Below are 57,671 nucleotides of genomic sequence, written 5' to 3' on the forward strand. Positions count from 1 at the left end.
GCGAAGGTGAGTTTTACTAATATCATTTCAGGAAAGTCCCAGCAAGAGCCAATTTGTTGTGTCATTAAAATAACAAACTGGACGCCTGATTATTAATCAGCATTGCTACTAATTAACGTGTTTTCAAAAGTTTCACTTATAGTAAGCAGACTGTTTTATACGTGGTGAGTGCAATGAAAGACAAGGTGATGTACGCCACAGGAAGTAAAAAGCGGAATATGTTTTTCCGCTTTTGTGATCAAGGCTGTAAAAATTTTATCCGAGAAGGCCGGGGAAAAGCGCACGCACCCCGGTGACAATAAACTCAATACCCAGTGACATCAGTAACAGTCCCATGATACGGGTGATAACGTTGATACCCGTTTGCCCTAAAAAACGGACCAGCCAGGGAGCAAGACGGAAAATTAACCAGCAGCACACAGCAAAGAGGGCAATCGACAAAGAAAAACCCAGCATATAAGTCCATGTGTGGTAGCGCGTTCCCCAAACAATAGTAGAACTAATAGCACCCGGCCCAGCCATTAACGGTAACGCCAGCGGAACTACACCCACGCTTTCACGGATGGCCGTTTCTGATTTTTCTTGTTTATTCTGCTTGTCTTCGCCCAGTTTCCCGCTGATCATCGACATCGCAATAGTGACAACCAGAATGCCCCCGGCAATACGGAACGAATCAATCGATATACCAAACAATTGCAGAATGCCATCGCCAAGGAACAGCGAGGTCCACAAAATAATCGCTACCGACAGATTAGCTGTCAGGTTTGTTTTATTTCTTGCCGCCGCAGTCTGGTAGCTGGTCATACTAATAAATACAGGAATGATACCAACCGGGTTGACCAGAGCGAACAAGCCGATAAAGAACTTAAAAAAAGTCGATAAATCGAACAGTGATTGTGTCACGCAGAGCTCCCTTCACGCGCCAAATATAGCTGCGCTACTCTAAATGAAAAACCTTCAACAGACTATGGGATTTACTGTTCTCATCCAATTACCTTAGAAAAAGTTACATTTTAGCCGCATTCATGTTACCTACATGTTTCATATATGATAGTGTGAAATAATTGTTTTGTAAGTAAATTAACCACCATTAACACATATGTTCGTTTCCTGTGCTGAAAGGAGTCAGCTTCAATAGAAATTGACTTGGATCATGAAATACCCCCTGATATGTGAGTAATCTCTATTTGCCGCCAGGGAAAAAAACAGTGACCCAATCAGGTAATGTTGAAGGTAAGGCTCTTTTAGTAAATCAGCAGAAAGTTAAAGAAAACTGAACATAGTTGGTAGTGATGGTTTCTTGATGCAACTGGCGCTGTCTATACTGACTCTCGGGCAGCTGGTTTACTAAAAGAGTTTAACATTTATCAGGAGAGCATTATGGCTGTTACTAATGTCGCTGAACTTAACGCACTCGTAGAGCGTGTGAAAAAAGCCCAGCGTGAATATGCCAACTTTACTCAAGAGCAAGTAGATAAAATCTTCCGCGCCGCCGCTCTGGCTGCTGCAGATGCTCGTATCCCACTCGCTAAAATGGCCGTTGCTGAATCCGGCATGGGCATTGTTGAAGATAAAGTGATTAAAAACCACTTTGCTTCTGAATATATCTATAACGCCTATAAAGATGAGAAGACCTGTGGTGTTCTGTCTGTAGACGACACTTTCGGTACCATGACCATTGCTGAGCCTATCGGCATTATCTGTGGCATCGTCCCAACTACTAACCCAACGTCTACGGCTATCTTTAAGTCCCTGATAAGCCTTAAAACCCGTAACGCAATTATTTTCTCTCCGCACCCTCGGGCAAAAGACGCCACCAATAAAGCTGCAGATGTTGTGCTGCAGGCTGCTATCGCAGCTGGTGCGCCAAAAGATTTGATTGGCTGGATAGACCAACCTTCTGTTGAACTGTCTAACGCATTAATGCATCACCCGGATATTAACCTGATTCTCGCCACGGGTGGCCCGGGTATGGTTAAAGCGGCTTACAGTTCAGGTAAACCTGCAATTGGTGTAGGTGCAGGTAACACCCCAGTGGTTATCGATGAAACCGCAGATGTCAAACGCGCTGTCGCATCTGTACTGATGTCAAAAACATTCGATAACGGCGTAATTTGTGCTTCTGAACAGTCAGTGGTTGTTGTTGATTCTGTATATGATGCAGTGCGTGAGCGTTTTGCCAGCCATGGCGGTTACATGCTGCAAGGTAAAGAACTTAAGGCCGTTCAGGACATTATCCTGAAAAATGGCGCACTGAATGCCGCCATTGTTGGTCAACCAGCGGTGAAAATTGCTGAACTTGCTGGTTTCACTGTGCCAGAAACCACTAAAATTTTGATTGGTGAAGTGTCCGTCGTTGATGACAGCGAGCCCTTTGCACACGAAAAATTGTCCCCTACTCTGGCAATGTACCGTGCGAAAGACTTTGAAGATGCTGTTGAGAAAGCAGAAAAATTGGTTGCGATGGGTGGTATCGGTCACACATCCTGCCTGTACACCGACCAGGACAACCAGCCAGAACGTGTCGCTTTCTTCGGTCAAATGATGAAAACTGCACGTATTCTGATCAACACCCCAGCTTCACAGGGTGGTATTGGTGACCTGTACAACTTCAAACTCGCACCTTCCCTGACACTGGGTTGTGGTTCCTGGGGTGGTAACTCCATCTCTGAAAACGTTGGTCCTAAACACCTGATCAACAAGAAAACGGTTGCTAAGCGAGCTGAAAACATGTTGTGGCATAAACTTCCGAAATCTATCTACTTCCGCCGTGGTTCACTGCCCGTCGCGTTAGATGAAGTGATTACTGATGGTCACAAACGTGCTCTGATCGTGACCGACCGGTTCTTGTTCAATAATGGTTATGCTGACCAGATTACTTCTGTACTGAAAGCTGCTGGTGTTGAAACTGAAGTCTTCTTTGAAGTTGAAGCAGACCCCACACTGACAGTTGTTCGTAAAGGTGCTGAGCTGGCGAATTCCTTCAAACCGGACGTTATCATCGCCCTGGGTGGTGGTTCTCCGATGGATGCGGCTAAAATCATGTGGGTTATGTACGAGCACCCGGAAACTCACTTCGAAGAACTGGCTCTGCGTTTCATGGATATCCGTAAACGTATCTATAAATTCCCGAAAATGGGTGTGAAAGCGAAAATGATCGCGGTCACCACCACTTCCGGTACCGGTTCTGAAGTTACTCCGTTTGCTGTAGTGACCGATGACGCTACTGGTCAGAAATATCCGTTAGCCGATTACGCACTGACTCCTGACATGGCCATTGTCGATGCTAACCTGGTTATGGATATGCCGAAGTCTTTGTGCGCATTTGGCGGGCTTGATGCAGTTACCCACGCACTGGAAGCCTATGTTTCTGTGCTGGCATCTGAGTTCTCTGATGGTCAGGCTTTGCAGGCTCTGAAACTGCTGAAAGAAAACCTGCCAGCTTCTTACCACGAAGGTTCTAAAAATCCGGTAGCGCGTGAACGTGTTCACAGTGCAGCAACCATCGCGGGTATCGCGTTTGCGAACGCATTCCTGGGTGTTTGCCACTCTATGGCTCACAAACTGGGTTCACAGTTCCATATTCCTCACGGTCTGGCTAATGCTCTGTTAATCGCTAACGTTATCCGTTATAACGCGAACGATAACCCAACCAAACAGACTGCTTTCAGCCAGTATGACCGTCCGCAGGCACGCCGTCGTTATGCAGAAATTGCTGATCATCTGGGGCTGAGCGCACCTGGTGACCGCACTGCTGCGAAAATCGAGAAACTGCTTGCATGGCTGGAAAGCATCAAGGCTGAACTGGGTATTCCTAAATCAATCCGCGAAGCGGGCGTTCAGGAAGCGGACTTCCTTGCTCATGTTGATAAACTGTCTGAAGATGCATTTGATGACCAGTGTACTGGCGCTAACCCGCGTTACCCACTGATTTCCGAACTGAAACAGATTCTCCTGGATACTTTCTATGGACGTGAATACGTTGAAGGTAAACCAGCAGAAAAAGCAGTTGCACCTAAAGCAGAAAAAACTGATAAAAAAGCCAAGAAAACCGCTTAATATCGGTTAAAACGACATGGATTTTGAACCCGCTTCGGCGGGTTCTTTTTTATTCGTCACACCGAGTAATGATCTCCCTCTCAGCGCTTGCAGCGCGCCATAATCACGTTCTCAGAATGTGTGCCCATTGCATTTGCATTCACTGTAGTGGTTGTCTCTAATTCACAATGCCTCTGGCGCAATGATTACTTATATCTGGCATTCTTTAGCGCTATTCCCCAACCAGTTAATTTATAGCTTCACAGCGAACGCCCTGCGCACTGACGGGCACATTTACAACACACTGTGTGGCGTTACGGTTTTATGGGCAGATTTTGCCAGTAGCGGGCTATCTACCTGCATTATCTGGTAAATATGGTTTGGGGTTGCACCGCTATTTTTCTGGTTCAGGCCCGGCTGAGAAACACACTTGCCTGATGGCAGACGTTCATTGCCCATTAGATGGATATCTGGTGGATTAGAGGAGAAAGGTGAAGCATCGTCTTTACTACAACGCACTCCTGTTTTGCAACCCTGATTAAGGTTCTAACAGTAAATACAGCTCACTTTGGCTAATATGTGCTGGCTGCAACAGTATGCACAACATCAATTTATCCCCCGATGCTCTTTCAAGTGAATCCTTAAGGATTCAGTATCCATAGTTCGGCCTCCTGGTATTTACTCAGGCAGTTTTTCCCAGCAAATTGCCCTCACAGAAACTAACCATATCATCACCAGTGATAACAACACCCCGCCTGCGAAAGTCCATTAGCTATTTATAAGATGACTGGGCTAATACCATTCGGCAATCAAGTAAATAACGTGCGCCAGACGCTGCCACTCAGCATGGGGGGCGCTGTATGTCACTTGGCTGACAAATCTGACACATGTCTGGTGCCCGGCTCACGTACCAGCACACTATTCAGACAATTGACATATCAAACCGCCATTCTGGCTAAAATGTATAGCGCTGGTAAATTTAATTAACACTGATTAAGCAAGGCAACTTATTAGATTTTGTTAAGCTTTTTCTGAATATCAGGCAACGAGCCAAGGGCTATGGCATCTTTATAGTGTTTCCTGCACACGGATACATAACGCTCATTACCGCCGATAACTACTTGCTGGCCTTCATTATATGGGCGTCCGGATTGATCCAGCCGTAAAACCATACTGGCCTTGCGACCACAAAAACAAATAGTTTTCAGCTCAACCAGTTTATCTGACCATGCGAGCAAATATTGACTCCCGCTAAATAATTCCCCACGAAAATCAGTCCGTAATCCATAACACAGTACAGGAATATCCAGGTTATCAACCACGTCAGACAATTGACGAACTTGCTCACGCGTCAAAAATTGACTTTCATCAACCAATACACAGTGTAATGGTGACAGCGCGGCAGAATCACGAATTTCAGTGAATAGATCCGTAGTATTATTATACAGCTGAGCGGGCGAAGACAGACCTATACGCGAGCTCACTTTGCCAGCACCAAAGCGATCATCAATTTCTGCTGTATATACCAGACTACGCATACCACGTTCGTGGTAATTGTAAGCAGATTGCAGCAATGCCGTTGATTTCCCGGCATTCATTGCAGAATAGTAAAAATAGAGCTGAGCCATGAATGAATAAACCTTTCAACACACGATACGCGCGTAGTTTACCATACTCCTGTCACTGTGGCGTTTTTTCCTCGTCCATACAATGGGGATTGGGGCGTAACATTTATTTTATATTCACTGGAGAAAATTTGCCTGTCATCACTCGTTTCTGCAGACACATCTGTAATGTGATTACTCTCCATACAGCCTCCTTTTTGTAAGCAGCGCAAAGAATCCATTACGGCGAATCAGCGTGAGACAAAGAGAAACCACCCGCGATGGTGAATTTATGCACCGTATTGATGCTACTAACTGAATGGAAAAGTAATTTTCCATAATGAAAGTCTTAACAATCTAAGTGGCTAAATCTATAGATAATACAAAAGAGTGATATTGAAGAAGCTAAATTCTATTACAAAACGTGTTTTGTATTAGCCATAATGGGAAAAGGGATGTTGCTGATAGTCCCTGCGCATGGGTTTTTATAACGGTCATTTCTTTAAGTTATTAGTTAAAAAATGGATGCATATCGCGTTATTTTGATTTCCTTACATTCACACCTATTGCACTGTATAAATTAAGGCTCTATTATTAGCCCAACAAGCCACCCCCAATATAAGTTTGAGATTACTACAATGAGCGAAGCACTTAAAATTCTGAACAACATCCGTACTCTTCGTGCGCAGGCCAGAGAATGTACTCTGGAAACTCTGGAAGAGATGCTGGAAAAATTAGAAGTTGTCGTAAATGAACGCCGCGAAGAAGAAAGCGCAGCAGCAGCTGAAATTGAAGAACGTACTCGTAAGCTGCAGCAATATCGCGAAATGCTGATTGCTGATGGTATTGATCCGAATGAACTGCTGAACTCAATGAGCAGCGGTAAAACCACCGGCAAAGCTAAACGTGCTGCACGTCCTGCTAAATATAGCTATGTTGATGAAAACGGCGAAACCAAAACCTGGACAGGTCAGGGTCGTACACCAGCTGTTATCAAAAAAGCAATGGATGAACAAGGCAAAAGCCTGGATGATTTCCTGATTAAAGAATAATCAAATTATCTCTTGCTGTACTGATAAAAAAAGAACCGCATGGCGGTTCTTTTTTTGTTGCTGATGTAAACAACAGATATATTTAATACTTCAGCTTATGGTGCAAATTCACATCTGTTGTTCATATTCTGCAATGTATGCCCCTCAAAACGTGAAAGGCATACTGAGACTTACTGATGATAAAACGCGCGGTACCAGTCGACGAAATGTTTTACACCCTCTTCCACTGACATCTGTGGCTTAAAACCGATTGTGTTGTAAAGATCATGTGTATCAGCACTGGTCTCTAACACATCACCCGCCTGCATCGGCAGCATATTCTTTCTGGCAGTTTTACCCAGAGCTTTCTCCAGCGCAGAAATATAATCCATCAACGCTACAGATGAGCTGTTACCAATATTGTATACCCGGTATGGCGCTGAACTTTCGGCAGGGCTACCAGACTCCACGGTCCACTCAGGATTAGGCTCAGGCACAATATCCTGTAAACGGAAGATAGCCTCTACGATGTCATCAATGTAAGTAAAGTCACGGCGCATTTTGCCGTGGTTATATACATCAATTGCTTTATCTTCCAGTATGGCTTTAGTGAATTTGAACAATGCCATATCGGGCCGTCCCCAGGGACCATATACCGTAAAAAAACGCAGACCGGTAACAGGAATGCCATATAAATGAGCATAACTGTGAGACATCAGTTCATTTGCTTTCTTTGTAGCTGCATAGAGTGATACCGGATGATCAACGGCATCATTCACAGAGAACGGTAATTTTCGGTTAAGACCATAAACTGAGCTGGAGGATGCATATAAAAGATGTTTAACCTGGTTATGACGGCATCCTTCAAGGATATTCAAATGACCAGCCAGATTTGCATCTGCGTAAGCATGTGGGTTTTCCAGGGAATAACGTACCCCAGCTTGTGCTGCAAGATGGATTACCCGTTCGAAATTTCCCTCAGCAAAGAATGTGGCTATCGACTGCCTGTCTGCGAGGTCTATTTTTTCAAACTGGAATGCTGTGTGCGGTGTCAGTAAATCGATGCGAGCCTGTTTGAGACTGACATCATAATAGTCATTCAGGTTATCGAGACCGATAACCTGGTGACCGGCCGCCAGGAGTCGCTTACAGACATGGAACCCAATAAATCCCGCTGCACCGGTTACCAGAAATTTCATACAACCCTCGTTATTTTTTCAGATTAATTGATTCTCCGCGACCAATCGCATAATAAACGAAGCCACGCTTATTCAATCTCTCTGGATCATACAGGTTACGACCATCAAAGATAACTGGGTGTTTGAGTGTATTTTTTAATAAATCGAAGTCCGGCGCCCTAAAATTCTGCCATTCAGTACAAATAATAAGCGCATCTGCATTGTGCAACGCCGCTTCTTTGGTACCCATTAATGACAAATCATCCCGGTGACCATAGATACGCTGAGCTTCATCCATTGCTTCCGGGTCAAACGCCTGCACTTTGGCACCTTTTGACCACAGCGTTTCCAGTAAAACACGGCTGGATGCTTCACGCATATCATCGGTGTTAGGCTTGAATGATAACCCCCACACAGCAAAGGTTTTACCTTTCAAGTCTTCACCGAAATGGCGAACAACAAAAGTGGGCAGCTTTTTCTTCTGCTCATTGTTTACAGTTTCGACAGCCTGCAACAAACGCGGCGTGTAACCAATCTGCTCAGAAGTACGAATCAATGCCTGCACATCTTTCGGGAAGCAGGAACCACCATATCCGCAACCGGGATAAATAAAGTGATATCCAATACGGGAATCAGACCCAATTCCCTGACGCACTTTTTCTATATCCGCACCTAATTGCTCAGCAAGGTTGGCAATTTCATTCATAAAACTGATTTTCGTAGCCAACATGCAATTCGCGGCATACTTCGTCAGTTCTGCGCTACGGATATCCATCAAAATCATACGGTCATGGTTACGGTTGAAAGGTTCATACAGTTCACGCAGTATGTTCACCACTTCATCATTGTCCGTACCAATTACAATACGCTCAGGACGCATACAGTCTGCTACCGCTGCCCCTTCTTTGAGAAACTCAGGGTTAGAGACAACATCGAACGGGTATTCAACACCACGCTCATTCAGCACTGCCTGCATCGCGTCACGGACTTTTTCCGCAGTACCTACTGGCACCGTGGATTTGTCCAGCACTACTTTGTGTGCAGTCATATGTTGCGCGATAGTGCGTGCAACAGCCGTGACATACTTAAGGTCTGCCGAGCCGTCTTCGTCAGGAGGTGTACCAACCGCAATAAACTGAATCACACCATGACTCACCCCAGCCTGCGCATCGGTACTGAATTGCAGGCGACCTTCCTCATAGTTTTTCATGACTAATGGAGTCAGGCCAGGCTCATAAATTGGGATAACTCCTTTTTTCAGATTTTCTACTTTGGTTTCATCCACATCGATACACATAACATCGTGACCAACTTCAGCAAGTACAGCCGCCTGAACAAGACCAACATACCCAATCCCAAAAACGGTAACTTTCATTGCATTATCCTGGGTTGAAAAAAATTACTTTTTGCCGCCTACAGTCGCATCAAGCCAGGCTTTAAAATCAGGCCCTAACACTTTGTGACGCAAACCATACTCAACAAACGCCTGCATATAACCAAGTTTGTTACCACAGTCATGGCTTTTACCTTTCATGTGGTAAGCCTCTACGGTTTCTTTAGCAATAAGCATGTCAATGGAGTCGGTCAGCTGAATTTCATCACCGGCACCTGGAGGTGTTTTAGACAGTAATGGCCAAATGTCTGCGCTTAATACATACCGGCCAACAACGGCGAGGTTTGATGGAGCAACGTCTGCTTTCGGTTTTTCAACTACACCAACCATTGGCACACTGTCACCAGGTTTGAGTGTGGCGCCCTGGCAGTCCACCACACCATATGCCGTTACATCTTCAACAGGTTCAACCATAATCTGGCTGTGCCCTGTTTCGTCGAAACGGCCAATCATATCGGCAAGGTTATCGCGGGAGAGGTCTGATTCGTATTCATCAAGAATCACATCTGGCAGAATAACCGCAACAGGCTCATCACCCACAACCGGATGAGCACAAAGCACAGCATGCCCCAGGCCTTTGGCCAGCCCCTGGCGAACCTGCATAATTGTCACATGTGGGGGGCAAATTGACTGAACCTCTTCCAGTAGCTGGCGTTTTACACGTTTTTCCAGCATAGCTTCCAGTTCAAAACTGGTATCAAAGTGGTTTTCAATGGAGTTTTTTGATGAGTGAGTGACCAGTACAATTTCGGTAATGCCGGCTGCAATACATTCATTAACCACATATTGGATAAGTGGTTTATCCACCAGCGGCAGCATTTCTTTCGGGATTGCTTTTGTTGCTGGCAGCATGCGGGTGCCAAGACCGGCAACCGGGATTACTGCTTTCCTTACTTTCGATTTAATAGCAGCCATTAAAATATCTCCTGGACTGTTCAAGTTTTAAACTTGCTCGTCAATATAAACGCGATTGAGTATATCAGCTTGAATTAAAAATCCTCGGCTTAATACTCGTTGCACCGGTAATTTAAGACAAATACGAAGAAGCTATTGCAGATATTACCACCGGGAACAGATAGCGGGAAAAGCTATCTGTAATGAAACTTTATTTTGCTCACTCCGTGCGCAACATTAAGCGCAGATGACCACCAGCTCCCCAGACACGACACTGCCATGCATCGCACCGGTGGCTTAATTGGTTAAGATAAGCACTGCCCAGTGTCCCCAAAGGAACACCATTACTTAACTGAATTTGATGGTCACCTGATTTCAACTGTGCGTTAAGCCCGGCGGAAACTAGAATTAAATTTTTGAGCGCGGAGTGGTAATAACCTACCATCAAGGGGAATTGTCCGGAAAGATTCGCTTTACGTAATAACTGGTTAACTTTTTTTAATAACGCCCCTAATTCCGGTAAACGCTGCCCTTGCCGGGATAACTGTTCCTGCAACAGACTATTAAACAGCGAGCGCAGAAGCAGCGCCGCAAGCACGCCATTATCTCCTGCTCGCGTAACATCAAGACAATAAAAGGCCAGGTCCTGCGCAGATAAAGCGGCCACATCCAGTACCAGCCCGGGTTTATCTGCCAACACCAGTTGGTGATACGACAACTCACATCCAGAGATATGTTGCCGCAATGGAGGCTGAAGTTCTTTTAACAGCTTGGCCGCAGCGCCTGGGTTGCGCACCAGTGCGTCCCAGTCATCAAACAATTGTTCTTCTTCTTCTACCCGAGAATTGAACATAGCAGGATAGAGGCAGGCATAGACCGTTTCTTTTAAGTTCGAGAAATTTTTTATGGGCTTTAGTAATACGTCCTGCACTCCGAGCCTCAGAGCGCTTGCGATATCTGACATATTATCGGTTGCAGAGATAATCAGCACGGGCGTCTGATCCCCACGGTTGCGAATACGCTCAATAAACTCAAGCCCGTTCATTCTGGGCATAGCCAAATCGCAAATTAGCAAATCAGGTGGTTGCAGGGATATTTTCTCAAGAGCATCAATGCCATCCTCTGCTAACAGTGTATTGGCTCCCAACGAAGCTAACCATCCATCCAGCATTGCGCGGAAAACAGGCTCGTCTTCAACTATCAAAATCAGTTTTCCGTGCAGCGGTTGAGTCATGCTCCCTCCCATGCCCGATGATACGATAATAGTGGCATGGGATGCAGGGTTGCGCCTCTCAGAATGAACTGAAGAAATGTAAATATGTTGTTAATCATTATTGGTTACCAAAGGTAGCAATTCATCCATATGCTTTTCAACGGCAAGTCTGCCTGCATCAATGGCTTCTTTTGCCCGATGGAAATCCAGCGTTGATATTTGCGGGCAATAAGGTTGCAACGTTACATCGGGTGGATCCCCTGCCATACGACTCAATTTCAGACGATTTTCCAGCACCTGTATTGATGTTGTCATAATTTCCAACGCGCCAGGGGGCTGCTGATGGTGTGGCGGAGACACAAAACCAAGCCGGGTTAGCACTTTATCTTTCCAGCGCACCGGCACATGTTCCTCGGGCTGACGAGAGGTTAACAGTTTTTGCTGAATCAGATGTGCATCGTGTTGCAGATCAACCGCGATCACAATATCAGCACCTAATGCCCTCGCCAGTGAAACCGGTACAGGGTTCACCACGCCACCATCAACCAGCCAGTAGCCTTTGTGGCGCACAGGAGATAATAACCCCGGAATGCTGCAGGAAGCGCGTACCGCACCATGCAAATCTCCCTTGGTAAACCAGATTTCATGCCCCGTACTCAAGTTGGTTGCAACAGTCGCAAAACGAACTGGACACTCTTCAATATGCCGCGCAGAAATATGCTGCCTGACCTGCTTAAACACCCGCTCCCCACGCAACAATCCACCACGACGCCAGGAAACATCCATGAGTCTTAAAACATCCCAGTAACTGAACGAGCGTACCCATTGCTCAAGGGAGTCAAGTGAATTACAGGCATAAGCAGCACCAACCAGCGAACCAATAGAGCAACCGGCGATAATATCCGCATGGATACCAGCCTGTTCAAGGCCCCGAATAACGCCAATATGCGCCCATCCTTTTGCTGCGCCTGAACCTAAAGCCAGCCCAATCTTAGTTTGTCTCATCTGTTTATCTGGTGTCCCCTGGTAACATGCCGTAGCATCACACCTCACTACGTTAGTATATTATTTAACTGTCACTTAATTGTGAATGTATGTTTAAAACAGGAGTATTTTGTGTCATCGGTATGTCCTTGTGATAGCGGTTTGGAGTATAGCGCATGTTGCGGCCCCTACCTGACTGGAGGTGTATTCGCACAAACACCGGAACAATTAATGCGCTCTCGCTATTGTGCTTTCGTGCTTAAAAATGCGGATTACCTTATTAACACCTGGTACCCGGATTGCCATGCAGAGCAGTTGCGTAATGATATACAGGCAGGTTTTGAGCATACTCAGTGGTTAGGGCTGACGATTTTTGCCATACAGGATGGCAGCTATGATGGCGAAGGATTCGTCAGTTTTGTCGCCCGTTATCGCGACGAGCAACATGACAGCGCAATAATCGAACGTTCCAGGTTCTTAAATCAAAACGGTCGGTGGTATTATATTGACGGAACACGGCCTGAATTTGGCCGTAATGACCCGTGCCCTTGTGGTTCCGGGAAAAAATTCAAGAAGTGTTGTGGTCGCTGATTCGTACTAACAATGCTCATTTTATGCAAACACCATTCAACAGGATTGACCTTGCGATGCAAGCGCTACAGCGAAAAGTACTGAGAACTATTTGCCCGGACCAGAAAGGTCTGATCGCCCGTATTACCAATATTTGCTACAAACACGAACTGAATATTGTTCACAATAATGAGTTTGTGGACCACCGGACCGGGCGTTTTTTCATGCGTACCGAACTGGAAGGTATATTTAATGACTCAACGTTATTGGCCGATTTAGACAGCGCATTGCCGGAAGGTTCTGTGCGCGAACTCAATCCAGCAGGGCGCCGACGTATTGTTATCCTGGTTACCAAAGAAGCGCATTGCCTTGGTGACCTGTTGATGAAGGCAGCATTTGGCGGGCTGGATGTAGACATTGCGGCAGTAATTGGTAACCATGACACCTTACGCACACTGGTTGAGCGTTTCGATATCCCTTTCGAACTGGTTAGCCATGAAGGTGTGACACGCGAAGAGCACGATAAACTGATGGCTGACGCTATTGAGGCTCATGATCCTGATTATGTGGTTCTGGCTAAATATATGCGTGTATTGACGCCCTCGTTTGTCTCCCGTTTCTCAAATAAGATAATCAATATTCATCACTCCTTCCTTCCTGCATTTATTGGTGCGCGTCCCTACCACCAGGCTTATGAGCGTGGGGTTAAGATAATTGGCGCTACTGCCCACTATGTAAATGATCATTTGGACGAAGGCCCGATAATTATGCAGGATGTAATTAATGTTGATCATACCTTCACAGCCGAAGAGATGATGAAAGCGGGCCGGGATGTAGAAAAGAATGTGCTGAGTCGTGCGCTGGATAAAGTGCTGTCTCAGCGCGTCTTTGTTTACGGCAACCGCACAATTATTCTCTGACGACTAATAATGAACTGTTTGGTTTTAAAGCTTTATGGGCAAAAAGCATGCAAACAGTTCATTTTCATGAAGCCGAAGCTTTACAGCGCCGTTTCTTTTGATATGATGCGCCCCGCTTCCTTATCAGGAAGCAGGCCAGTGGTGGGGTTCCCGAGCGGCCAAAGGGAGCAGACTGTAAATCTGCCGTCATCGACTTCGAAGGTTCGAATCCTTCCCCCACCACCATCTTTCACTTGACTGTTAAGTGATGATGTCGAGTTTTATTTTATCGTTGGTTAGTTTTCTACAATTTGGTGGGGTTCCCGAGCGGCCAAAGGGAGCAGACTGTAAATCTGCCGTCATCGACTTCGAAGGTTCGAATCCTTCCCCCACCACCATCCTCGCCAATTCATCCTTATTAAATCCCAATAAATATTTTTGCATATTCTCCCGTCCGGGGAAGGATGAGAACCTTCGATTAAGGTTCGACCCGAACATATGTGAGGGAACGTTGCTTCAGCAACGGCCCGCAGGGCGAGGAACGCAGTGACGAGTTATCCTTCCCCCACCACCATCCTCGCCAATTCATCCTTATTAAATCCCAATAAATATTTTTACATATTCTCCCGTCCGGGGAAGGATGAGAACCTTCGATTAAGGTTCGACCCGAACGTATGTGAGGGAACGTTGCTTCAGCAACGGACCGCAGGGCGAGGAACGCAGTGACGAGTTATCCTTCCCCCACCACCATCCTCGCCAATTCATCCTTATTAAATCCCAATAAATATTTTTGCATATTCTCCCGTCCGGGGAAGGATGAGAACCTTCGATTAAGGTTCGACCCGAACATATGTGAGGGAACGTTGCTTCAGCAACGGCCCGCAGGGCGAGGAACGCAGTGACGCGTTATCCTTCCCTTCTACCCGACGCTAATGTGATTTTTGTCGCATTATATTATCTTCCTTAAGATTCCATAAGAAAGATTAAGCGCCAGAAAGAATAAAAATGGTTTTATTTTTCATATTGTTAAGCAAAACATTAGTCATATATTAAATACCTCGCTACCGATTTTGTGCACTGAACATAACTCTTCCGGGGTATGGGTGAGTGCGACAATATCATTCACAATCATACACAGTTGATGTTCATGCTGAGGCCAGTATTAATATGCCCGTTCCCCGTGTAAGCACAAAGCTGAGCCAGTTTATGGTGCCGCTCATTATGTTGCTGGCTGTGCTCGGCGCGACCGGAATGGCCACATGCGTATGGTTAAGTCAGGAAATCGTTACCAGCAAATCAGGGATTAAAACAACGGACATCATTCACACAAAGACATGGCAACTATTACCTTTAATTCCCCTTGCCGAAACCAACAGCCGGAAACTGGCTGAAATCCAGAGTATCTTGTTTTCCACCAGCCTTGGTAAAGCTGCACGCCATGACAACCAAAAACATCAGTTGGATACATTACAGACTGACTGGCGTTCTTCTTTGTTACCTGCGCTGTTATCTGCAACATCCCCCCAGGCAGTTACTCCGCAACTTGAAGCTTTCGCAAAAAAGGTTACAGACCTTAATCAGGTTTTTGATGCTCATGCTGCTCAGCACATAAAACAAGCTATTTTGATTCAAAAATGCCTCGCTGTAATGCTTGCGTTACTTGTCGTGCTAATCATCATGCAATTGCGCATTACCCGCTATGGCAGCAAAAAAACCAGGCAATCACAGTTGCTCCACCCTGAGCATGCATCATTTATTAATAACGCAACGGTTCTCTATCGAATTAACCAGATTTTGAATGGTGAAGGTTCGATTTGCCAACGCATCCCAGGCATTTTATATGAGTTGCAGTCAGTTACGCCGTTACAGAACCTGCAACTGCGTATTTATGAACATGATGAGAATCAACACTATTATGAAGTCAGCTATACGGCACAAAAAGAGACAGATTGCCTGAATTGCCCTCGAGGTATTAACCCGGCACCGCTAACTGGTACACCTTTATGCTGGCGCTTACATAATCGCCAGCATTTTTACGGTATTTTGCTGGGTGAGTTGCCTGAGTCGGATGAATTATCTGGCGAACACTCGCAATTAATTGAATCTGCAGCATCAGCGATTACAGCAGCTCTCGCTGTAGAGCAACATCAGGTTCAACAGCAACAATTTCTTCTTATGCAAGAACAATCTGATCTTGCCAAAAACTTGCATGACTCCCTAGCCCAGTCACTGTCCAGTATGAAAATGCAGGTGGGTGTACTACAAATGCAGAGCAATACACTCGACAACGATGCTCAGACACTTGTCGGCCAGCTACGTCATGAATTAAACAGTTCATGGGTACAGATGCGCCAGTTATTGAGCACTTTCCGCCTGAACCTGAATGAACCGGGCCTGAAGACAGCACTGGAAGACTGTTGTGAAGACTTTAGCCAGCAGTTGGGTTTTCCCGTTTCACTCAACTGGCAGGGTATATCTTCACATATTGCGGAACACCAAATACTCCACCTGATTCATATTGTTCGAGAAGGGCTGAGTAATGTAGTGCGCCATGCCGATGCAACCGAGGCGAGCATTACTGTTGAGGAGAATAATGGTTGGGTAACACTAACACTCTTTGATAATGGTTCAGGTATTCCTGAGGACATCAGTGAAAATAGTCACTATGGAATTTTGATTATGCGTGACAGAGCACAAAGCCTGAACGCAAAGTTATCCCTTCAGACACCACCTTCTGGTGGCACAAAAATTACTGTTCATTTCCGGGCAGCCAAACGCCACTTGCCCGTTTCGACGCAATAAACGTTTAATCACGACTTTTCAGAAACTTCTGCACTGAATCCGGCATGTTTTCAATCCGGTGCTAAACTGGCTTTAAGCACTTGTTCACTGGATGATTATGTGGAGAAAATAATGGCTGAGGAACCCGCAACTATTCTGTTGATTGATGACCACCCCATGCTAAGACGTGGTGTAAAGCAACTGATTGGCCTTGCCCCTGATATTCAGGTTATAGGTGAAGCCAGCAGCGGTGAGCAAGGAATAGCAATGGCAGAATCTCTGGATCCGGATTTAATTCTGTTGGACCTGAATATGCCTGGAATGAATGGACTGGAAACGTTGGATCATCTGCGCCAGAAATCACTCTCCGGCCGAATCGTTGTATTCACCGTGTCTAATCTTGAAGAGGATGTGGTCCAGGCACTGAAACGCGGAGCAGATGGTTACTTACTAAAAGACATGGAACCCGAGGAGTTACTGGTCGCATTACAACAGGCGGCTGCCGGTGAGATGGTGTTAAGTGAGACACTGACGCCGATACTCGCCGCCAGTTTGCGCAACAACCGTAATGGTGCAGAGCGCGATGTCAACCAGCTGACGCCCAGAGAACAGGATATTTTACGGCTGATAGCACAAGGGCTACCCAACAAGTTGATAGCCCGCCAGCTTGATATCACCGAAAGTACCGTAAAGGTTCACGTTAAGCACTTGCTGAAAAAGATGAAACTCAAATCACGGGTTGAAGCCGCAGTATGGGTACATCAGGACAGAGTCTTCTAATTTTCTTCTGGTATTAATTTATACGTCGTTGAAGTATCAGGAAGATCGGCGGTTACCGGTGGTGTCAGTTTAAGCGTTATCCAGTTGGAGGTAACTTTCTGTCCCTTGGTATCTTCAATGATAACTGACAGCCGCCACTGGTTAGTTGCACCTTCTGCATCGTCCCAGTGCGGCATTATTACCGTCCAGCCAGTAGTGCTGAGACGTTTTGCAGGCGCAGTCAGACTCAGTGCCTGGGTATCCCCCTGCCAACTAATATTACGAATACTATAGCGGTTGCGTAGTTCAATCTTGAGGCTGACAGTCTCACCCGGCTGGAGATCCCACGGTGGAGTGGCCAGCCAGGCACTTAGCGTTTTACGCTGCTTATATTCCAGCACCGGAATATTATTACGTTCTGGCGCATCATAGCGGCTCCCGCGTAAAGACTGTACTGTCGCCACTTCATCTGCAGAAAGCTGCCTGCCCAGTGCCACACCAAACCGGTAGTTAATCTTCAGCCCCAGATTGTTCTGCACTTCACCATTTTCACCCTGCTTATGTTGGGCGGTTAATGTCAGTAGTGGCACAGGAGTATAATTCAGCCCAACATTAACCGCATAAGGGTTATGGTAACCGGTACCACTGTCGAACAGATCTACATGTTGACCAAAATATTGCTCAAAGCTCAGTGTAGTGCTGATGTGGTGATAAAAAGGTAACCATGCACGGGCATTGATATCATAACCCCGGGCAAGCCTGCGGCTTCGTGTAGCACTACTGTTGCTCCACCCGGTCAAGGGATAGTAATAATTAGCTGAAAGACGCAGAGACTGCCCCCAAAGTTCAGCACCCAACCCGCCACGTTGTGCGTGCCCGTGCATTAATAAATCATAAAATGAGTTATAACCAACCAGCCAGTTGCCTTCACTCCAGCGCTGCCCTATTCCGGCATTGCCCACCACGCCTTCATCCTGGTCGCTAATACTCAATTGTGTCCATGTCAGGCCTTGTGCATCTTCGTTCCACGGGGTAAACAGCGCCCCCTGAGTACCGGCAAAATTTCCGTCCTGATCAACCAACAGACTAAAACTTGCCTGCCCTGCCGGAGCAAGCAGACTTTGTGCTTCTTTTGCTACCCGGGAAGAAATGTAAGAACGCGCATTATCAAATGCCCAGTCTTTGAAAATAACCGATGAATTATCAGTAGACGTATCGCTCGCGGAGCTCAGCCCTTTAAGATACTGAGAGAGTGTTTGTTCAAATTCACTTTGAGAGGTAGTAGTACCACCGAGGTCGGGCAAATTTTCCCCGGCTGGAACACTCTGTGACCCCGTATAAACGGTTTCAGTCGCAGCGCCTGCATTACATGCCCACCAGGGAAGGCCAGTCAGCAAAAAAGTCGAACAGAAAAAAGAATAAAAACGCATCAATCAGCTACAGCTGTAATCCAGCCCGTTATACCCGTTTTAAAGATAAAGGAAGAGTTCTTCACTTTTATGACTCCGCGTCAAAGTACCAGTTTACTGGCAAGGACTATCATCATGCCATACAGATAATTCCAGAAACAATGCCTGAACCAGAGGGAAGTGTGATGCAAAAGATTACCCTGATTGCAAATGGCGCTGCTTATGGCAGTGAATCACTGTTTAACTGCCTGCGCCTGGCGATTGCATTGAGTGAGCAACAATCGCCGCCAGCGCTTAAACTGTTTTTGATGTCTGACGCGGTTACCGCTGGTCTGCGCCAGCAAAACCCGGCAGAAGGCTACAATATTCAGCAAATGCTGGAGATCCTGACCACACAAAACATTCCGGTACGCTTATGTAAAACCTGTGCCGACGGGCGTGGTGTAAGCGCATTACCGCTTATTGACGGTATTGAGGTCGGAACCCTGGTTGAGCTGGCAAAATGGGTGCTGGAGGCGGATAAGGTGTTGACTTTTTGAAGAAATGCTACGCAAGTAGTACACCTGGTACTACCAGAGAGGTCTCAAGTTTCCTTTAAAGTTGGCCGATACTATGCAAAACAACGCAGTAAAGGCCAACCAACATGATAAATTCAATTCGCGCAAGAATTTTGCTGGCTGCAACAGGATGTTTAGTTATTGCCCTGATATTAAATACGGTCATTAACTACCAGGTCACTCGCAAGGATAATATCAATCAAATAAACCAAATACTGCAGAGTACAGCGGACAGCCATACTTTGGCTATCCATGACTGGGTCAACAGCAAACTGACTATGATTTCATCCCTTCAGTCAGTAGCATTACAAAGTGATCCCCTGCCTTTTTTCCGGCAAGTCGCCGCTGCTGGCGGTTTTACCAACGTGTATGTTGGGTATGCCAATAAAACAGCGAAGTTTACCGACCCAACCGGTGTGCCAGCAGATTACGATCCAACTGCCCGCCCGTGGTATAAACAAGCTGTCGCCGCCAATGCACCTATTGTAACCGCCCCTTATGTTGATGCAGGTTCAGGTAAACTGGTGGTGTCTTTCGCCGTTCCCGTTAGTGCAAATGGCCAGATAGAAGCTGTCGTTGCCGGGGATGTTTCCATGGATACCGTTGTGAATAATGTTCGCAGTATTCACCCCACAGCTAACAGTTCCGGGATGCTGGTCAACCAGGACGGAACCTTGATTGCTGCCACCAATGCCAACCTTGCGCTGAAACCGTTCGATAACCTGGTTAGTGGTATTTCATTTGCCGCATTACGCCAGGCAAAAACCCTGGAACAGGGACGTATTGATGGTGCGAGTAAGTATTTATCGGCGGAGCAAATTGGCGGTACACAATGGTATCTGGTGGTTGCACTGGATCAACAGGATGCCACTGCGGGTATGAGGGCACTCTTGAAAGGCTCTGCACTGGCTTTACTGATACTGGCTGTGATATCTGCCGGGCTGATGCATACACTGGTTTCAACAGTATTAAAACGGTTATCTTCAATTCGTGATGCCATGCGCTCAATCAGCAATGGCACGAATGATCTTTCACAACGCCTGCCGGATACAGGTAATGATGAAGTGTCGCAAATTGCCCATGCTTTCAATGCATTCTGTGACAAACTGGCCGGGGCTATGGAACAAATCCGCGAATCCAGCGCATCAGTGAAAATCGCTGCCAATGAAATTGCCGCAGGCAATCAGGACCTGTCGACACGCACCGAACAGGCGGCCTCCAGTCTGCGTGAAACTGCCAGTGCGGTTGAACAAATTTCCGCATCAGTATCCAACTCAACAGATGCAGCAGCACAGGCCAACCAGCAAGCAACAGCAGCGTCTCAGGCAGCTGGCCGGGGCGGTGAGGTTGTCGCTCAGGCAATCTCAACCATGCAACAGATTGAAGATGCTTCCCAGCGTATTGGGCAAATTACCAGTGTGATTGATGGTATAGCATTCCAGACCAATATTCTGGCTTTAAATGCTGCAGTGGAAGCGGCGCGCGCAGGAGAACAAGGGCGTGGATTTGCCGTTGTAGCTGGTGAAGTACGTAGCCTTGCACAACGCAGTGCTCAGGCGGCAAAAGAGATAAAATCACTGATTGAAGATACAACACAGTGTGTTGAAAGCGGGGCGCATTTTGTAAGACTGGCAGGTAACAGCATGGAGGAAGTAGCAGGAGGTATTACCAATGTATCAGGAATTATGCGTGAAATCACCATTGCCACCAGCGAACAAATGCTTGGTATTCAGGAGATTAACCAGGCCGTTACCCGCCTTGATCAGATGGTACAACAAAACGCTGAACTGGTCGTCGAATCCGCCGCCGCCGCGGATGCCCTGCAAATGCAGGCTGGCGAACTGGCGGAAACAGCCAGCCTGTTCCGAATTAAATAACGTTATTCAGCCAGTCACTGGTGGTATTTTGCGCTGGCTGAATTGATTCAAGCATATTGTCATTAAAGTTTAAGCATTACATTTTTATTTGATCAAAATCAGAAATTCCCGGCGCACTCTTTGGTGTTATGAGGCGAGTGATTTGTGAGCAAACTCACGTATCGGGGGGACGAATCAGACACGGAGGTCTGTTAATTTATTCTGATGGGGTCAACTAATAATGGCTGTGGTAAAGACTACTTTGAAACTGTTTGGCGGCGATACTGTCATAGTACGTTGCTCAGACAATTGTCACATTCATCTGAGTGCAAATGATTGCGGGCGGACCGGGATTGATGCAGAGATCATGAGCGTTCAAAACCGTAATACTGCTTACCTTGCGGTACCTTTTAGCGGTATCTGGAATGTGCTGATTGACAGCCACAGCCAGTCGCTGGAGCATGCGATTAGCTACGTACCCGCTTAATCAGCGACCAGTATTACAGGCTTGCATGTGTTTCATGCCGGGGTGAGACCCGGCATTTTACTGTACAGGCACAGCGATTAAGCACCAGGCTGGTGCAATGCCTGCACAAGGTAATTAAGCCGCTCCATATTTTCATCAACAATACCCATTTTCTGGCACTGCTGTGCAAGGGAAAACAAGTATTGGGCGTTGGTTCCCAGCGGCCCACTGGCCCCCGCAATTAAAGGTGCAATTACTTCTGGCCGGGTATCCCCTTCAAACAACGGATGCTGTGCGTCCATGATGAAAACCAGGGCATCAATGTCACGCCCGTCATCCAGAGCAATATGGCACCAGGTTGGCAGATAACACCCGGTTATCATTTCCCGCTTCCAGAGTAGCGGTAGTTCAGCATCCAGTTCAGTTTCCGGGATGCGATAGGCCATACCTATGGTTTCGCCTCCTTCGCGCAGCGCCAGCATTCTGCCGGGTTTACAGGCAGTTCCGCGTCCAGCTGTAAGACGTAAACAAAATGCACGGTGCCAGCCCGTTAATTTGCCGGCGCGCACATCGTCAAATTCAAACGCGGGATTCCACATCAGAGAACCATAACCAAAGATCCACACAGCACCGCGTCCCGGGCGACGTGCCAGTGTCTCACATAGTGATGCCTGCCGCTGCTCACCCGTCCATAACAGTGTTTCATCAATATCACCGAACGCGGTACGGCAATCTGCTTTTAATAAAAAATCTCGCGTTAACACAATACCCTCCTACCACCAACTGCACAGAATCAACAAACTGCATCAAATAATCCTGTCGTTTCTGTTTACGCCATCTGTACTAAACAACTCTGCTCACAACGCTCCTGACAACTGTGTAAAATATGCAAAACACATACCCGAAATCAGACATCACTATGAGGAAGCGGTTTTAGTTGATATCGGCTTTTTTTTCTGCGCCTCCAGTGCGCTTAATCAAAAAAACACAGATACACTATCAAAACAGGGCAACGCGTTGAGACTTGATCGTTTTTTCATATTGAGCAGGCAGCGAAACCTTGCATTTGATCACTGATAACCATCAGGTAAAACAGAGTAAATATGGCAAATTTTCCCTGTCATTCTGTTAAGTTAGCGCTTTTTGCATGCGAATAAATACGGAACAAGATAATTCAATGTCCGGGCATTTTTGTCACCTGCAATTGTCATGATACCGGGCCTGTGTCAGTCAGTTTTGGGTCCAACACGTTAAGGAAGTTAGTTATGGGAAACCAGGATGTAGTAAAAACCCGCCATAAAGAGACATCACTGCTGATGCCGTTAATTGCGGTTGGCGTGTTGTTTTTTTGGGGATCAACCACCAACTTAACTGCAATAATCGGCATTAACATGCTTGCCCTTGCAGGTATCCTGTTTAGTGCATTTAGTGTTGTACGCCATGCTGATGTGCTGGCGCATCGTCTGGGTGAACCTTTGGGTTCGCTGATCCTGACGTTATCTGTTGTTATTCTGGAAGTCAGCCTGATATCCGCGTTAATGGCTACAGGAGACGCTGCGCCAACGCTCATGCGGGATACGCTCTATTCCATCATCATGATTGTTACGGGTGGGCTGGTCGGTTTTTCCCTGCTGCTAGGCGGGAATAAATTTGCTACCCAACATGTAAACCTGTATGGCATTAAGCAGTATTTGATGGCGATACTCCCCCTTGCCGTCATTGTTCTTATCTTTCCTGCTGCATTACCCGGCGGTGACTTTACCACTGGCCAGATGCTCATCATTGCGTTAATCTCGGCAGCAATGTATGGCATTTTTTTACTGATCCAGACCCGCACACACCAGAGCCTGTTTGTCTATGAACACGAAGATGACAGTGACGATGATGATCCGCATCACGGTAAACCCTCTGCGCACAGTAATATCTGGCATGCCTGCTGGCTGCTCGTTCACCTGATTGCAGTTATTTCAGTCACCAAACTGAACGCCGTTCCTTTGGAAGGATTACTGACTCATCTGAATGCCCCTGTGGCTTTTACCGGTTTTTTAGTCGCGCTGTTGATTTTGTCGCCTGAAGGGCTTGGTGCTATCAAAGCGGTGCTGAATAACCAGGTTCAGCGGGCGATGAATTTGTTCTTTGGCTCAGTTCTGGCAACTATTTCTCTGACAGTGCCAACAGTAACGATCATTTCTCTGCTCACTGGCCACGCACTGACTTTCGCCCTCGGGTTGCCAGAAATTGTGGTGATGTCCACGGTGCTGGTGTTATGCCAGGTATCTTTCTCTACCGGGCGAACCAATGTGCTGAATGGCTCCGCGTATTTAGCGCTATTTTTAACCTATTTGATGACTATTTTCGCCTGAACATTCCCCGATAAAAAAACCCCGCCGGCAGGTGCTGTTGCGGGGTTTTATTTTGGATTTGAGCAGAACTTAGTTGCTGGTATCGAGTTCCGGGAAGCTTTTCACCAGATCGTCAATCGCTTTCATCTGCACCAGGAACGGTTCCAGTTTATCCAGCGGTAACGCTGACGGGCCATCACAGCGTGCATGTTCCGGATCCGGGTGCGCTTCAATAAACAGGCCAGCAATACCTGTCGCCATGCCAGCACGAGCCAGTTCAGTAACCTGTGCGCGGCGGCCACTTGATGCTGCACCAAACGGGTCACGGCATTGCAATGCGTGCGTCACATCAAAAATTACCGGTGAATTGCCAGAAACTTTCTTCATAACACCAAAGCCCAGCATATCAACAACCAGGTTGTCGTAGCCAAAGTTACTGCCACGATCACAAAGAATTACGTTTTCATTCCCGCCTTCACGGAATTTCTCAACGATGTTTCCCATTTGCCCCGGGCTGATAAACTGCGGCTTTTTCACATTAATTACTGCACCTGTTTTCGCCATTGCTTCAACCAGGTCGGTCTGGCGCGCCAGGAATGCCGGAAGCTGTATTACATCGACAACTTCTGATACCGGTTGAGCCTGTTGTGGCTCATGCACATCCGTAATGATTTTCACACCAAATGCAGCTTTCAGCTCCTGGAAAATTTTCATCCCTTCGTCAAGCCCGGGACCACGATATGAGTTAATGGATGAGCGGTTAGCCTTGTCGAATGACGCTTTAAAAACGTAAGGGATACCCAGCTTTTCGGTAACCTTGACGTAGTATTCACAAATACGCATCGCCAGATCACGGGATTCAAGCACATTCATGCCACCAAACAAGACAAATGGCAGATCATTCGCCACACTGATGTCACCAATGTTAACCACTTTTTGCTTCATATCTTCGCCTTATTGAAGGTTTAAGCCACAGCATGAACGTTAATGCAACGTCACTTGCTTGTGGGAAAGAGTATTTATTTGAGCGCGGATCATCTCGCTTACCGGGTCTTCAGGGCACTGTTCAACAAAATAGTTCAAATCGTTAAGTGCTATATGCTCACAATCAAGTTGTGCATAAATCAGCCCCCGGTCACGAATTTCATACGGGTCTTCCGGGTTGAACTGCAATAACACTTCGCTGGCCCTGAGTGCCAAAATCAGTTGCTGCTCTTCCATCAACGCAGTTTTCAGCGTGTAGAGCATTTTATTAATAACCTGCACATTATCCGCTTCGGTAAGGTCATCTTCGAATAATTGCGCCATGGGGCTGATGTTACCTTTAAGCCAGACATCCAGGGTATGCCGGTCCAGATGTTCACCGTTAAAGGGGTTAATCAGCATCATATCGCCGTCCATCCAGTCAGCCCGCAAGATAAGTTGAGTTGGGAACACAACCGGCATCAAAGGCAGAGCGAGTTGCTCAGCAAGCCATAGCAAAATCGCCCCCAGCGCCACCGCACTCCCCTGCCTGTTTTTCAGGACATTATCCAGCCACAATGCGTCTGACAGCCGATAAACACCGCCTGCATCTTTAAAGCCCCACTCACCGTAAAACAGAGCAAGCAATTTTTCCATTTGCCGATCGGCATCCCAGCCCATGCTAATTTCTTCGCGCGCCTGGCTAACCAGTGTATCGAGTTGTTGCTGAACTTCCCATGACGGAAAATCATCGCGTATTAATTGAGAAATCAGAATCATACCATCACATAACGAGGCGTGATTAAACTCGAAATTGTCTAACAACTTCATAATATCCCCAGCAGTGGTACTTGAGTGGTGGCAATTCGGAAAATGATATAAAGCACCACCAGTGCCAGCAAAAATGCAAACCAGCGAACCTGCGGGTTGCGTGGCCCACGGCCTAACGCAATAAACCCTAAAACAATGTAAATGATAACGCCAAATAGCTTTTCAGTCAGCCATGCGCCTTGTGGGGTAAATGGGTAGAGATGCTTTAGCAGCATGAGCGCCACACCGCTTGCCAGTAGTAAAGTATCGTTTACATGCGGAACAATACGCACCCAACGCTTACCCATAACCGGAGCATTGCTGTGTAACCACCAGTAACGCAGTACAAACAGCCCAACAGAAATACATAAAGTAATAATATGCACCCGTAACACGACCAGCTCAGCCATTATTATTCCTCCGGCATACTGTAGCGCCCAAGAGTCAGGCGGTCGTTATTCCCATAATCTTTGACAGTTTCGACCTGGTTATAGCCTGCAGCACAGAACAACGCACGCACTGATTCCCCCTGCTTCCATCCATGTTCGAGTAATAACCAACCACCGGGGGTAAGGACGCCCCGGGCCTGCGACACCAGCTCAGCTAAATCAGAAAGCCCATTCTCTTTGGCTACCAATGCGCTGCGCGGCTCAAAACGCACATCGCCCTGCCCGAGATGTTCATCTGTTTCATCAATATAAGGGGGATTACTGACTACCAGACTGAACCGTTGTGAACTGACTGCGGAAAGCCAGTTGCTTTGCAAAAACTGGGCATTGGAAATGCCTGAACGGGCAGCGTTACGCCGGGCGAGTTCCACCGCTTCCGGAATCAAATCAACACCCGTGACCTGGCAGTCAGGGCGTTCACTGGCAATTGCCAGCGCAATCGCGCCAGTTCCTGTTCCTGCATCCAAAATCTGGCATGCTTCTGCCGGTATGCGCGCCAAAGCCTGCTCGACCAGGCATTCGGTATCCGGCCGCGGTATCAGCGTGTGTGGCGAAACATAAAGTGGTAGCGACCAGAACTCACGCTCACCCAGGATATAAGCAACGGGCTCGCCATTTTTTCGTCGGGCCAGCAATGTTTCAGCCTGATGGTACTGTTCCGGGCTTAGTTCAGTTTCACCAAACGCCAGCAAAAAGGTGCGCCCTTTGCCCGTTACATGACTGAGTAATATTTCCGCATCACGCCGCGGGCTGTCGCTGTCACAGAGATGCTCAGCCGCATGGGCCAGCCATTCACTAAAATCCATTATTCCAGCTCAGACAGTGCAGCAAGCTGGTCTGCCTGGTATTCCTGAATCACAGGCTCGATCAGCATATCCAGCTTACCTTCCATCACTTCGTCCAGACGATAAAGAGTGAGGTTGATTCGGTGATCGGTCACCCTTCCCTGAGGGAAATTATAGGTCCGGTTACGGTCAGAGCGATCACCTGTTCCCAACAAGTTACGCCGGGTTGTCGCTTCTACCTGTTGTCGGCGGGACTCTTCCTGTGCACGAATCCTCGCGCCCAAAACAGACAGCGCTTTCGCTTTGTTTTTATGTTGGGAACGTTCGTCCTGACATTCCACCACAATCCCTGTCGGTAAGTGAGTGATACGGATCGCGGAATCAGTGGTGTTAACATGTTGCCCACCCGCTCCGGAGGAGCGGAAAGTATCAATACGTAAATCAGCAGGGTTGATATCTGGCATTTCTGCTTCGGGCAACTCCGGCATAACCGCAACGGTACAGGCAGAAGTGTGAATTCGCCCCTGAGATTCTGTAGCCGGCACACGCTGCACACGATGACCACCGGACTCAAATTTCAAACGCCCATACACTCCGTCACCACTCACCCGGGCAATCACTTCTTTATACCCACCATGTTCACCGTCGTTGGAACTCATTATCTCAACCTGCCAACGGCGAGATTCTGCATAGCGGCTGTACATACGGAATAAATCACCAGCAAAAATCGCTGCTTCATCACCACCTGTCCCTGCGCGCACTTCCACAAAAGCGCTACGTTCATCGTCGGGGTCTTTAGGCAACAGCAATAACTGAAGTTGTTGCTCCAGGCTTTCCTGCATCTTGCGCGCCTGGTCCAATTCTTCCTGCGCCATTTCGCGCATTTCCGGGTCACTCAGCAGGCTCTCTGCGGTTTCAATATCTTCTGCGTTTTGCTGCCATTGCTGGAAACAACGCGATACATCAGCCAGTTGAGCATATTCACGCGACAGTGCGCGAAAACGCTCCTGATCCGCGATAGTCGCAGCATCACCCAGCAACGCCTGAACTTCTTCATGGCGCTCGTACAGGGCTTCCAGTTTGGCAACAATAGAGGGCTTCATGGATTGAAGATTACCTTTGTAAAAAGAGAAATGGGAAAAGAACTAATCCAGCCCGAGGCTGTTGCGCAGGAGTTGCAGGCGTTCTTCATCGCCATCACGGGCGGCCTGCTGTAAAGCTTTTGTTGGGGTATGGATCAGTTTTTGTGTCAGTTTACGGGCAAGATCCTGAATGACAGCATTCGCATCTTCGCCCTGAGCCAGAGCAGCAAGTGCGCGTTCAGCCAGATCATCGCGAACATGCTCAGCATGAGCACGGAAATCCCGAATCGTTTCTGTCGCGCTCTGCGCACGCAGCCATGACATAAACTCGCCTGTTTCCTGGGTAACAATGGCTTCAGCCTGCTGCGCTGCTGCCTGGCGTTGAGCCATATTATGCTCAATGATGGACTGAAGGTCGTCCACACTATAGAGATAAGCATTAGGCACATTGCTGACTTCTGGTTCGACATCCCGCGGTACAGCAATGTCAACCAGCAATACTGGCTGATTACGGCGTTTTTTCATCGCCCGTTCAACCATTCCTTTGCCAATAATAGGTAAAGGACTGGCAGTGGAACTGATAATGATATCGGCCTGATATAACCGCTCATCGACATCACCAAGGGTGATAACCTCTGCACCCACTTCCTGGGCAAGCAGTTGTGCCCTTTCCCGGGTGCGGTTCGCGATTATCATCTGTTTGACTTTATGTTCACGCAAATGCCTTGCGACCAGCTCGATGGTTTCGCCCGCTCCCACCAACATCACGGTGACAGAAGAGAGTGACTCAAAAATTTGCCGGGCAAGCGTACAGGCAGCAAAAGCGACAGAGACTGCACTGGCGCCGATTTCTGTCTCAGTGCGAACACGTTTTGCCACCGAAAACGACTTCTGGAACATTCTTTCCAGCTCGCCAGACACAGAGTGTTCACGTTGTGAATCTGCGAACGCTTTTTTAACCTGACCAAGAATCTGTGGTTCACCTAAAACCAGGGAATCCAGGCCACTGGCAACCCGCATTAAATGGCTGACTGCATCGTTATCTTTATGCCAGTACAGGCTTTGGCGAACATCAGCTTCATCCAGTTGATGGTAATCACACAGCCAGCGCACCAGTTGCTCTTGCAGGTCGCTTTGCTCTTCAACACTCAAATACAATTCAGTACGGTTGCACGTTGATAACACCACGCCACCCTGTACCTTAGGCTGCGCAAGCAAGCTATTAAGCGCATGATCAAGGGTCTCTGGCGTGAACGAAACACGTTCCCGCAAAGAGACTGGGGCTGTTTTATGGTTAATACCTAACGCTAATAGAGTCATTTCTGGCGAGTAGTACCGACATCACTATGGATTTCTGGATGCATCATACAATATGCGTCATATCAATTAAAGTAAGCTACCGCTTTCGGAGTAATAGATAATTTTATGATTTATGACAACTTGCCCATAGACGCTATGGCCTGTGGGCGATAGCATGCGTGCAACTGACCATAAAAGGGATGTCATTGTGATAACTTTTTCTTCTGCCCGGCTGTTACGCCTGGTCCCACTTGCCAGCCTGATGCTGACTGCCTGTGCACTTAACTCACCAAAACAACCGGGTAAAAGCCCGAACTCCCCACAGTGGGTTCAACGTGAAAGTGCAATTAAAGCGGTGACGCAATACCAGACCCGCGGCGCTTTTGCTTTTCTTACTGAGCAACAAAAGGTCTATGCGCGTTTTTTCTGGCAACAGACTGGCGCAGATAAATACCGCCTGTTGCTTACTAACCCACTTGGCAGCACAGAGCTGGAGCTGGATGCACAACCAGGTCAGGTGATTCTGGTTGATAACAAAGGCAAACGTTATGTTTCTGATAACGCCGAAGAGATGATTGAAAAACTGACAGGTATGTCGATTCCGCTGCAAAGCCTGCGCCAGTGGATGGTTGGGCTACCAGGCGATGCTACCGATTATACACTGGACGGGCAGTATCAGTTAGACACGCTCAATTACACAGTTAATGGCAAAACCTGGCACGTCACTTATTCCGGTTACAATACGAAAGTTACTCCTTCGATGCCCGACAATATGGAGTTAACCAATGGTGACCAGCGCATCAAGTTGAAAATGGATAACTGGATTATTAAATGACAACGTTGTGGCCAGCACCCGCTAAACTGAATTTATTTCTCTACATTACTGGTCGCCGGGCTGATGGTTACCACAACCTGCAGACTCTGTTCCAGTTTCTGGATTATGGCGATACGGTTGAAGTAACTCTGACGGACAATGGTCAGATACAGTTACAAACACAGGTAGCTGGCGTACCCGAAGAAGAGAACCTGCTGGTGCGGGCCGGTCGTTTATTGCACAGCTACGCACTGAGCAAAGGACAGATTGCAGCGTCCTGTGGGGCGTTATTGTCAATTGATAAGAAACTCCCGATGGGCGGCGGCCTTGGTGGTGGTTCATCTGATGCTGCGACAGTTTTGGTTGCACTGAATGCGCTCTGGCAAGCCAGTCTCACTGAAGATGAATTGGCCGCACTGGGTTTGCAATTAGGTGCAGACGTGCCTGTGTTTGTGCGTGGGCACGCAGCCTTCGCCGAAGGCGTGGGCGAGCAACTCACGCCTGCCACACCTGCTGAAAAATGGTATTTAGTGATTCACCCTGGCGTGAGCATATCCACACCATTGATTTTTACTGATCCGGATCTGCCCAGAAATACACCAGTAAGGTCTCTGGAAACGTTACTAAAATGTGAATTCAAGAATGATTGCGAAGTTATCGCAAGAAAACGTTTTCGCGAGGTTGATAGAGCGCTTTCCTGGCTGTTAGAATACGCGCCGTCGCGCCTGACTGGTACCGGTGCATGTGTTTATGCTGAATTTAACACAGAAGCGGAAGCCCGTCAGGTTCTTGAGCAAGCCCCGCAATGGTTACAGGGTTTTGTGGCTAAAGGGCAAAATCTTTCGCCGCTCCTTCGCAGCCTTCGGGGAATCTGAGTGCAGGTGACAACGTCACCCTTGTTCCAGACGTTGCATGCTGCGCTTAATTAATACACCGGATGGTGAAAAAACGGCCCCCATTAGTTACTTTCGCCATCCCACACTGGACGCATGCCTGAGGTTCTTCTCGTGCCTGATATGAAGCTTTTTGCTGGTAACGCCACACCGGAACTAGCACAACGTATTGCCAACCGCCTGTATACTTCTCTCGGTGACGCAGCTGTAGGTCGTTTTAGCGACGGCGAAGTAAGTGTACAAATTAACGAAAATGTTCGCGGTGGTGATATTTTCATCATCCAGTCCACTTGTGCTCCCACCAACGATAATCTGATGGAGCTGGTTGTCATGGTTGACGCCCTGCGTCGTGCATCTGCAGGCCGTATTACCGCCGTGATCCCCTACTTCGGATATGCCCGTCAGGATCGTCGCGTGCGCTCCGCTCGTGTTCCTATTACAGCAAAAGTTGTTGCTGACTTCCTCTCCAGCGTTGGTGTTGACCGTGTTCTGACTGTCGACCTGCATGCCGAACAAATCCAGGGTTTCTTTGATGTCCCGGTTGATAACGTTTTCGGTAGCCCGATTCTGCTCGAAGATATGCTGCAACTGGAACTGGATAACCCCATCGTGGTTTCTCCGGATATCGGCGGCGTAGTGCGTGCCAGAGCCATTGCCAAACTGCTGAACGATACCGACATGGCGATTATCGACAAGCGTCGCCCTCGCGCTAACGTTTCTCAGGTAATGCATATCATTGGTGATGTTGCTGGCCGTGACTGCGTACTGGTAGATGACATGATCGATACTGGTGGCACCCTGTGTAAAGCGGCTGAAGCACTGAAAGAACGTGGTGCAAAACGTGTTTTTGCCTATGCCACTCACCCGATTTTCTCAGGTAACGCTGTAACTAACCTGAAGAATTCCGTCATTGATGAAGTGGTAGTGTGCGATACCATTCCTCTTGCTCCGGAAATTAAAGCACTGCCAAACGTGCGTACTCTTACGCTGTCTGGCATGCTGGCTGAGGCTATTCGCCGTATCAGCAATGAAGAATCAATTTCTGCAATGTTTGAACATTGATAGCATAATTTACGAAAAACCCGCTCAGGCGGGTTTTTTTTGTTACCAACTCAATTTGTAATACTAATTGCCTCCTTCACTGGTTTGACCACCTTGTGATGCGCATCTGGGTGCTGGATTGTGAAACGATCAATTTTTTCTCACCTTATGCCGTTCTATGCATTAAAAGAAGCTTGCCTGCAGCAAAAGTACACACTGGCACGTTTTTACCGTGATCTGATAGCTGGTCTGACAGTTGGCATAATAGCCATACCATTATCTATGGCCCTCGCCATTGGCAGTGGCGTTGCTCCGCAATACGGTTTATATACTTCAGCAATTGCCGGTATTGTAATTGCTATTACAGGAGGGTCGCGGTTTAGTGTCTCCGGCCCAACTGCAGCATTTGTTGTTATCCTCTACCCGGTATCACAGCAATTTGGTCTGGCTGGGTTATTGATTGCTACCATGCTCTCCGGGGTCTTCCTGATACTATTTGGGCTGGCTCGTTTTGGTCGGCTTATTGAATACATCCCGCTACCGGTTACACTGGGTTTCACTTCAGGTATCGCCATCACCATTGCCACCATGCAAATCAAAGATTTTTTTGGTTTAACAGTGGTCCATGTCCCTGAACATTACCTGAATAAACTCTTCGCACTGATAACTGCACTTCCTACCCTCAACTGGGGCGATACTCTGCCAGGAATTGTCACACTGGGTACGCTAATTATGTGGCCTCGCTTAGGGATCCGCTTCCCCAGCCATTTACCTGCACTGGTTGCCGGGTGTGCAGTAATGGCAGTGGTTAAAATGATGGGTGGAGATGTGGCAACAATCGGGTCACGCTTTCACTATCTGTTACCCGATGGCAGCCACGGAAATGGTATTCCGCAGGTTTTACCTCAACTAATGCTTCCCTGGACTCTGCCTGGCAGCAGTTTTACCCTCTCCTGGTCTACCGTTCAGGCCTTATTACCTGCCGCATTCTCTATGGCAATGCTGGGTGCTATTGAATCCTTACTGTGCGCCGTTGTGCTCGATGGTATGACCAGCACCAAACATAATGCCAACAGTGAATTACTTGGACAGGGCTTCGGCAACGTGATTGCGCCATTTTTCGGGGGAATTACTGCAACAGCAGCTATAGCCCGCTCTGCCGCCAATGTGCGCGCCGGGGCAACCTCACCTGTTGCAGCAATTATCCACGCAATCCTGGTTTTACTGGCAATTTTACTGCTCGCCCCCTGGCTTTCCTGGCTGCCACTGGCTTCAATGGCCGCGTTGCTACTGATAGTTGCCTGGAATATGAGTGAAGCCCATAAAGTCATTAACTTATTCCGCCGCGCTCCGCCGGATGACATTATCGTGATGTTGCTGTGTATGTCGTTGACAGTATTGTTCGATATGGTTATTGCCATCAGCGTGGGTATTGTGCTCGCATCTTTATTGTTTATGCGGCGCATAGCACAAATGACTCGTCTGGCACCCGTTGCTCAGCCGCTGCCAGAAAACGTCCTGGCAACCCGCATTACAGGCCCGTTATTCTTCGCTGCCGCAGACGGCATTTTTGAGCAACTGGTTGGGCAAATAGCAGGCAAACGCGTGGTTGTACTGAACTGGCATGGTGTCACCTTACTGGATGCCGGCGGGCTCGCTGCTCTTGAGCGTTTTATCAACCGCCTGCCGGAAGGCACTGAGTTACGTATTTGCGAACTGGGCTTTCAGCCATTACGAACACTGGCCCGGGCGGGAGTAAAACCCATCGCTGGCAAGCTCACATTCTTCCCCAGTTTTGAAGATGCAATAAAAGATATCCTGCAAACTCAATGAGGTAATAAAACAGTACGCCCCAGCCGGGAACCCGGCTGGGGCGCAAAATAAGAAGATGAAAGCGATTCAGCTGTGGCGATGCTGTTTACGCTGGCAACGCTTATCGAAGTGGCGAACCCACCAGTAACGGTCAGCAACCGCCTCATGTCCACTCACTCGCGCACCAACCAACCAAAGTATGGCACCCGCGAATATACCAAAGATAGCGCCATGACCCAGCATCTCAGAAATATTCAGTTGAGGTAACTGATTCAGGACAGACAAACCAACCCCGGCAACCATCACCACGAGACCAAACCCCATTAAAAAATTGCCGAGTAACGAAGCGTTTTTACGTTTCATATGTCACCTCCGGTAAAAAGTGGTTCGGTGGGGCTCCCCCCTCCTTTGATTAAAGTATAAGCAAAACATTCTGGCGCAGTGTGCGTACAGGATCACAATAATGGCGTTAACATGACATTCTTTTACAAATAACTATTTGAATAAATGTATTTTATAATGGTTACCCCTATGAATTATTCCTTTTTAGCCCTGTTATTTCACCCTGAGAACAGTACCTGACTGCGCAATAAAAACAGTCCTTGGTACAAAACAGCAATTCCTGATCGTGCTTTGTCATCTCCGTGCCGACCCGCTAAAATACAGCGCACTTATTTAATGCAGGAAGATGCATGTGGCTATTAAGTTAATTGTAGGGCTGGCGAACCCTGGCGCGGAATACGCCGCGACCCGCCATAATGCTGGCGCATGGTATGTTGATTCACTCGCACAACGTCATAACCAGTCTCTGAAAGATGACCCGAAGTTTTTTGGTTATTCTGCCCGTATTCAGGTTAATGGGAGTGATGTCCGGTTGCTGGTTCCTACTACATTTATGAACCTGAGCGGCAAATCAGTGCTGGCGATGGCGAGCTTTTATCGCATTATGCCGGATGAAATTCTGGTTGCACATGATGAACTTGACCTGCCGCCCGGTGTGGCGAAATTTAAAACAGGTGGCGGCCATGGCGGTCATAACGGGCTGAAAGATATCATTAGTAAACTGGGGAATAACCCTGGATTTCACCGCTTGCGAGTGGGTATTGGCCACCCTGGCGATAAAAATAAAGTCACCGGTTTTGTACTGGGGAAACCACCATTATCTGAGCAACAAGCAATTGATGCGGCTATTGATGAAGCCGTACGTTGCACCGATATTTTATTCAAAGATGGTCTTACCCTGGCAACAAACCGCCTGCATGCCTTCAAAGGCTAGTTATTTGTCACACTCTGGTGCGGTTGAGCGGATTTCTTGCTGGCCGCGCCGCACATGCAATTGCCGCCCTTACATGGCGCTTTGTGTGTATAATAGCTATCAGACTATTTTATACTTCATCAGGTTAATTATAACCCTTTGATTTAAGTGATTAAGGTGATCTAAACCATGGGATTCAAATGCGGTATTGTCGGCTTGCCGAACGTGGGTAAGTCCACATTGTTCAACGCACTCACTAAAGCGGGAATTGAAGCCGCAAACTTTCCGTTTTGCACCATTGAGCCAAACACTGGTGTTGTGCCCATGCCAGACCCACGCCTGGATAAACTGGCAGAAATTGTTAAACCACAACGAATTTTGCCCACCACGATGGAATTCGTTGATATTGCCGGCCTGGTTAAAGGCGCATCTAAAGGTGAAGGCCTTGGTAACCAGTTCCTGACGAATATTCGTGAGACTGAAGCGATTGGCCACGTTGTGCGTTGTTTTGAAAACGACAACATCATTCATGTGAACAATAAAGTTGACCCGGCTGACGACATTGACGTTATTAATACTGAGCTGGCGTTGTCTGATCTGGATACTTGCGAGCGCGCCATTCATCGCGTTCAGAAAAAAGCCAAAGGCGGTGACAAAGACGCTAAAGCTGAACTGGCTGCGTTGGAAAAATGCCTGCCACAGCTGGAAAATGCTGGCATGTTGCGTGCACTCAAAACACTGACAGATGAAGACAAAGCGGCTATCAAATACCTGAGCTTCCTGACGCTTAAGCCGACGATGTATATCGCCAACGTCAACGAAGATGGTTTTGAAAACAATCCGTATCTGGACACAGTGAAAGAAATAGCAGCTGCTGAAGGCTCTGTCGTGGTTGCCGTATGTGCTTCTGTCGAATCAGATATCGCTGAGCTGGATGATGCAGACCGTGACGAATTTATGGCTGAACTGGGCCTTGAAGAACCCGGCCTGAACCGTGTAATTCGTGCAGGTTATGAACTGCTTAACCTGCAAACCTACTTCACTGCTGGTGTGAAAGAAGTCCGGGCCTGGACTATCCCTGTTGGTGCCACCGCACCGCAAGCTGCGGGTAAAATCCATACCGACTTCGAAAAAGGCTTTATCCGCGCACAAACTATCGCTTATGAAGACTTTATAACCTATAAGGGTGAACAGGGTGCGAAAGAAGCCGGTAAGATGCGTGCTGAAGGGAAAGACTATATTGTTAAAGATGGCGATATTATGAACTTCCTGTTCAACGTCTAAATAAGCTTTGTTGTCTCATGAGATGTCAGAACATCTCATGAAGCTCACAAAACCCGCTAGAATCCACGCAATTGCGTGGATTTTTATTTTTATGAAGGCTCATGAATCTTGCTACAGCGCAGTTAAAAACGGCAGAATTACCTGCCAGAGTATTGCCAGGCACCAATTTAACAAACAAGTAATAGTGCGCCTCCATAACCGACCAACTTCTCAGTATGTTTTGCTCAAGCTGACCGCTATGGCTCTTCACCAACGCTACAGTGTTTACTACTCATGCGACCCTGTGAACTGATGATTTCAGGAACAATGGAATCATAATTCATGTACACACGTTGGTGGGCAATAAAGCTATTATTTGAGTATTGTTGATCAGGTGATGTTGATAGCAACCAGCACACAAATGGCATATAAAATGTGATGTTTAGAGTAACACCCTGCTTGCCAACAGTTAATGCTTAAAATATGACCAGCCTCAGAGATACACAAAATTTTGATGTTTTGTTCAACACTTTCGCGATTAGATTGAAAGATCGATTTTTGATGAAACCCGCAGGGCACCTGAATATATAACTCATTGATTTAAAACAATAAAATTAAATTACATACCCCCACCCTCTTATTTTGAATATAAATCGACTCAGTAATTACCGCACCAACAAGTAAAAACCACTCATATAAATTAATATTAAATATCGTGAACTAATATTGACCTGATATTAAACCTGGCGATACTCAATATGGTTAGTGATAAGAATGGGTTTAGTGATTAAAAAGACGCCACAAATTCAATTGAGTTAACTACAGAAAATTTTATTTCCCGAAAACTGTTCTGGCCGTTACCATGAATAAAACGCTCTCATTGATTCAGTTGTTTATATTTTCTTCTTCCTCTTAATTCTATCTATAGATAGACGTCTTGATCTCATTGTTTTATAGTGCATTATAAAACAAAAAATAGCGAACAAAAATAATAACACCACGACAACGAGGAAACCAATAACCATATTAACCTCCCAAAAAATAACTATTACTACAAACTACCAATAGGTGTATTAAGTGTCAATTCACTAATTTTAAATAAGATTTAACTCAATATATCCATTCATTACTAATAAATATTTTTTATAAAAAAACACGATAACAAACACATAGTGTGTTTATTTTAAGCACCAGACATCATTGGAGTCAGTGAATTTATGAATACGCCGCCATACATGAAAATATCACACATCACTAAAATAAACGCAGCGATTCTTATGGATTTATACAATATGAAATTGATATAATAAATCATTTAACTCGCATCGACTTACCATTTAAGAAATGAGAATAACCTCAGTAAAAATAACCAAGCGAATAGGATATACCTTACACATTGCAGTTTCTATAAATGCGCTTCTATTTATTTATTAGCACCTTGCATGAAAATTAAAAATAAGAAATTCCCCAATTAACAATTAGTTATTATTGTGTTAAAGATCTAGAGCAAGAAAAATCTTATGCCTCTGGAGAGTTGCTTTGTTACTCTGCGTGAGGTAATGAACTTTTCTTTTGAAGTCACTTTTATTATTACACACAGCAACCGGGATACGAGGGCGTTATGGAAAGAAAAATAAATGTTTATTTATATAAAATATCCTGCAATTATATACGACAAGGTATCATTTCCATCCTTCATGAAAACATTGATTCTAATGTAAGAATAAATTTTGACTCGTGCATAATAAACGGTGACTCGTTAGTGATAACAAAGGGGAACTTCACTCCTTTCACAACACAAGATGGGAGGTTTATAGTAATACCAGAAAGAGTAACCATTGACACTTTTTTGGATATTATAAAGAATTTCATCTATGGAAGAATCAGTGATGAAGTGAAAAATATTAGCTTAGGTAATAGAGAACTAGAAATCCTCTCAGGGATAATTTCAGAAAGGAGTGATGATGAAATATCAAGATCAATGCAAATACAAAAGAAAACTGTATCTTCTCATAAGGACAATATAAAAAGGAAAATCGCAGCAAATTCAAGAATAGATCTTTTCTATGCATTTAGTTTTTTTGATTTCAACGACCACAAAATGAAAATAAATGAACTTGAAATAATTCACAATAGAAACATGCAAAATAAAAAAAATCAAAGTAATAGTATTGACTTCTACATGTAATAAGAAAAGAGCTAAGAAAAGGACTTCTTAGCTCTTCCATAGGAACTCACAAAATCATTAAGCACAACATCTTCTATTGGTGTTGATATTAAATACCCCTGAAAGAACCCCACCCCCATAGTTCTCAACATGTTTAATTGATTATTATTTTCAACTCCCTCAGCCACGCAAACAGCCCCTGTCAACGAGCAAAAATAGATAATTGTTTTTATCAAAGAAATGCATATTTCACTATTTTCAATTTTATCTACAACGTTTCTGTCAATTTTAACCCCATTAAACTTTATAACCTGAAGAGGGTATATCGTACTATCATAAGAAAGTATATCATCAAGGTATAAAGTACAACCAATATCTTGTAGAGTATTCATAACCCCGGCTATTCTTACATTGCCATTCAGTTTTATCTTTTCAGAAAACTCTATTGCCAATAATCTTATCCAATCCGCTGAAAAAAGTTTTTTTTGGGAATTAATAATCATTTCAACGAATCTTTCGTTGATTACCTCAGCGCCTGATATATTAAATGAAAAGAAATAACAGCCTTGATATGCATTAATTTTATTCACTGCAATATTAATAAGATAATCAGCTAATGCTAACCACGTTTTTTTGCTTTTAATCATTGGTAAAAATGCATCAGGCAGCAGTATCTGGTTATCATTTTTCCAGCGTATCAAGATTTCAAAACCAATCAGCCTGTTAGTTCTATTAATAACAGGCTGAAATACTGCGTAAACAGAACCATCACTCAGACCAGCTAAAAAGAGAGTATCTGTATCATTCATTGGTTCACCCTCAAGAAATACATCCAATATTCTTTACGTTTTATTCATTATAGATTTCATAAAAAAAAGCCCAACCTGGTTGGGCAATAAGTAAACCAGTAATAGTTTATTGTTATGAAGAAACTGATAATTTCCTGTTGATTATGATCATAAGCACAATCAACAGAATTGAAAATTATCGCAAAGTCAAAAATTTCGTTTTTTATTTAATGTGATGGCGTAGTGGTGGTGGTTGTTGTGGTTGTCGTTGATGTATTTGATGCATTCGACCCGCTCCCGCCCATGGATAACAGCATTACACCTGCCACGGCAACGACAACAGAGGGTACTATTATAGCTGAGCTACCAACCCCATAAAGTGGCGCGTTGGAACCAGCCGCGGTACCATAACTTTTCACTGGCTGTGGGGTAGTGTTCGCAGGTGTAGCTTCAGCAATATTCAAACTAGCTTCTTCAGGTTTTACCACCTCCCCATAAATATCTTTTTCAGCTATATTAGAATTCGCCCTCGCGCTCTCCAAAAATACTTTATCTGGGGATGCAACATAATCCTCCCGCGCTGCATATGCAGAATTAGCCAGCATTACAAGCATCACGCAAATAATTTCTTTCATATGTCACCGTCAGTAGATAATCTCGCCACAAAAATAATCTACCTGAAATTAACGCTCATTTTCTTAAAGTAAGAAATTCCTCGTTTAATAATCAAAATAAACAAGAAAAATCCCAACTTTCAATAAAAAATGAGATTTTTTCCATTCTTTATTGAAGTTTCCCCTAAACCGTCAACAAGCGAAAACATATAAACAGGCTGGTATACTTTCAGGCACAGTGACCACTCACGGCCTGTGTACAGGTATTACTGAGTAATTTAGTCATCATCTGAATTGGTCGGGGGATTAGCTAATCAGCGTACAAGCTGCATGCGCGATATAATATTTAGGACAACACATTGCCGGATAACAGTTGAATGGCCAAACAGAATAGGTTAACCCTCACCTCTGCGAATTAAAACAATACGGCTACACAAGCATCATCGCCCGGGTCTTTTCTGCCACACGCTGCAAAATTGCCTGCGCCTGTTCAAATGACTGAATGTTGGTATAGCCAATTAACAGACCATAACGTTTCTGTTGCTGCATATACCAACTGGAGAGTGGCCGCACACAGAGTTCATGTTGCCTCCAGAGCTCAGCCAGCGCGATATCCTGCATACTGCATTTCAGAAAAGCGACAATATGCATACCACCGCCAGTCAGTTCAAACTCAAACAGGTCTGGAAACACAAACTGGATGGCATCCAGCATCAAACGGCGGCGCTGCTGGTAGAGAATGCGCATCTTTTTAAGATGTCGGTAAAAATGCCCTTCGTTGATAAACTGCGCCAGAATTTTTTGCGGTAGCAGAGGCAAACCGGTTTCCAGTATTTGTCCCAGTTCGCTGAAGCGCCTCAACGTTCCCAGTGGCATCACCAGGTAGCCAATACGCATTGCTGGCATTATGGTTTTGCTGAACGTCCCGGTATAAATTACCCGCTCGTGTATATCCAGGCTTTTCAGGGCTGGGATCACTTTCCGTGTATAGTGAAACTCACCATCGTAATCATCTTCAATAACCCAGCTGTTATTTTGCTGTGCCCACTCCAGTAATTGGTGTTTTCGAGGTAATGACAGGCTGACTGCCAGCGGGCTTTGATGGGTAGGTGTAACAATGGCAAAGCGCGCATCAGCGTGATTGCACTGTAGATAGTCAACATTAATACCCTGCTGGTCAACCGGCACATAATGCAAATTAGGTGCAATGTGTTTTAGTAATTGCTGGCCGAGGAAGAAGCCCGGGTCTTCAAATACCACTTTATCATTCGGCTGTGCCAGTACCGACAAAATTAGTTGCAGGCTGGCACGATAGCCGCTGGTGATAAAAATTTGTTCAGCCTTGCAGTTCAACCCACGTGAAATATTCAGATAGTTTGCGATAGCTTCACGTAGCGGCTGATACCCCATCACCGGCGGCACTACCATCTCTTCAGGCCGCAGGCTGCGAGCCACTTTACCCGAAAGCAACAGCCATTTTTTATGTGGGAATGCATCCAGTGCCGGAATACCCAGCCGCAGTTCACTTTTGCTTTCGCTTGTCGGAGAACTGGGCACAGGAATTGGCACAACAGTAACAATACTGGTCATAGCGGGCACATGGAGAGCAGGGTTGACACGCGTACCTTTCGCCCCCTGGCTAACAAAATACCCTTCACCAGTCAAAATCTCATATGCGGCTTCCACCGTTTTGCGGGCTACCTGTAGCTCACTGGCGAGCACACGAATGGCCGGTACACGGTCACCTGGTTTTAACCTTCCATCCAGAATCTGCTGGCGGTAGCGCCCATAGATCTCTTTATATCCCGTCATCGACTCTATATGTCCTACTTGTTTTATCTAATTTTGACCCTTTTTAACCAGACATACCAATTTAAAATGCCGTCACCAACTCAACAAATGAGTACAGGCCGAGATGAGAATTGCACATTACGACACACCAGAAGAGCTCGCCCGCTGTTATACGCTTATGTGCGAACTGCGCTGCAAGCTTAAGAGTAAGGCTCAGTTTATCAGCCAGGTACAACGCCAACAGAAACAAGGCTATCGGCTGTCTGGCATGGAACAAAACGGCAAACCAGTGGCGCTGGCAGGTTACCGCCTGCTGGAAAATTTTATTCATGGCCGTTTTTGCTACGTAGACGATCTGGTAACTGCCCGGACAGCCCGCAGGCAGGGTTTTGGCGCAGACTTGCTGAATAACCTGGCAGTTGTTGCTCGTGAATACGGCTGTAGCCGGATGGTGCTTGATACCGCCGTCAGCAATACACAGGCGCAGGCGTTTTATCAGTTCTCAAGCTATAGCGCATGTGGCCTGCATTTTTATCGGGAACTCAACTGACAAAGCAAGCGTTATACACAGCACACCATTCACTGTTTACTTTAAAATAGGAATACATCATGTCGTCACGCGTTGATCATTTTCAAACTATCCCCGCGCTCATTAAAATTCTGAGCGATGCTTCGGTTGCATCAGGAAAAACAATGCCGGACAAAAAGCTCCGTCATCTGATGGATATCCGTGCCTCGCAATTAAACCATTGTGCGTTTTGCCTTGATATGCATGTCAAAGAAGCAAAATTGCATGGGGAGCGTGAACTTCGCCTTTACCATGTGGCAATCTGGCGTGAATCCCCCTTGTTCACTGCTAAAGAAAAAGCCGCTCTGGCACTCACTGAAGCCCTGACCCACATCGACAACCGGGGTGTAAGCGAGGCACTTTATAGCGAGTTGAGTGAACATTTTACACAAGAGGAAATTTCAGCGCTGACCTTCAGCATTGCCATGATTAATGCCTGGAACCGCCTGCAGATATTGTCCCGGGCGGTACCTGGTACACTCGACAGCGCTTACGGTCTGGACCGGGCTGATTTAAGTTAATTTTTAACCGCCAGTGGTTCTGTCACTGGCGGTTTTATATCAACATTGTTCTGCAAAAATACACCGGAGTGGTAACGCTAATTCATATTCTGCTCCGGCATTATCTGAAACGATTTATGACTCAAGCGACTATCCCATCTGCTTTACCACACAATCTGCAAAGCCAGCTATCATGGACGCGAGGGTTTCGGGTACCTCCAGTGGTAACAGGTGCCCGGCACCAGAAATGACATTCAGCCTGGCCTCTGGTATCCGGGGTAAGAGTTCTTCCTTGAGTACATTGAGGCGCTCTACTTTATCCTGGTCACCGGATATCACCAGGGTTGGCACGCTGATTGCGCTTACGCAGGCCGTAATATCTTCTCTCATTGCTTCGTCCGGCCACGCTTTTTTTGCCTGAATACTTCCCTTCAGGCTGTCCTCAATCACTTGTTTGCGGTGTTCTGCACTGAGTGTTTTGGCAGTCAGCACATGATCAATCACATATTCCACTGATTCACATGACGAATAAGCACTTTTCAGCACCGTGCGCTCTTCATCAGAAAGGTGCATCGGTGTAGGGGGTGATGGTGCGACTAAGATTAACCCTTCAAGCCCTTGCGGTTGGCGTGATGCAATCAACTGTGCCACTTTTCCCCCCATAGAGTGCCCAACCAGAATGTAACGCTGTATGCCCAGTTTCTTAATCACTGCTTCTGCATCTGCAGCCAGCCCCGCGATGTCATAGCCATCTGTCGGCTTGCCAGACTCCCCCCATCCCCGGTGATCATAAGCAATAGTCTGGTAGTCATTGGGTAAAATGTTAATCACGCTCTCCCAGGTACGCGATGAGCCGCCATAATAATGTAGAAACACCAGCGCAGGCGATCCCTCCCCCCGTTGTGTTACGTGAAGATGCGTATCATTGATATCGAGTTTCATTGTCTGTCTCCTCTGGTTGAATGCCTGTAAGGATAAATTCAACATCAAGGATTGATAATCCATAAAAAACTATCGACAATCGATAACACAGTTATTGAATGGGATAATAAATGGACCGGTTAACAAGCCTTGCGGTTTTTGTCGCAGCCGTTGAAGAAGGTAGCTTTGCAGCTGCTGCCAGACGTTTTGGGCTATCTCCAGCCATGGCAGGAAAGCATGTCAGCGCTATTGAAACCGAGGTGCATGCACGGCTTTTGCAACGCTCAACCCGCCAGTTAAGCCTTACCGATGCCGGATTACTCTATTACGAACGCTGTAAACAGATTCTCGAAGCCTACGACGAAGCAGTCCGGGAAGCGGGTGATATCCAGACGAGTGCGCGGGGTACCTTGCGGATTGCAGCACCTGCCACATTCGGGGAGATGCATGTGTCGGGTATTGTGGCCCGATATTTGACAGATAATCCTTATGTGAATGCAGAAGTGTTGCTGGGAGACCACTACACAGACCTGCTGGATATCCGTGTAGATGTGGCGATACGTATCGGTAGACTAACCCGTTCACAGTCAGTCACGCGCAGGCTGGCACCATGCCGTATGGTGCTCTGTGCATCCCCAAACTGGCTTGCGCAAAATGGTACGCCATGTAAACCTGAAGACTTGCATGATGCCCCCCGGCTTGCCTTTAGTGAGGCCGTCTCTGAAGGCAACTGGACACTTATTGATGCGCAACAGCAAGCCTTCACACTCAAAGGCCCTTGCCGATTACTGGCGAATAACACGCAGTTTCTCGTTGCATCGGCACTCGCCGGCATGGGGATTGTTTACGCACCCACATTTGTGCTGGGTGAGCATATCCGCCGCAAGACGCTAATTCCGTTACTGCCTGGCTATACCCCCAGCGAACTGGTTATTCAGGCGGTATACCCCAGCGCATTACATATTCCGGCTAAAGTACGGCACTTTGTCGATTACCTGGCACAGGCTTTTGGTGATAATCCTCCGTGGGATAAACCTGAATGAAGTCTGCACACCGGTATCCCGAGTTTATGGCTCCTGGTCCTTCTGGCCTTCGGGGTAAAAAAGGATGTGTCAGGGATTAAATATGACAGAGCTTTCGAAGAAAACCGGGAAGGGGTTATTGCGCAACACCCATGCGAACCAGCCTTTAAAGGAAAGATAATTGCTGCTCTTTATAACGGGATTAAAGAAAAGCGCGGACAACCTTTGGCAAAGTCAAAACAGATGTGATTACCGATACACAACCAGAGTTCGTGCGCGGGAACTTCTGCAAGAACATACCCCCGCCCCTGAGGAAAGAATACATACCCGGTAAAATGACGAAGCACATATTACCATTAGCTGTTTCACCTGATCTGGCAGTAATTCTCGCAGTATTGCCTGAACTACCATCACGCCACACCATAATGTGGCGTGATTTTACTGAGCGCAACACTGGTTAGCAGCCAAATAAACTAACAACTGCTTATTTCAACAAGCGTACTTTAACGGATTTCCCTTTGATTTTACCTTGTTGCAATTGCTTCCAGGCGTGACGCGCAACGGACTGTTTCACCGCAACATAAGCATGCATTGGGTGGATGGCGATTTTACCAATATCGGCTCCGTCCAGCCCAATATCTCCGGTTAATGCCCCCAGAATATCACCAGGGCGCATTTTTGCTTTTTTACCACCATCAATCGCCAAGGTTGCCATTTCAGCTTCAAGCGGCAATACCTTGCCAGTGGCAGGTTGTGGGCACCAGTTAAGCGTTATGTGAAGCATTTCTTCCAGCACATTTGCCCGGGTGGCTTCTTCTGGCGCACACAGGCTCACTGCCAGGCCACTTTCCCCGGCTCGCGCAGTACGCCCAATGCGGTGCACATGGACTTCCGGGTCCCAGGCCAGTTCAAAATTCACCACCATTGCCAGTGCTTTTATATCAAGCCCGCGCGCAGCTACATCGGTTGCCACCAGCACACGGCTGCTGCCATTAGCAAAACGTACCAATGTCTGGTCCCGGTCGCGCTGCTCCATATCGCCATGCAACGCCAGCACACTCTGGTTACTCGCGGTCAGGGCATCGCACACTGCCTGGCAGTCCTTTTTGGTATTACAAAACACCACGCAGGATGCTGGTTTCTCACGGCTCAACAGAGCCTGCAGTACAGCGATTTTTTGATTGCGGGGTACTTCATAAAACTGCTGCTGTACCGCCGGGAGCGCTTCTGCTGTATCTATTTCTATCGCCAGAGGTTCATGCTGGTAGCGTTGGCTGATTGCCGCAATTGCCACAGGCCAGGTGGCAGAAAACAGCAGCGTCTGGCGCTGAGCGGGGGCAAATGCAACCACCTCATCGATAGCTTCAGCAAACCCCATATCCAGCATGCGATCTGCTTCATCCAGCACCAGAGTACGTAATGCAGACAGGCTCACGGTCTGCTTGTTCAGGTGGTCCAGTAACCGCCCGGGCGTTGCCACGATAATATGCGGTGCATGGGTCAGTGAATCACGCTGCGCATTAAATGGCACTCCGCCACAGAGTGTCAGCACCTTAATATTTGGCGTGGCACGCGCCAGACGGCGCAGTTCACCTGCAACCTGATCGGCTAATTCGCGTGTCGGGCAAAGCACCAGAGACTGGGTAGTAAATTGTGTCGCATCAATATGCTGCAACAAACCAAGACCAAAGGCTGCTGTTTTACCGCTTCCGGTTTTTGCCTGAGCCCGGACGTCTCTTCCACTAAGAATGGCTGGCAATGCCGCGGCCTGAACCGGCGTCATCGCCAGGTAGCCGAGCGTTTCAAGTGTCGCGAGTTGTTGGGAAGACAGAGCGTTAAGTTCAGCAAATGAGGTCACAGTAATAATTCCGGATAAAAGCCAGTGGGCGGCAATAATACCACCCCTCACCTGAATTGCATGGCGAATTATTGACTCAGGAGATGAATGCTTATGGGCTGCGCAACGCGTGGCTCCGAACGTGCCTCAATAAAAGAGTGCTGTGTCTGTCATATTGTGAAATTTATGAGTCAAACTGCATAGTGTATTCAAGAACCCGCTATTATCGTCGCTGCCCAAACGCCGTAACATCGACTGGTTAATTAAAGAAATGGGAGATGTCATGGAGAAGCGAATACTGGGTAACAGCGGGCTGGAAGTTTCAGCTCTGGGCCTGGGCTGTATGCGCATGAGTTTTGCCGACAAACCTGCAAATAAACAAGAAATGGTAACCCTGCTCCATCAGGCCGTGAGTCTGGGAGTAACTTTTTTCGATACAGCCGAAGTTTACGGGCCTTTTACTAATGAAACGCTACTGGGTGAAGCTTTTGCCTCTGTGGATAAAAACAAACTGGTATTAGCAACCAAATTTGGCTTCAAACACAACCCTGAAACTGGCCCCTCACCTGCTGAAGGGTTTGACAGCCGCCCGGAGCAGATCAGGCGTGTTGCCGAGGCTTCACTGAAACGCCTGAATGTTGATTGTATTGATTTATTTTATCAACACCGTGTTGACCCAAACGTGCCGATTGAGGATGTCGCCGGTGCAGTGAAAGACCTGATTCAGGAAGGAAAGGTAAAGTATTTTGGTTTATCTGAAGCCAGCGCCGATATTATTCGCCGGGCTCACAGTGTCCAGCCTGTCGCCGCACTGCAAAGTGAATACTCAGTATGGTGGCGTAATATCGAGCAGGAAATTTTACCCACTTGTGAAGAGCTCGGCATTGGTCTGGTACCTTACAGCCCGCTTGGACGGGGCTACCTCACAGGGACAATTACTACAGCAACCACTTACGATAAAAGTGATTTGCGCAGCCACAACCCGCGTTTTACAAAAGAAGCTATTGACGCAAACCAGGTGGTTGTCGATCTTCTGGTACAAATGGGAAAACATTACCAGGCGACACCAGCACAAGTCGCTCTTGCCTGGTTACTGGCACAAAAACCCTGGATTGTGCCCATTCCCGGGAGCCGCTCTCTGCCACGGCTTCAGGAAAACCTGGCGGCAGCCAACTTGTCACTAAGTGAACAACACTTGAAAGAAATAAATCAGGCGCTGTCTGCCATCAAAGTGGTTGGCGACCGTTATTGATTTATCCGTTGTCTTAAGCAAAAGCCAGTACATTTTTTGCTGGCTTATTTTGCACAAACTATTCGGGCTGGCTTGAGCATTCGGGCGAATAGCGCAGCGCCTCAATCAGTTTTGCAAATGCAGCGGTATGTTGTTTACGGCTTGGATAATAAAGAAAATAACCCGGGAATGGGTCGCACCAGTCTTCCAGTACAGCAATAAGCTCCCCTGATGCAATACCTTCACTTGCAGTATCTTCCGGAATATACGCCAGCCCAAAACCACTTTTTGCCGCATCCACGCGTGACGCCAGGGTATTTAAAGTCAGTTGCCCTTGCACCCGAACTTTGATTTCCTGTTCCCCACGCATAAATTCCCATGCATACAACCCACCAAGCGTGGGCAGGCGCATATTTATGCAGTTGTGTTCCTGTAATTCGTAAGGTGTTTTCGGTTTACTTCGTTTAGCAAAATAGCCAGGTGACCCAACTACCGTCATGCGCCAGTCCGGGCCGATACGCACGGCAACCATATCGCGAGCCAAATGTTCACCCAACCGAATTCCTGCATCAAAACGCTCACTGACAATATCCCGCAGGCCGTTATCAATGGTCATTTCCACATTCACATCGGGGTATTGTTCAAGGAACGCTTTCAGTGCTGGCCATACTGTAGATTCGAGCGCATGTTCACCCAACGTCAGGCGAATATTCCCGGCGACTTTATCGCGCATGTCCGTGAGTGAAAGCAGTTCAAGTTCTATCTCATCCATATGTGGGCGAATAGCATTGATCAATTGCTCGCCTGCTTCCGTTGGCGCTACACTCCGGGTGGTTCGGGTTAACAAACGAATACCCAGGCGTTCTTCGAGCCCTCTTATGGCATGGCTCAGGGCCGATTGAGAAATGCCCAGTTGTGCTGCTGCCCGTGTGAAACTACGCTCACGGGCTACAATTATCAGGTAATAGAGGTCGTTAAAATTGTCTTTCAGCATCCGGCACGCCTTTGCTCACTGTTTTCCAAATTTTGCCAGAGAGACAGGGTAACGTCATTTTTAACCTGAACATACGAATTCGTGCGCCAGCCAGGCTCCTGACACTCATTCTTTTGGTGAATGGATGCTGTAACGAAATGCATCAAAGGTAAATTTTCCGGAAATTTCCTTTTTTACACTGATAACTGTCTGTTCTCTTTTATAATCAATTAAGATTTTCATATGGTTGAATACAGTTGATGGCAATAATCAGGAGGAGATCGGTTGATGATGAAGTCCGTTCTGCGTCGCCCAAGAACGCTTTTTCTTGCCATCCAGGTTGCCCTCAGTGGCGCAATACTTGGTTTAAGCCCCGCCCCCGCCCTGGCAGAAGAAGGGCTGAATAATTATCCACAAACCCCTGACCAAACGTTGGGGCCACTTTTTGCCGAAGTGCAACGTTCAAAATTGTTTGCGGATCAAAAAACATTTACTGATGCGGTGGCCAAAAGCGATCCGCTGATGATCCTTGCGGATTACCGCATGCAACAACATCAGTCCGGGTTTGATTTACGCCACTTTGTTGCGCTCAACTTCGTGATGCCCCATGAGAGTGAGAAATACGTGCCCCCCAGTGGACAGTCGCTACGTGAGCATATTGACAGCCTGTGGCCTGTACTGACGCGCAGCACCGATAATGTTGATGAACGGGACTCATTATTGCCGCTTCCCAAACCTTATGTTGTGCCTGGCGGCAGGTTCCGTGAAGTTTATTACTGGGACAGTTATTTCACTATGCTGGGGCTTGCCGAAAGTGGGCACTGGGATAAAGTGCGCGATATGGTGGAGAATTTTGCTTCGGAGATAGACCAGTGGGGGCATATTCCTAATGGCAACAGAACGTATTATCTGAGCCGTTCGCAGCCTCCGTTTTTCCCGCTAATGGTGTCATTACTGGCAAGCCATGAAGGCGATGACGCATTGGTTAAATGGCTGCCCGAAATGAAAAGAGAGTACGCATACTGGATGGCGGGAAGCGACCAACTGGCACCGGGTGAAGCACACCGCCGGGTGGTTAAACTGGCAGATGGCGCGGTTCTTAACCGCTACTGGGATGATGAAGATACGCCTCGCCCGGAGTCCTGGCTGGATGATGTAACAACAGCGAAGCACTACCCTTCACGACCAGCCACAGATATTTACCGGGATTTACGGGCTGGGGCTGAATCTGGCTGGGATTTTAGTTCTCGCTGGATGGATGACCCGGAGCAGTTAGGTTCAATTCGTACCACCAGCATTGTGCCTGTCGACCTGAACGCAATGATGTTTCTGATGGAAAAAACGCTGTCCCGTGCCAGCAAAGCAGCTGGCGACAACGCCGGGGCCAGTCGCTACGACAGCCTTGCAGATAAACGCCAGCAATCTATTGAGTCCCATATGTGGAATAGCAAAGAGGGCTGGTATGCCGACTATGACCTCAAAACCCACAAAGTGCGCAGCCAGTTAACAGCCGCTGCTCTTTTCCCGTTATATGTCAAAGCGGCAGCGACTGACCGCGCCCAGAAAATGGCGAAAATAACGGAAGAAAAACTGCTCAAGTCTGGCGGTATCGCCACAACACTGGTGCGTAGCGGGCAACAATGGGACTTGCCGAACGGGTGGGCACCTTTACAGTGGGTAGCGGTCGAAGGCCTGAAGAATTACAACCAGTCAGGGCTGGCGACGGAGATAACCTGGCGTTTTCTGACAAATGTCCAGCACACCTACAACCGTGAGCACAAATTACTGGAGAAATATGATGTCACCACAACCGGTGTCGGGGGAGGTGGTGGCGAATACCCACTCCAGGATGGCTTCGGATGGACCAATGGTGTAACGCTTAAAATGCTGGACTTGCTATGTGGTAAGAAATCGCCGTGTAATGATGTCCCTGAGACTCGCCCGGCCACAATTACAAACACAAACATGAGTACTGGACCTGCCAGCATACCTGTCGCCACGCCAGCCACTTCAGCCTCCCCGCTACCGGAGGCAGCCAATCCGGTGGCGGCAGGGAAATAATCCATCCACCACCCGCACCCCGCAGATACTGTGCGGGGTGTTATAAATACCTGAAGTCTCACCCGTACCTTTCGTTTGTACTTATCACACACCATTTCTGCCTGACAGGCTCGCCTGCAAGGGCTGGCAACTTTACACTTTTACATTAATACTTATTAATACACAGCTATGCGTAAGTTTGCCTTAAGTTTCTGGCAACTACGCCGATAACGAAAAAACATCTGTCAGGTGTAACTACAAGGAAATACCGGTGGGTAATTACAGTGAACAATTTTTAAAGCAAGGGCAGCTCGCTGTTCTTGGTGTGCTTAAGGATTTAGTAAAGTCCCAGTCGCCTGTGTGCGTGTCATGGTCTAAAGGGCAATTTATCAGCCGGATGTTATCGGTTGATACTGGAGGGTTGGTTATAGACTATGGCAGCCAGGACAAGGAAAACCAGGAAGTATTAAAAGCCACGTCTGTAACCGTGACCGCTGAAACTCAGGGTGCCAAAGTCGAATTCACACTTAATGGTATGACTTCTGATATTTATCAGGACTTACCGGCTTTTACCAGCTCTTTACCCGACAGCCTGTGGTATGTTCAGCGCCGCGAATTTTTTCGTATTACCCCGCCTGCTCACCCGCCTTATTTCTGCCACATTCTGCTTCCCGGTGAAGAGAAATTTTCAGGGATGATTCAGGATATTTCACTTGGCGGCATGGGAATTTTATTACGCCAGGCATTACCTGCCAGTATTACTGAGGGCATGATGATTCCGCAGGTTGAAATTGATATGCAGGAGTGGGGTATTTTTAAGTTCGATACCCAACTACTGGCTTTGTCAGAGCGCAAAATTATTGACAATAAAAATGAAACGGTCACTATGCCGCGCCTGAGCTTTCGTTTTTTGAACCTGGGGCCAGCTCAGGAGCGGGATTTACAGAAAGTTATCTATGAACTCGAGCGGGCAGCCCGGCAGAAGGCTGACCGCGTGAAATAGGTTACATCGCATCCAGCGCTTTGTTGATTTTCCACAAATAACGCGGCGCCTGTGCAGCAGGGTGTTTTTTTACCACATGCTGGAAAAATGCGTCGCGATCCAACTTGTTGATTTTCTCAATCGCTGTGGCTCTGTCTGAAGAAAACGAACGTAATAGTGCTCCCGCTCCATTTGCATAGGAGACAGCCAGTGCGTCCTGCATCACTTCCGGGTTCTGGATACCTGCCAGCGGCCCTTTCTCGAGAATGCTGAGGTAAGCGGCGCCAACCGAGATATTCCGTTCCGGGTTTTTCAGTTCACTGTCCGTGGGTTGCCCTGCCCACCCCATCCGTCGCCAGACATCTTTTCCAGCTGTAGAAGCTTTGATCTGCATCAGACCGACTGCATTAGAAGCACTGACAACATTCGGGTTACCTCCCGACTCAACAGCAATAATTGCCGTAATTAACTCCGGGCTGACACCCCATGCGCTTCCTGCCTGCTGGCTTATGGGCATCCACTGCTTTGCCCGTGCCACAGGCAACGTCGGGTCCCAGGGTTGTTGCTTGTATTCATGGCCTGAACAGCCTGCCAATAAGACTATTAAAAACAGTAACCACCTGGACTTCACATACCGCATCCGTCTTCCCTTCATCCTGTTTATAATTACACCAACCACGCTGGCGACGAACACCTGTTGATGACAACGCAAGGTGTACGCGGCATCATACTCAAATACATCGCCAAGTCAGCAAGGAATTCGCATGCCAGTTATTCATCTGATTGCCCCTTCAGGTTATTGTGTTAAGCAAGAGGCCGCACTTCGTGGCGTTGAAAGGCTGGTCAGCGCCGGATATGAGGTAGAAAACCAGGCAGTCATTTCGCGTCGTTTCCAGCGCTTTGCGGGTGATGACAACGCCAGGCTTTCCGACCTTTCCGAAATCGCCCAACTGGGTAACAGCACGGATATCGTTTTAGCGGTTCGGGGGGGATATGGCATGACCCGGCTGCTTGAGTCTATCGACTATGGCGCAATTGCACACCGCCTTGAACAGGCACCCCTGGCGATTTGCGGGCACAGCGACTTTACTGTGTTCCAGTTAGCTTTGCTGGCCCGGCATCCACAAGCCATCACATTCAGTGGGCCAATGCTCGCAGGTAATTTTGGCTCTGAAGATCTCAACACTTTCACCTGGAACCACTTCTGGCAGGCGCTTCAGGAGCCTGAATTCACATTACAATGGGTAAGTGACAGTACGCCATTTGAAGCCAGCGGCACCTTGTGGGGGGGCAATCTGTCCATGATTGCTTCCCTGGTTGGCTCGCCATGGTTACCCAATATTGAAGGCGGCATTCTGGTTCTGGAAGACGTGAATGAACACCCTTTCCGGGTGGAACGCATGCTAATGCAACTACTGCGCGCCGGTATTCTCAACAAGCAGCGGGCCATTATTCTCGGGAGTTTTAATGGTACTACCCTCAATACTTATGATGACGGCTACAATTTCGATGTCATGTGTGATTTTCTGCGCAGCAAGTTGACTGTGCCGCTGGTCACCGGGCTTAATTTTGGTCATGAAGCCCGCACAGTCACTCTGCCTTTGGGCGCTGCTGCCCGGTTATCTCATCAGGGTGACATGGCAATGTTGACACTTTCTGGCCATCCCGTTTTACGCCGGTAAAAATAAACGCTATTTCACAGTTTTCATTAGTGAAAACTGTGATAGCGTTTAAGAAACAAATGCTTTACTGCAAGGAGACAGGTGGTCTTGGACGCTGATGTTATTTTTAAGCTTTTTATCCTGGGGTCGTTACTGGTTACCTGTAGCATTTTACTGAGCTCATTCTCATCACGTCTTGGCATTCCTATTCTGATTATATTCCTGGCTATCGGGATGCTCGCCGGAGTGGATGGTATTGGTGGGATCCCGTTCGATAACTATCCTCTTGCATATCTCATCAGTAACCTTGCTCTGGCCATGATTCTGCTGGATGGCGGAATGCGCACCCAGGCAAGCTCATTCCGGGTTGCGCTCTGGCCTTCTCTTTCCCTCGCAACTGTTGGGGTACTGATAACCTCAGGCTTGACAGGTATTGCCGCAGCCTGGCTGTTTAACCTCGATTTAATGCAAGGGTTGTTGATAGGAGCGATTGTCGGCTCGACTGATGCAGCCGCAGTGTTTTCTATGCTCGGAGGTAAAGGGCTAAACGAACGTGTCAGTTCCACGTTGGAAATCGAATCCGGCAGTAATGACCCAATGGCTGTGTTTTTAACCATAACGCTGATAGAAATGATCCAGCGACACCAGACCGGGCTTGACCTGATGTTTCTGGTACACATTATCCAGCAATTTGGTTTGGGCATTATCCTTGGGTTGGGCGGTGGCTGGGTATTACTGCAGACCATTAATCGTATCACCCTGCCGCACGGGTTGTATCCATTACTGGCTCTCAGTGGCGGGATAATGATTTTCGCCATCACCACAGAACTCAATGGCAGTGGGATCCTCGCCGTTTATTTATGCGGTTTCCTTCTGGGTAACCGGCCAATTCGCAGCCGCTTTGGTATTCTGCAAAATTTCGATGGCCTTGCCTGGCTGGCACAGATTGGCATGTTCCTTGTGCTGGGGTTGCTCGTCACGCCATCTAATTTGTGGGCTATTGCCCTGCCCGCCTTGTTATTGTCTCTGTGGATGATTTTTTTCGCCCGCCCACTGTCCGTACTGATTGGTTTGTTACCCTTCCGGGGTTTTAATTTACGTGAACGGGTTTTCATCAGTTGGGTAGGCTTACGTGGTGCTGTTCCGATTATTCTGGCCGTCTTCCCCATGATGGCAGGTCTGGACAATGCGTCACTGTTCTTCAATGTGGCCTTTTTTGTGGTACTGGTGTCACTCTTTTTGCAGGGCAGTACACTGGGGTTTGCAGCAAAGAAGGCCAAAGTTATCGTGCCACTGACTGGCTGGCCTATTTCACGCATCGGGCTGGATATTCACCCACGTAATCCCTGGGAACAGTTTGTCTACCAACTCAGCGCCGAAAAATGGTGCATCGGAGCAGCACTGCGTGACTTGCAAATGCCGCCAGAGACCCGAATAGCCGCGCTGTTTCGCAACAATACCCTTCTGCACCCTTCCGGCAGCACCCGGCTTGAAGAAGGTGACATCTTATGTGTGATTGGTCGCGAACGCGATTTACCTGCTCTTGGGAAATTATTCAGCCGCACACCTCCTGAGTCGGTCTCACTGGATCAGCGCTTCTTTGGTGACTTTGTCCTGGATGCCAGCGCTCGTCTGGGCGATGTTGCGGTCATCTATGATTTGGAACTGTCTGGCGAGACAGACCACGAGCAAAGTGTGGGCGAGATGTTTGTTCACATACTGGGTGCGGAACCTGTGGTGGGTGACCAGATTGAATACGCAGGTATGATTTGGACCATCGCTGAGAAAGAGAACAACCGTATAAGCAAACTCGGGTTACGCTTCGCTGACGAGGAGCAGCAATAGGTTTCTCTGTCAGCCTGTCGCTCCCCCGGCATGAAGACGCCATATCCCGGAGGAGCGACAAGAATCTAACCAGTAAGTTACACTGTCACAACCGGGACGCGTGGTGCCAGTGCACACAACAACTCATATCCAATTGTTCCTGCTGCCTGTGCGACATCATCTACCGGTACATTTTGCCCCCACAGTTCTACAGGCGAGCCAATATTCGCATGTGGACAAGGGGTTAAATCAACGGCCAGCATATCCATGCTCACGGCCCCGGTGAGCGTTGTCAAAACCCCATCAACCCAGACGGGCGTGGCATCAGGTGCCGTTCTTGGGTAACCATCAGCATAACCTGCAGCAACAATACCGATACGCTGCGTTTTTGTTGCATGATAACGGCAACCATAACCAACAGTATCACCGGCGTTCAAATGCTGAATACCAATTATCTGACTTTGTAATGTCATTGCCGGCCGCAGGCCAAAGGGGGCGATATCTTGTGGCCTTGCTGATGGTGAAGCACCATACAGAATAATTCCGGGTCTGACCCAGTCATAATGGGTTTCAGGGCACCATAACACAGCGGCAGAATTTGCCAGTGAGCGGGGAAGGTTCAGACCTTCTGCAGCCTGCCTGATTAACCGCATTGCGTCGCCTGTTCCACCTGGCTGGTCAGCCTTAGCGAAATGTGCCATCAGTGTCACTTCCCCTACCTGCGCCAGCGACCGCAATTGCTGCCAGACAGCATTCACTTCTTCCGGGCGAAATCCGAGGCGGTTCATCCCACTGTTCACTTTCAGATAAACATTAACGGGTTTACGGGCCGGGCTGGCAGCCAGCATAGCCAGTTGCCAGTTACTGTGAACACAGGTTGTTAACCCGTATTCATGGCACAGAGCCAGTTCACCTGCATCAAAAAAGCCTTCAAGTAGCAGGACAGGCCCGTGCCAGCCCGCCTGTCTTAGCCACAATGCATCTTCAATATTCAGCAAAGCAAACCCATCAGTACCCGAAGCCAGTGTCGACCAGATACGCTTCAGCCCATGCCCATAGGCATCCGCTTTCACAACACTCCAGACTTTCGCATGGCCAGCCTGCTGGCGAACCTGGTGCAAATTATGGCTGATGGCCTGTAAATCAATGGTGGCATTAATTGGGCGGGTCATGCGCCCTCCCCGTGGTGCACACCAGGATTGACCGATGAATGGGCAGGCCTCACTTGAAAGCCTGGCTGATAACGTACAACCCCGAGGTCGGCTGATTCGATATCGGGCTGGTGACCAGAAACCAGGTCAGTGATCAGCTTTCCTGACCCACATGCCATCGTCCATCCGAGCGTACCATGCCCGGTGTTAAGCCACAGGTTACGCAACCGGGTTGGCCCAATCACCGGTGTCCCGTCTGGTGTCATTGGGCGCAACCCCGTCCAGAATGTAGCCTGTTCTACATGACCGCCTCGTGGATACAAATCGCGCACAACCATTTCCAGTGTTTTACGTCGCCGTTCTGGCAAGTCCAGATTGAAACCAACAATCTCTGCCATACCGCCTACCCGAATGCGCTGATCAAAGCGGGTAATGGCAATTTTGTAAGTTTCATCCAATACCGTTGAAACCGGTGCACCTGACTCACTGGCTATAGGGATAGTCAGCGAATAACCTTTCAACGGATAAACGGGAATAGACACTATCTCACTAAGCAGTGATGTAGACCAGGCACCCAGAGCCAGTACCCAGGCATCCGCCTGCAAAACTTCATTGCCACAACGCACTCCGGCAAGTTTGTCACCTTCTACCAACAACTGGTCAATTGCCGTATTGAACCTAAAATTCACTCCGGCATCCTGCGCCATTTTGGCAAGATTTTTCGTGAAGAGCTGGCAGTCGCCGGTTTCATCATTTGGTAACCGCAGGCCTCCAGTTAGCTTATGCGCAACTTCCGCCAATGCGGGTTCAACTGCCCCCAATTCAGCTGATTCCAGTAGCTGATACGGTACCCCTGCCTCCCGGAGCACAGCTATATCTTTTTCTGCGCTGGCAAATTGTGCGGCAGTGCGAAACAACTGCAGAGTCCCTCCCTGACGGCCTTCATACTGAATCCCGGTATCTTTACGCAAAGTTCGCAGGCAATCACGGCTGTATTCAGCAAGACGTACCATGCGCGCCTTATTCTGCGCGTAGTGCGTTGCATCACAATTACGCAGCATCTGCCACATCCACCGCAGTTGTGCCGCAGAGCCATCAAGGTGGATAGCCAACGGTGCATGGCGCTGAAACATCCATTTAACTGCTTTCAACGGAATACCC

Annotated in this window: 51 protein-coding genes, 2 tRNA genes and 3 other RNA genes (1 of these 56 cut by a window edge); 30 read left to right on the plus strand and 26 right to left on the minus strand. The window is 47.4% G+C overall.

Features of this window, described 5'->3' with window-relative positions:
* Positions 1-255 precede the first annotated feature (255 nt).
* Positions 256-903 (minus strand): YchE family NAAT transporter, encoded by a 648-nt coding sequence (locus MPHASIOC01_RS07075; protein WP_064593960.1) that lies wholly within the window; start codon positions 901-903, stop codon positions 256-258.
* A gap of 477 nt (positions 904-1,380) precedes the next feature.
* Here MPHASIOC01_RS07075 and adhE point away from each other — a divergent pair, with 477 nt between their 5' ends.
* On the plus strand, positions 1,381-4,059 hold the full coding sequence (adhE, locus tag MPHASIOC01_RS07080) for a bifunctional acetaldehyde-CoA/alcohol dehydrogenase (protein WP_064593962.1): 2,679 nt from the start codon (positions 1,381-1,383) through the stop codon (positions 4,057-4,059).
* Between the two features lie 273 nt (positions 4,060-4,332).
* On the opposite strand, the gene MPHASIOC01_RS07085 is transcribed toward adhE, so the two are convergent.
* Together MPHASIOC01_RS07085 and tdk are read right to left on the minus strand one after the other, a co-directional pair.
* On the minus strand, positions 4,333-4,557 hold the full coding sequence (locus tag MPHASIOC01_RS07085) for a hypothetical protein (RefSeq protein WP_353614258.1): 225 nt from the start codon (positions 4,555-4,557) through the stop codon (positions 4,333-4,335).
* A 491-nt stretch (positions 4,558-5,048) separates the two neighbouring features.
* Positions 5,049-5,666, minus strand: coding sequence for a thymidine kinase (tdk, locus tag MPHASIOC01_RS07090; RefSeq protein WP_064593963.1), 618 nt, complete (start codon positions 5,664-5,666; stop codon positions 5,049-5,051).
* Positions 5,667-6,280: 614 nt separating this feature from the next.
* On the opposite strand from tdk, the gene hns reads away from it, so the two are divergent.
* On the plus strand, positions 6,281-6,694 hold the full coding sequence (gene hns / locus MPHASIOC01_RS07095; RefSeq protein ID WP_036105313.1) for a histone-like nucleoid-structuring protein H-NS: 414 nt from the start codon (positions 6,281-6,283) through the stop codon (positions 6,692-6,694).
* A 170-nt stretch (positions 6,695-6,864) separates the two neighbouring features.
* Here hns and MPHASIOC01_RS07100 read toward each other — a convergent pair whose 3' ends face one another.
* From MPHASIOC01_RS07100 to rssA, 5 genes are all read right to left on the minus strand, one after another.
* Complete coding sequence (locus MPHASIOC01_RS07100; protein ID WP_353614259.1) at positions 6,865-7,872, minus strand: NAD-dependent epimerase; 1,008 nt, start codon at positions 7,870-7,872, stop codon at positions 6,865-6,867.
* A 10-nt stretch (positions 7,873-7,882) separates the two neighbouring features.
* Positions 7,883-9,226 (minus strand): UDP-glucose/GDP-mannose dehydrogenase family protein, encoded by a 1,344-nt coding sequence (locus MPHASIOC01_RS07105; RefSeq protein ID WP_064593967.1) that lies wholly within the window; start codon positions 9,224-9,226, stop codon positions 7,883-7,885.
* A 24-nt stretch (positions 9,227-9,250) separates the two neighbouring features.
* Positions 9,251-10,159, minus strand: a complete 909-nt coding sequence (gene galU / locus MPHASIOC01_RS07110) for a UTP--glucose-1-phosphate uridylyltransferase GalU (protein ID WP_353614260.1) — start codon at positions 10,157-10,159, stop codon at positions 9,251-9,253.
* A gap of 199 nt (positions 10,160-10,358) precedes the next feature.
* A complete protein-coding gene (gene rssB, locus MPHASIOC01_RS07115; protein WP_064593971.1) occupies positions 10,359-11,372 on the minus strand; it encodes a two-component system response regulator RssB in 1,014 nt (337 codons plus the stop codon).
* 90 nt (positions 11,373-11,462) lie between these two features.
* Entirely contained in the window at positions 11,463-12,356 is an 894-nt protein-coding gene (gene rssA / locus MPHASIOC01_RS07120; protein ID WP_064593973.1) for a patatin-like phospholipase RssA, read from the minus strand.
* A 111-nt stretch (positions 12,357-12,467) separates the two neighbouring features.
* Here rssA and MPHASIOC01_RS07125 point away from each other — a divergent pair, with 111 nt between their 5' ends.
* The 9 genes from MPHASIOC01_RS07125 to narL all read left to right on the plus strand — a co-directional run bounded on the left by MPHASIOC01_RS07125 (position 12,468) and on the right by narL (position 17,365).
* Entirely contained in the window at positions 12,468-12,926 is a 459-nt protein-coding gene (locus MPHASIOC01_RS07125) for a YchJ family protein (protein ID WP_074388748.1), read from the plus strand.
* 56 nt (positions 12,927-12,982) lie between these two features.
* The gene (purU, locus tag MPHASIOC01_RS07130) at positions 12,983-13,825 is read left to right on the plus strand and encodes a formyltetrahydrofolate deformylase (RefSeq protein WP_064593978.1); all 843 of its coding nucleotides are present in this window, start codon (positions 12,983-12,985) and stop codon (positions 13,823-13,825) included.
* A 140-nt stretch (positions 13,826-13,965) separates the two neighbouring features.
* A tRNA-Tyr gene (locus tag MPHASIOC01_RS07135) sits at positions 13,966-14,050 on the plus strand.
* A 67-nt stretch (positions 14,051-14,117) separates the two neighbouring features.
* Positions 14,118-14,202: transfer RNA gene (locus MPHASIOC01_RS07140), tRNA-Tyr, on the plus strand.
* A 45-nt stretch (positions 14,203-14,247) separates the two neighbouring features.
* A non-coding RNA gene (locus tag MPHASIOC01_RS07145) (RtT sRNA) lies at positions 14,248-14,378 on the plus strand.
* A gap of 45 nt (positions 14,379-14,423) precedes the next feature.
* Positions 14,424-14,554: non-coding RNA, RtT sRNA (locus MPHASIOC01_RS07150), on the plus strand.
* A gap of 45 nt (positions 14,555-14,599) precedes the next feature.
* Positions 14,600-14,730, plus strand: a non-coding RNA gene (locus MPHASIOC01_RS07155) — RtT sRNA.
* A 241-nt stretch (positions 14,731-14,971) separates the two neighbouring features.
* Positions 14,972-16,606 carry an ATP-binding protein gene (locus tag MPHASIOC01_RS07160; RefSeq protein WP_353614261.1) on the plus strand — a complete coding sequence of 545 codons (1,635 nt, stop codon included), beginning with the start codon at positions 14,972-14,974 and terminating at the stop codon, positions 16,604-16,606.
* 108 nt (positions 16,607-16,714) lie between these two features.
* Positions 16,715-17,365 (plus strand): two-component system response regulator NarL, encoded by a 651-nt coding sequence (gene narL / locus MPHASIOC01_RS07165; RefSeq protein ID WP_156518994.1) that lies wholly within the window; start codon positions 16,715-16,717, stop codon positions 17,363-17,365.
* Here narL and MPHASIOC01_RS07170 read toward each other — a convergent pair.
* Positions 17,362-18,774 carry a YchO/YchP family invasin gene (locus MPHASIOC01_RS07170; protein WP_353614262.1) on the minus strand — a complete coding sequence of 471 codons (1,413 nt, stop codon included), beginning with the start codon at positions 18,772-18,774 and terminating at the stop codon, positions 17,362-17,364. The two genes, narL and MPHASIOC01_RS07170, sit on opposite strands and share 4 nt — an antisense overlap.
* A gap of 164 nt (positions 18,775-18,938) precedes the next feature.
* Between MPHASIOC01_RS07170 and MPHASIOC01_RS07175 the strand changes: the two genes are divergently transcribed.
* From MPHASIOC01_RS07175 to MPHASIOC01_RS07185, 3 genes are all read left to right on the plus strand, one after another.
* On the plus strand, positions 18,939-19,292 hold the full coding sequence (locus tag MPHASIOC01_RS07175; protein ID WP_353614263.1) for a DsrE/DsrF/TusD sulfur relay family protein: 354 nt from the start codon (positions 18,939-18,941) through the stop codon (positions 19,290-19,292).
* 104 nt (positions 19,293-19,396) lie between these two features.
* A complete protein-coding gene (locus tag MPHASIOC01_RS07180; RefSeq protein ID WP_064593986.1) occupies positions 19,397-21,187 on the plus strand; it encodes a methyl-accepting chemotaxis protein in 1,791 nt (596 codons plus the stop codon).
* 220 nt (positions 21,188-21,407) lie between these two features.
* On the plus strand, positions 21,408-21,653 hold the full coding sequence (locus tag MPHASIOC01_RS07185) for a hypothetical protein (RefSeq protein ID WP_064593988.1): 246 nt from the start codon (positions 21,408-21,410) through the stop codon (positions 21,651-21,653).
* Between the two features lie 77 nt (positions 21,654-21,730).
* On the opposite strand, the gene MPHASIOC01_RS07190 is transcribed toward MPHASIOC01_RS07185, so the two are convergent.
* The gene (locus MPHASIOC01_RS07190; protein WP_064593990.1) at positions 21,731-22,396 is read right to left on the minus strand and encodes a gamma-glutamylcyclotransferase; all 666 of its coding nucleotides are present in this window, start codon (positions 22,394-22,396) and stop codon (positions 21,731-21,733) included.
* Between the two features lie 501 nt (positions 22,397-22,897).
* Here MPHASIOC01_RS07190 and chaA point away from each other — a divergent pair.
* On the plus strand, positions 22,898-23,995 hold the full coding sequence (gene chaA / locus MPHASIOC01_RS07195) for a sodium-potassium/proton antiporter ChaA (RefSeq protein WP_353614264.1): 1,098 nt from the start codon (positions 22,898-22,900) through the stop codon (positions 23,993-23,995).
* A 69-nt stretch (positions 23,996-24,064) separates the two neighbouring features.
* Here chaA and kdsA read toward each other — a convergent pair whose 3' ends face one another.
* From kdsA to hemA, 6 genes are read right to left on the minus strand one after another with little or no spacing between them, the layout of a single operon-like run.
* Complete coding sequence (kdsA, locus tag MPHASIOC01_RS07200; RefSeq protein WP_064593994.1) at positions 24,065-24,919, minus strand: 3-deoxy-8-phosphooctulonate synthase; 855 nt, start codon at positions 24,917-24,919, stop codon at positions 24,065-24,067.
* Between the two features lie 39 nt (positions 24,920-24,958).
* A complete protein-coding gene (sirB1, locus tag MPHASIOC01_RS07205) occupies positions 24,959-25,768 on the minus strand; it encodes an invasion regulator SirB1 (RefSeq protein ID WP_353614265.1) in 810 nt (269 codons plus the stop codon).
* The gene (locus MPHASIOC01_RS07210; protein WP_064593999.1) at positions 25,765-26,157 is read right to left on the minus strand and encodes a SirB2 family protein; all 393 of its coding nucleotides are present in this window, start codon (positions 26,155-26,157) and stop codon (positions 25,765-25,767) included. Before MPHASIOC01_RS07210 ends, sirB1 begins: the two co-directional genes overlap by 4 nt.
* Before the next feature lie 2 nt (positions 26,158-26,159).
* Positions 26,160-27,002, minus strand: a complete 843-nt coding sequence (gene prmC, locus MPHASIOC01_RS07215) for a peptide chain release factor N(5)-glutamine methyltransferase (protein ID WP_353614266.1) — start codon at positions 27,000-27,002, stop codon at positions 26,160-26,162.
* Positions 27,002-28,084: a peptide chain release factor 1 gene (prfA, locus tag MPHASIOC01_RS07220; protein WP_353614267.1), complete on the minus strand. Its 1,083-nt coding sequence runs from the start codon at positions 28,082-28,084 to the stop codon at positions 27,002-27,004. Before prfA ends, prmC begins: the two co-directional genes overlap by 1 nt.
* A gap of 42 nt (positions 28,085-28,126) precedes the next feature.
* Positions 28,127-29,383 (minus strand): glutamyl-tRNA reductase, encoded by a 1,257-nt coding sequence (gene hemA, locus MPHASIOC01_RS07225; RefSeq protein ID WP_064594005.1) that lies wholly within the window; start codon positions 29,381-29,383, stop codon positions 28,127-28,129.
* Between the two features lie 190 nt (positions 29,384-29,573).
* Here hemA and lolB point away from each other — a divergent pair, with 190 nt between their 5' ends.
* The 4 genes from lolB to dauA all read left to right on the plus strand — a co-directional run bounded on the left by lolB (position 29,574) and on the right by dauA (position 33,943).
* The gene (lolB, locus tag MPHASIOC01_RS07230; protein ID WP_269448058.1) at positions 29,574-30,197 is read left to right on the plus strand and encodes a lipoprotein insertase outer membrane protein LolB; all 624 of its coding nucleotides are present in this window, start codon (positions 29,574-29,576) and stop codon (positions 30,195-30,197) included.
* Complete coding sequence (gene ispE, locus MPHASIOC01_RS07235) at positions 30,194-31,051, plus strand: 4-(cytidine 5'-diphospho)-2-C-methyl-D-erythritol kinase (protein ID WP_353614268.1); 858 nt, start codon at positions 30,194-30,196, stop codon at positions 31,049-31,051. The genes lolB and ispE overlap by 4 nt, the downstream gene beginning before the upstream one ends.
* 132 nt (positions 31,052-31,183) lie before the next feature.
* Positions 31,184-32,131 carry a ribose-phosphate diphosphokinase gene (gene prs, locus MPHASIOC01_RS07240; protein ID WP_146211492.1) on the plus strand — a complete coding sequence of 316 codons (948 nt, stop codon included), beginning with the start codon at positions 31,184-31,186 and terminating at the stop codon, positions 32,129-32,131.
* Between the two features lie 147 nt (positions 32,132-32,278).
* Positions 32,279-33,943, plus strand: a complete 1,665-nt coding sequence (dauA, locus tag MPHASIOC01_RS07245) for a C4-dicarboxylic acid transporter DauA (protein ID WP_353614904.1) — start codon at positions 32,279-32,281, stop codon at positions 33,941-33,943.
* 66 nt (positions 33,944-34,009) lie between these two features.
* On the opposite strand, the gene ychH is transcribed toward dauA, so the two are convergent.
* The gene (gene ychH, locus MPHASIOC01_RS07250) at positions 34,010-34,285 is read right to left on the minus strand and encodes a stress-induced protein YchH (protein WP_064594016.1); all 276 of its coding nucleotides are present in this window, start codon (positions 34,283-34,285) and stop codon (positions 34,010-34,012) included.
* 331 nt (positions 34,286-34,616) lie between these two features.
* Between ychH and pth the strand changes: the two genes are divergently transcribed.
* From pth to MPHASIOC01_RS07265, 3 genes are all read left to right on the plus strand, one after another.
* Positions 34,617-35,198 (plus strand): aminoacyl-tRNA hydrolase, encoded by a 582-nt coding sequence (gene pth / locus MPHASIOC01_RS07255; RefSeq protein ID WP_064595445.1) that lies wholly within the window; start codon positions 34,617-34,619, stop codon positions 35,196-35,198.
* A 168-nt stretch (positions 35,199-35,366) separates the two neighbouring features.
* The gene (gene ychF / locus MPHASIOC01_RS07260; protein ID WP_064594018.1) at positions 35,367-36,461 is read left to right on the plus strand and encodes a redox-regulated ATPase YchF; all 1,095 of its coding nucleotides are present in this window, start codon (positions 35,367-35,369) and stop codon (positions 36,459-36,461) included.
* Positions 36,462-38,061: 1,600 nt separating this feature from the next.
* Positions 38,062-38,628 (plus strand): response regulator transcription factor, encoded by a 567-nt coding sequence (locus tag MPHASIOC01_RS07265; protein WP_064594039.1) that lies wholly within the window; start codon positions 38,062-38,064, stop codon positions 38,626-38,628.
* 11 nt (positions 38,629-38,639) lie between these two features.
* Here the strand turns inward: MPHASIOC01_RS07265 and MPHASIOC01_RS07270 are convergent, their stop codons facing one another.
* The 3 genes from MPHASIOC01_RS07270 to MPHASIOC01_RS07280 form a co-directional block, all read right to left on the minus strand.
* A complete protein-coding gene (locus MPHASIOC01_RS07270) occupies positions 38,640-39,416 on the minus strand; it encodes an EAL domain-containing protein (protein WP_353614269.1) in 777 nt (258 codons plus the stop codon).
* A 206-nt stretch (positions 39,417-39,622) separates the two neighbouring features.
* Positions 39,623-40,030: a hypothetical protein gene (locus MPHASIOC01_RS07275; protein ID WP_231889140.1), complete on the minus strand. Its 408-nt coding sequence runs from the start codon at positions 40,028-40,030 to the stop codon at positions 39,623-39,625.
* Positions 40,031-40,438: 408 nt separating this feature from the next.
* Positions 40,439-41,821: a PLP-dependent aminotransferase family protein gene (locus MPHASIOC01_RS07280; protein ID WP_353614270.1), complete on the minus strand. Its 1,383-nt coding sequence runs from the start codon at positions 41,819-41,821 to the stop codon at positions 40,439-40,441.
* A 103-nt stretch (positions 41,822-41,924) separates the two neighbouring features.
* On the opposite strand from MPHASIOC01_RS07280, the gene MPHASIOC01_RS07285 reads away from it, so the two are divergent.
* Both MPHASIOC01_RS07285 and MPHASIOC01_RS07290 read left to right on the plus strand, forming a co-directional pair.
* Positions 41,925-42,350 (plus strand): GNAT family N-acetyltransferase, encoded by a 426-nt coding sequence (locus tag MPHASIOC01_RS07285; RefSeq protein ID WP_064594045.1) that lies wholly within the window; start codon positions 41,925-41,927, stop codon positions 42,348-42,350.
* A gap of 59 nt (positions 42,351-42,409) precedes the next feature.
* Entirely contained in the window at positions 42,410-42,889 is a 480-nt protein-coding gene (locus tag MPHASIOC01_RS07290; RefSeq protein WP_064594047.1) for a carboxymuconolactone decarboxylase family protein, read from the plus strand.
* Between the two features lie 129 nt (positions 42,890-43,018).
* Here MPHASIOC01_RS07290 and MPHASIOC01_RS07295 read toward each other — a convergent pair whose 3' ends face one another.
* Complete coding sequence (locus tag MPHASIOC01_RS07295) at positions 43,019-43,810, minus strand: alpha/beta hydrolase (RefSeq protein WP_353614271.1); 792 nt, start codon at positions 43,808-43,810, stop codon at positions 43,019-43,021.
* Between the two features lie 110 nt (positions 43,811-43,920).
* On the opposite strand from MPHASIOC01_RS07295, the gene MPHASIOC01_RS07300 reads away from it, so the two are divergent.
* Positions 43,921-44,832 carry a LysR family transcriptional regulator gene (locus MPHASIOC01_RS07300; protein ID WP_353614272.1) on the plus strand — a complete coding sequence of 304 codons (912 nt, stop codon included), beginning with the start codon at positions 43,921-43,923 and terminating at the stop codon, positions 44,830-44,832.
* Positions 44,833-45,295: 463 nt separating this feature from the next.
* Here MPHASIOC01_RS07300 and dbpA read toward each other — a convergent pair whose 3' ends face one another.
* On the minus strand, positions 45,296-46,669 hold the full coding sequence (dbpA, locus tag MPHASIOC01_RS07305) for an ATP-dependent RNA helicase DbpA (protein ID WP_353614273.1): 1,374 nt from the start codon (positions 46,667-46,669) through the stop codon (positions 45,296-45,298).
* Between the two features lie 262 nt (positions 46,670-46,931).
* Between dbpA and MPHASIOC01_RS07310 the strand changes: the two genes are divergently transcribed.
* Positions 46,932-47,900, plus strand: coding sequence for an aldo/keto reductase (locus MPHASIOC01_RS07310; RefSeq protein WP_064594054.1), 969 nt, complete (start codon positions 46,932-46,934; stop codon positions 47,898-47,900).
* 58 nt (positions 47,901-47,958) lie between these two features.
* Here MPHASIOC01_RS07310 and MPHASIOC01_RS07315 read toward each other — a convergent pair whose 3' ends face one another.
* Positions 47,959-48,873, minus strand: coding sequence for a LysR family transcriptional regulator (locus tag MPHASIOC01_RS07315; RefSeq protein ID WP_353614274.1), 915 nt, complete (start codon positions 48,871-48,873; stop codon positions 47,959-47,961).
* Positions 48,874-49,140: 267 nt separating this feature from the next.
* Between MPHASIOC01_RS07315 and treA the strand changes: the two genes are divergently transcribed.
* Positions 49,141-50,913 carry an alpha,alpha-trehalase TreA gene (gene treA, locus MPHASIOC01_RS07320; RefSeq protein ID WP_353614275.1) on the plus strand — a complete coding sequence of 591 codons (1,773 nt, stop codon included), beginning with the start codon at positions 49,141-49,143 and terminating at the stop codon, positions 50,911-50,913.
* A 250-nt stretch (positions 50,914-51,163) separates the two neighbouring features.
* Complete coding sequence (locus tag MPHASIOC01_RS07325; protein ID WP_064594060.1) at positions 51,164-51,895, plus strand: flagellar brake protein; 732 nt, start codon at positions 51,164-51,166, stop codon at positions 51,893-51,895.
* Position 51,896: 1 nt separating this feature from the next.
* Here the strand turns inward: MPHASIOC01_RS07325 and emtA are convergent, their stop codons facing one another.
* The gene (gene emtA / locus MPHASIOC01_RS07330; RefSeq protein WP_064595451.1) at positions 51,897-52,505 is read right to left on the minus strand and encodes a membrane-bound lytic murein transglycosylase EmtA; all 609 of its coding nucleotides are present in this window, start codon (positions 52,503-52,505) and stop codon (positions 51,897-51,899) included.
* A 133-nt stretch (positions 52,506-52,638) separates the two neighbouring features.
* Here emtA and ldcA point away from each other — a divergent pair, with 133 nt between their 5' ends.
* Both ldcA and MPHASIOC01_RS07340 read left to right on the plus strand, forming a co-directional pair.
* Complete coding sequence (gene ldcA / locus MPHASIOC01_RS07335) at positions 52,639-53,556, plus strand: muramoyltetrapeptide carboxypeptidase (protein ID WP_353614276.1); 918 nt, start codon at positions 52,639-52,641, stop codon at positions 53,554-53,556.
* 87 nt (positions 53,557-53,643) lie between these two features.
* A complete protein-coding gene (locus MPHASIOC01_RS07340; protein WP_064595453.1) occupies positions 53,644-55,380 on the plus strand; it encodes a potassium/proton antiporter in 1,737 nt (578 codons plus the stop codon).
* A gap of 77 nt (positions 55,381-55,457) precedes the next feature.
* Here the strand turns inward: MPHASIOC01_RS07340 and dadX are convergent, their stop codons facing one another.
* Both dadX and MPHASIOC01_RS07350 read right to left on the minus strand, forming a co-directional pair.
* A complete protein-coding gene (gene dadX / locus MPHASIOC01_RS07345; RefSeq protein ID WP_353614277.1) occupies positions 55,458-56,531 on the minus strand; it encodes a catabolic alanine racemase DadX in 1,074 nt (357 codons plus the stop codon).
* Positions 56,528-57,671: the 3' portion of a D-amino acid dehydrogenase gene (locus tag MPHASIOC01_RS07350; protein WP_353614905.1), read on the minus strand. Its footprint extends 173 nt past the window's final position; the window shows 1,144 of its 1,317 coding nt (coding positions 174-1,317); its start codon lies beyond the right edge, outside the window; its stop codon occupies positions 56,528-56,530. The genes dadX and MPHASIOC01_RS07350 overlap by 4 nt, the downstream gene beginning before the upstream one ends.

The sequence above is a fragment of the Mangrovibacter phragmitis genome, from assembly GCF_040429585.1.
GTDB lineage: Bacteria > Pseudomonadota > Gammaproteobacteria > Enterobacterales > Enterobacteriaceae > Mangrovibacter > Mangrovibacter phragmitis.

Coding starts and splice junctions, on each gene's coding strand:
- MPHASIOC01_RS07175 (WP_353614263.1), top strand. CDS start 18,939: ATGCAAAAGATTACCCTGATTGCAAATGGCGCTGCTTATGGCAGTGAA.
- MPHASIOC01_RS07265 (WP_064594039.1), top strand. CDS start 38,062: ATGGAAAGAAAAATAAATGTTTATTTATATAAAATATCCTGCAATTAT.
- sirB1 (WP_353614265.1), bottom strand. CDS start 25,768: ATGAAGTTGTTAGACAATTTCGAGTTTAATCACGCCTCGTTATGTGAT.
- prfA (WP_353614267.1), bottom strand. CDS start 28,084: ATGAAGCCCTCTATTGTTGCCAAACTGGAAGCCCTGTACGAGCGCCAT.
- treA (WP_353614275.1), top strand. CDS start 49,141: ATGATGAAGTCCGTTCTGCGTCGCCCAAGAACGCTTTTTCTTGCCATC.
- MPHASIOC01_RS07315 (WP_353614274.1), bottom strand. CDS start 48,873: ATGCTGAAAGACAATTTTAACGACCTCTATTACCTGATAATTGTAGCC.
- rssB (WP_064593971.1), bottom strand. CDS start 11,372: ATGACTCAACCGCTGCACGGAAAACTGATTTTGATAGTTGAAGACGAG.
- MPHASIOC01_RS07275 (WP_231889140.1), bottom strand. CDS start 40,030: ATGAAAGAAATTATTTGCGTGATGCTTGTAATGCTGGCTAATTCTGCA.
- MPHASIOC01_RS07285 (WP_064594045.1), top strand. CDS start 41,925: ATGAGAATTGCACATTACGACACACCAGAAGAGCTCGCCCGCTGTTAT.
- MPHASIOC01_RS07180 (WP_064593986.1), top strand. CDS start 19,397: ATGATAAATTCAATTCGCGCAAGAATTTTGCTGGCTGCAACAGGATGT.
- MPHASIOC01_RS07100 (WP_353614259.1), bottom strand. CDS start 7,872: ATGAAATTTCTGGTAACCGGTGCAGCGGGATTTATTGGGTTCCATGTC.
- dadX (WP_353614277.1), bottom strand. CDS start 56,531: ATGACCCGCCCAATTAATGCCACCATTGATTTACAGGCCATCAGCCAT.
- MPHASIOC01_RS07105 (WP_064593967.1), bottom strand. CDS start 9,226: ATGAAAGTTACCGTTTTTGGGATTGGGTATGTTGGTCTTGTTCAGGCG.
- dauA (WP_353614904.1), top strand. CDS start 32,279: ATGCCGTTCTATGCATTAAAAGAAGCTTGCCTGCAGCAAAAGTACACA.
- MPHASIOC01_RS07160 (WP_353614261.1), top strand. CDS start 14,972: ATGCCCGTTCCCCGTGTAAGCACAAAGCTGAGCCAGTTTATGGTGCCG.
- ychH (WP_064594016.1), bottom strand. CDS start 34,285: ATGAAACGTAAAAACGCTTCGTTACTCGGCAATTTTTTAATGGGGTTT.
- adhE (WP_064593962.1), top strand. CDS start 1,381: ATGGCTGTTACTAATGTCGCTGAACTTAACGCACTCGTAGAGCGTGTG.
- hemA (WP_064594005.1), bottom strand. CDS start 29,383: ATGACTCTATTAGCGTTAGGTATTAACCATAAAACAGCCCCAGTCTCT.
- MPHASIOC01_RS07300 (WP_353614272.1), top strand. CDS start 43,921: ATGGACCGGTTAACAAGCCTTGCGGTTTTTGTCGCAGCCGTTGAAGAA.
- MPHASIOC01_RS07270 (WP_353614269.1), bottom strand. CDS start 39,416: ATGAATGATACAGATACTCTCTTTTTAGCTGGTCTGAGTGATGGTTCT.
- hns (WP_036105313.1), top strand. CDS start 6,281: ATGAGCGAAGCACTTAAAATTCTGAACAACATCCGTACTCTTCGTGCG.
- ldcA (WP_353614276.1), top strand. CDS start 52,639: ATGCCAGTTATTCATCTGATTGCCCCTTCAGGTTATTGTGTTAAGCAA.
- MPHASIOC01_RS07185 (WP_064593988.1), top strand. CDS start 21,408: ATGGCTGTGGTAAAGACTACTTTGAAACTGTTTGGCGGCGATACTGTC.
- chaA (WP_353614264.1), top strand. CDS start 22,898: ATGGGAAACCAGGATGTAGTAAAAACCCGCCATAAAGAGACATCACTG.
- MPHASIOC01_RS07170 (WP_353614262.1), bottom strand. CDS start 18,774: ATGCGTTTTTATTCTTTTTTCTGTTCGACTTTTTTGCTGACTGGCCTT.
- tdk (WP_064593963.1), bottom strand. CDS start 5,666: ATGGCTCAGCTCTATTTTTACTATTCTGCAATGAATGCCGGGAAATCA.
- purU (WP_064593978.1), top strand. CDS start 12,983: ATGCAAGCGCTACAGCGAAAAGTACTGAGAACTATTTGCCCGGACCAG.
- ispE (WP_353614268.1), top strand. CDS start 30,194: ATGACAACGTTGTGGCCAGCACCCGCTAAACTGAATTTATTTCTCTAC.
- prmC (WP_353614266.1), bottom strand. CDS start 27,002: ATGGATTTTAGTGAATGGCTGGCCCATGCGGCTGAGCATCTCTGTGAC.
- galU (WP_353614260.1), bottom strand. CDS start 10,159: ATGGCTGCTATTAAATCGAAAGTAAGGAAAGCAGTAATCCCGGTTGCC.
- MPHASIOC01_RS07280 (WP_353614270.1), bottom strand. CDS start 41,821: ATGACGGGATATAAAGAGATCTATGGGCGCTACCGCCAGCAGATTCTG.
- MPHASIOC01_RS07290 (WP_064594047.1), top strand. CDS start 42,410: ATGTCGTCACGCGTTGATCATTTTCAAACTATCCCCGCGCTCATTAAA.
- MPHASIOC01_RS07210 (WP_064593999.1), bottom strand. CDS start 26,157: ATGGCTGAGCTGGTCGTGTTACGGGTGCATATTATTACTTTATGTATT.
- ychF (WP_064594018.1), top strand. CDS start 35,367: ATGGGATTCAAATGCGGTATTGTCGGCTTGCCGAACGTGGGTAAGTCC.
- MPHASIOC01_RS07310 (WP_064594054.1), top strand. CDS start 46,932: ATGGAGAAGCGAATACTGGGTAACAGCGGGCTGGAAGTTTCAGCTCTG.
- kdsA (WP_064593994.1), bottom strand. CDS start 24,919: ATGAAGCAAAAAGTGGTTAACATTGGTGACATCAGTGTGGCGAATGAT.
- MPHASIOC01_RS07295 (WP_353614271.1), bottom strand. CDS start 43,810: ATGAAACTCGATATCAATGATACGCATCTTCACGTAACACAACGGGGG.
- rssA (WP_064593973.1), bottom strand. CDS start 12,356: ATGAGACAAACTAAGATTGGGCTGGCTTTAGGTTCAGGCGCAGCAAAA.